This is a genomic window from Pseudomonas kielensis (assembly GCF_030505375.1).
GTDB classification, from domain to species: Bacteria; Pseudomonadota; Gammaproteobacteria; order Pseudomonadales; family Pseudomonadaceae; genus Aquipseudomonas; species Aquipseudomonas kielensis.
In genome coordinates this window covers 2,746,452-2,804,122 of sequence record NZ_CP130043.1, presented here as the reverse complement: position 1 = coordinate 2,804,122, position 57,671 = coordinate 2,746,452, and the positions used below count along the sequence as shown (strand labels likewise).

Below are 57,671 nucleotides of genomic sequence, written 5' to 3'. Positions count from 1 at the left end.
CCACCACCTGATGTTTCACACCGGCCGGATTCGTAAGCGGGCCAAGCATGTTGAACAGCGTGCGCAAACCCAGGTCCCGCCGCGGACCTGCCGCATACTTCATCGCACGATGGTGGGATTGGGCAAACATAAAACCAATACCAACGTTGTCGATGCAACGTGCCACCTGCACCGGCGTCAGATTCAGGTAGATCCCGGCGGCCTCCAGCAAGTCGGCGCTGCCACTCTTGCCCGAGACGGCACGGTTACCGTGTTTAGCCACGGTGCAGCCGGCAGCTGCCACCACAAAAGAAGAAGCGGTCGAGACGTTGAAGATGTTCGCACCGTCGCCGCCGGTGCCTACCACATCCACCACGCCATCGAGGGTTTTCAGCTCGACCCGGTCCGCCAGTTCGCGCATCACCGACACGGCGCCGACGATTTCGTCGATGCTCTCGCTCTTCATGCGCATGGCCATCATGAACGCGCCAATCTGCGCGTCCGTGCATTGCCCGGTCATGATTTCGCGCATCACATCGCGCATTTCCTCAGTGCTCAGGTCCAGGTGGCCGACGATACGGCTCAGGGCAGTCTTGATATCCATGGAAAGTCCTTAGCGCGTGCCGCCGGTTTGTTTGAGGAAGTTGGCGAACAGTTCGTGGCCCTGCTCGGTCAGAATCGACTCAGGGTGAAATTGCACACCCTCGATGTTCAACGTCTTGTGGCGCAGGCCCATGATCTCATCGACCGAGCCGTCTTCAAGCTGGGTCCAGGCAGTCAGCTCCAGGCAATCGGGCAGGGTTTCGCGCTTCACAATCAGGGAATGATAGCGAGTGACGGTCAGCGGGCGGTTCAGACCTGCAAACACACCCTTGTCCTCGTGGAATACCGGACTAGTCTTACCGTGCATGACTTGGCGGGCACGCACCACATCGCCACCAAACGCTTGGCCGATCGACTGGTGCCCCAGGCAGACGCCAAGGATCGGCAGCTTGCCGGCGAAATACTTGATGGCTTCGATCGACACACCGGCTTCGGTCGGCGTGCAGGGGCCGGGGGAAACGACGATGCGCTCGGGGTTGAGTGCTTCGATCTGGGCGATGGTCAGCTCATCGTTGCGCACGACCTTGACCTCTGAGCCCAGCTCGCCGAGGTACTGCACAACGTTGTAGGTAAAGGAGTCGTAGTTATCAATCATCAGCAACATGGGTTCAAACCTCTTGAATTCACTGACTTTTAAAACAGCCTTCGAATGATTGACCCGCACAGTGGCGTCGCTCGGTCAGATGCTGGAAGTGGAGCCAGCAAAAGCGGCAGTTCATACGGGTATAGAAGGCAAACGGGGACAGGTCCGGCCGGACCGGCAGAGAAAGTTCAGGCGCGCCAACGCCAACGGGCGTGTGCCTTGACGACTTGATCCAAGAGTTTGCTGACGATCAACACGGGGAAGGTCTCATTCATACATTCCAGCACAGTAACTTAGCTGAGCAGAGGGTGCAATATGGCGTAGCGCTAGCGGGTGATACGGCCTTTAGCCATAGCTAAAGCGCAAAAGTTTTTGGTACTGTCGTTTTGTTCAACACAACAATAAATAAACGGACTTGATCATGATCAGACAGACGCTGTTTGTACCGCTGGCAGGAGGCCTTCTTGCGATGGCTTGCGCCCAAGCGATCGCTGCACCAACGCCTTACTCGAACTTCGTGGTCTTTGGCGACAGCCTCAACGATGCCGGCCAGTTCGCTGACCCGGACGGCCCGGCAGGCGCCACGCAGCGCTACACCAACCGCGAGGGGCCAACCTACAAGGACGGCAGCGGGGAAGTCCGTTCCGCCAACTCGACACAATTGCTGGGGGGCAAACTGGGGTTCTCGGATGATCAGACCGCCGCCTCGACCTCGGCGGTCCGCGCCGAACAGGGCCTAGCCGACGGTAACAACTGGGCCGTCGGCGGTTATCGCACTGACCAGATTCTCGACTCCATCACCACCACCTCAGCCACCGGCGAGCGCTCACGCCCAGGTTATCTGCCCAGCAATGGCTTGCGCGCCGATCCCAACGCCCTCTATTACCTCTCCGGGGGCGGCAACGACTTTCTCCAGGGCCGGATTCTCAACCCCGCCCAGGCCGACGCGGCTGCCGGCCGGTTGGTCGATAGCGTGCAAACCCTGCAGCAGGCGGGCGCCAACTACATCATGGTCTGGCTGCTCCCGGATATCGGCCTGACGCCGGCAATCAACGGCAGCCCACTACAAGGTTTCGTCTCCCAACTCAGCACACAGTTCAACACTGAACTGGTGCGACAACTGCAGAGCGTTGACGCCGAAATCATCCCGCTGAACATTCCGGTGTTGCTCAACGAAGCCTTCGCCAACCCGGCGCAATTCGGCTTGGCCACCGACCAGAACCTCACCGCCACCTGCTTCAGCGGCAATGGCTGCACGGAAAACGCCCGGTACGGCATCAACAGCGCCACCCCCGACCCCAGCAAGCTGATCTACAACGACTCGGTCCACCCCACCGAAGCCGGACAGCGCCTGATCGCCGACTACGCCTACTCCTTGCTGGCCGCACCCTGGGAAGCCTCGCTGTTGCCCGAAATGGCCCACGGCACACTGCGTGCGCACCAGGATGAACTGCGCAACCAATGGCAAGCCGACTGGGAAAACTGGCAGGGCGTCGGCCAATGGCGAGCCATTGTCGCTGGCGGTGGCCAGCACCAGGACTTCGACGGCCAGAACAGCGCCGCCAGTGGTGATGGCAGCGGCTACAACCTGAACATCGGCGGCAGCTACCGCCTCAACGATGCCTGGCGTGTCGGCGTCGCAGCCGGGTTCTATCGCCAGAACCTGGAAGCCGGCAACAACGACTCGGACTACAAACTCAACACCTACATGGGCACCGCCTTTGCGCAGTACCAGCAAAACCGCTGGTGGGCGGACGGCGCCCTGACGGCCGGGCACCTGGACTACGACAGCCTCAAGCGCAAGTTCGACCTGGGCGTCAACGAACGCGGCGAGAAAGGCGATACCAGCGGTACCGTGCTGGCAGCCAGTGGCCGCATCGGCTACGACATCGCACAACAGGCGAGCAGCCCGTGGCACCTGTCACCCTTCCTCAGTGCGGATTTCGCCAAGGTCAAAGTCGACGGTTACTCCGAGGACGACAACACCGCCACTGCGCTGACCTACGATGACCAGACCCGCAACTCGCGCCGCCTGGGCATCGGCCTGCAGGGCAAGTACCTGTTCACTGCGCAAACCCAGGTGTATGGCGAATACGCCCACGAGCGCGAGTATGAAGACGACACCCAAGACGTGACCATGAACCTCAACACCCTGCCCGATAACCCGTACACCCTGGCCGGCTACACGCCGCAGTCCCACACCAACCGCCTGAACCTGGGCGTCAGCCACAAGCTCACAACCGACCTGGCGTTGCGGGCCGGCTACAACATCCGCAAGGACGATGATTTCACCCAGCAAGGGGTGAATGTCGGCGTGGTGCTGGACTTCTAAAACACCGAGCCAAAAAAAACGCTGCCTCCTCGCGGGGGCAGCGTTTTTTTGTGCCGCGCTAAAGCCTCAGTCCTGAGGCGTTTGCTCGGCCAGTGCGACAGCGCGGAACATGGCGCGGCGCTTGTTCAGGGTTTCTTCCCATTCCAGCGCTGGCACCGAGTCGGCCACGATGCCGCCGCCAGCCTGTACGTGCAATTCGCCGTTCTTGATCACGGCCGTGCGGATCGCAATCGCGGTGTCCATGTTGCCGTTCCAGGCGAAGTAACCCACCGCCCCACCGTACACACCGCGTTTGACCGGCTCCAGTTCGTCGATGATTTCCATCGCGCGAATCTTCGGCGCGCCCGACAAGGTGCCGGCCGGCAGAATCGCCCGCAACGCATCCATTGCGGTCAGGCCGGCTTTCAACTGGCCCGTGACGTTGGAGACGATGTGCATCACGTTGGAATAACGCTCGATGACCATTTTCTCGGTCAGCTTCACCGAACCGATTTCCGACACCCGCCCGGTATCGTTGCGGCCCAGGTCGATCAGCATCAGGTGTTCGGCGATTTCCTTGTCGTCCGACAGCAGGTCCTCTTCCAGCGCCAGGTCGGCTTCTTCGTTGGCGCCGCGAGGACGAGTACCGGCAATCGGGCGCACAGTGATCAGGTTGTCTTCAACCCGCACCAGGACTTCCGGCGAACTGCCAACCACATGGAAGTCGCCGAAGTTGAAGAAGTACATGTACGGCGTCGGGTTGAAGCAACGCAGGGCGCGATACAAATCAATGGGCGCCGCCTTGAAGTCGATGGACATCCGTTGCGATGGCACCACCTGCATGCAGTCACCCGCCAGGATGTACTCCTTGATGGTGTCGACGGCGCGCTCGTAATCGGCTTGCGTGAAACTGGAGCGGAACACCGGATCCGCCGCCTGCTGCTTGCTGAAATCCAGGCCACGGCGCGGGGTAATCGGCTGGCGCAGTTGCTCCAGCAACTGTTCGAGGCGCGCCTGCCCTTGCTCGAAAGCGTTTTCCTGCGCCGGGTCGGCCAGCACGATGGCGTGCATCTTGCCCGCCAGGTTGTCGAACACCACCACCGCATCGGAAACCATCAGCAAGATGTCCGGCACGCCCAGCGGATCAGGGTTCGGGCACTTGCCCAGACGCTTCTCCACATAGCGCACGCAGTCATAGCCGAAGTAACCGACCAGGCCACCGTTGAAGCGCGGCAGGCCTGCAATCGTCGGCACGTTGTAGCGCGCCTTGAAGGTCTCGACGAAGGCCAGCGGGTCTTCGACATCGTGGCTTTCGACCTCGACCCCGTCGACGGTCACACTCACATGCAGGTCATGCACCCGCAGTACCGTGCGGCACGGCAGGCCGATGATCGAGTAGCGCCCCCACTTCTCCCCGCCCTGCACCGACTCCAACAGGTAGGAGTTGGGTTGATCGGCCAGTTTCAGGTAGATCGACAGCGGCGTGTCGAAGTCGGCAAGGGTTTCACAGGCAAGCGGAATGCGGTTGTAGCCGGCAGCGGCCAAACGCAGGAATTCTTCGCGGATCATGAGGTGCCTCGTGGCATGAGGGTCTAACGGTCAGGTGTGCAAACGCGCCGGCTAGCCGGCCAGGATCACGTCAGGCGCGCCAACGCCAGCGGGCCAGGGCCTTGATGACTTTCATCCAGAGTTTGCGGGTAACCACCACGATGGCATTTCCAGGAGGGGATTGAACAGCGTCGGGCAACGTTATCCCAGCGGCTGAATCCAGGCAACCGGGAATTAGCTTGCGCAGATCGTCGATCACCAGCGCGGGCGATTCTTCGGCAATCGGCCGGCCATGGTTATAGCCGTAGCTCAGGGCCACACACTTGACGCCCGCCGCCTTGGCCGCCAGGACGTCACTGCGCGAGTCGCCGACGAACAGCGACTGCGACGCCGGTACGTTGGCCATTTTCATCACGAAGAACAGCGCGGCCGGGTCAGGCTTTTTCTGCGCCAGGGTATCGCCGCCGATGATCCACTTGAAATAGCGGCCGATCTTCATCTGGTCCAGCAAGGGCGCGACAAAGCGCTCCGGCTTGTTGGTGATCAGCGCCATCTCGACACCCTGCTTGTGCAACCACTTGAGGGTGTCGCGCACGCCGGGGTAGACCACCGTCAACTCATGGCCGTCGGCATAGGCGTCCATGAAGATCTCCAGCGCATGTTCGGCCTCGACGTCATCGACCTGACTGTGGTCGATATCACCCGCCAGCGCGCGGCGCACCAGCACCGGAGCACCGTTGCCGACCCACTCGCGCACGGCGCCAAGGCCTGCCGGCGCGCGCCCCAGCTTGAGCAGCATGTGATCCACGGCCACTGCCAGGTCCGGCACCGAATCGATCAGGGTGCCATCCAGATCGAACATCACCAGCCGCGGCAATTGCCCTGGGAACAGCTGCTCAAAACCGCTCATGGACGAGCCAGAGCCAGTTCGGCACGCATCTTCTCGATCACTTCCTGGTAGTTCGGCGCGTTGAAGATCGCCGAGCCGGCCACGAAGGTGTCAGCGCCAGCCGCAGCGATTTCGCGGATGTTGTTGACGTTCACCCCTCCGTCGATTTCCAGGCGGATGTCACGGCCCGAGGCGTCAATCAGCGCGCGCGCTTCACGCAGCTTGTCGAGGGTCGCCGGAATGAACTTCTGGCCGCCGAAACCCGGGTTGACGCTCATCAGCAGGATCATGTCGACCTTGTCCATCACGTACTTGAGTACGTCCAGCGGAGTCGCCGGGTTGAACACCAGGCCGGCCTTGCAACCGCCTTCGCGGATCATCTGCAAAGAGCGATCGACGTGAATCGTGGCGTCCGGGTGGAACGTGATGTAGGTGGCACCGGCCTCGATGAAGTCACCGATGATGCGGTCGACCGGCGACACCATCAGGTGTGCGTCGATTGGCGCGGTAACGCCGTACTTGCGCAGTGCCGAGCAGACCATCGGACCAATGGTCAGGTTAGGCACGTAGTGATTGTCCATGACATCGAAGTGGACGATGTCGGCACCCGCGGCCAGAACGTTGTCCACTTCTTCACCCAGGCGGGCGAAGTCGGCGGAGAGAATCGACGGAGCAATAGCGAAGGGCTGCATGACGCACCTTTTTTGAGCAGGATCACGATGGCGCGCATTGTATACCTCATGCTTTGGCGCGCGCACCGTGGCTGTAACGATCAGTAGGCCGCTCGATAGATCTTCTCGATATCAAGGGCCGTCAACTGACGCGGGTTATTGCGCATCAAACGCTCGATTCCCGCGGCCTCCAGCGCCATGGCCGGGATCGCATCCTGCGGTACGCCGACACTGCGCAAGCCCTGGGGGATCTCCACTGCGGCACACAGTCGCGCCATCGCCTCGACGGCATGATCCGCCGCTTCATCGGCGCTCAGGTGCGTGATCGTGAGGCCAAAGGCCTGGGCAATGTCCTGCATACGCTCCACGCACGCCATCTTGTTCCAGGCCATCACATGGGGCAGCAACAGTGCATTGCTCACGCCATGGGCAATGTTGAAGCGCCCGCCCAGAGGATAGGCCAGGGCATGCACCGCGCCGACCCCGGCGTTGCCGAACGCCATACCGGCCATCAGGCTGGCCGTGGCCATGTCCTCACGGGCCTGCAGGTTCGCGGGATTGGCATAGGCCTTGGGCAGCGCCTTGGCGATCAGCTTGATGGCTCCGATGGCCAGGGCGTCGGTGATCGGCGAAGCGTTCACCGACAGGTAAGACTCGACCGCATGCACCAGGGCATCCACCCCACTGGCGGCGGTGACACTGCGCGGACAGGTCAGGGTCATTTGCGGGCTGACCAGCGCCACGTCGGGCAACAGGTAGTCGCTGACGATGCCTTTTTTCAGTTGGGCGTGCTTGTCGGAGAGGATTGCCACGTTGGTGACTTCCGAGCCGGTGCCGGCGGTGGTCGGGATCGCGATCAGCGGCGGCCCCTTGCGTGGCACCTGGTCGACCCCGAACAAATCCTCGAGTGCGCCGTGATAACCGGCATAGGCCGCGACACTCTTGGCAATATCGATGGCACTGCCGCCGCCCAGGCCGATCAGGCCGTCATGCCCGCCCTCGCGGTAGACGCGCATGCAGTCCTCGACGATGGCAATTTCCGGGTCAGGCAACACCCGGTCGAAAATCTCGTAGGTGCGCCCACCCAGGTGTGCCAGCGCCAGCTCCACCGTGCCCGACTTGAGCAACGCCGCATCGGTAACAATCAGCGGGTGGTCGACATCCAGGCGGGTCAGTTCAGCGGCCAGTTGCTCGATGGCACCTGCGCCGGTGAGCAGCTTATGAGCGATTTTGAAAGAACAAAGACTCATGTGCGCAGCCTCTTATCGATAGGGGAGCTGGGCACAATAGTAGCTGTGGATTGGGTTTTGTCTGTTATTCAGCCAGTGAATGGCCAGAAACCCGAGCAGTGCTCCAGGTGTGAGCGTGCGTGCTCGCTCACACCTGGGGTGATGCCAGGCTTCAGACCTGTGCCGTACGCAATTTCTCACTGCGCCCACGCAACCACTCCAGGGTCAGCAGCAGGATTACCGAGAAAGCAATCAGCAGCGTCGCGGCGGCGGCGATGGTCGGGCTGAGGTTTTCGCGGATACCGCTGAACATCTGCCGGGGCAACGTCGCTTGCTCGGGGCCGGCGAGGAACAAGGTCACCACCACTTCATCGAACGAGGTCGCAAAGGCGAACAGCGCACCGGAAATCACCCCAGGGGCGATCAACGGCAAGGTCACCCGGCGGAACGCCGTCAGGGGCGAGGCGCCGAGGCTGGCCGCGGCACGCACCAGGTTGTGGTTGAAGCCTTGCAAGGTCGCCGACACCGTGATGATCACGAACGGCACACCCAGTACCGCGTGCACCACAATCAGCGAGAAGAAGCTATTACCCAGTCCCAGCGGGGCGAAGAACAGGTAACTGGCCACCCCGATGATGACCACGGGCACCACCATCGGCGAAATCACCAGGGCCATCACCAGCGCCTTGCCCGGGAAGTCGCCACGGGTCAGGCCAATGGCCGCCAGCGTCCCGAAGACCATCGCCAGCACGGTCGCGGCCGGGGCCACGATGATGCTGTTCTTCAGTGCGCGCATCCATTCGGCCGAGGCGAAGAAGTCCTGGTACCAGTGCAGCGAGAAGCCTTGCAGCGGATAGACCAGGAAACTGCCGGAGTTGAACGACAGCGGGATAATCACCAGCACCGGCAGGATCAGGAACAACAGAATCAAGCCGCAGAGAATCCGCAAGCTGTAGAACCACACCCGCTCAACGGGGGACATATAAGGACTCAGCATTTCGATACTCCCCTTAGCTCAGGCGCAGGCGGCTGGCGCCCACCAGCCAGCTGTAAATCAGATAAAGCACGATGGTCGCCAACAGCAGCAGCCCGCCGAGCGCCGTCGCCATGCCCCAGTTGATACTGGTGTTGGTGTAGAAGGCGACGAAGTAGCTGACCATCTGATCGTTCGGGCTGCCCAGCAATGCCGGAGTGATGTAGTAACCAATCGCCAGGATGAACACCAACAGGCACCCGGCACCGACACCGGCATAGGTCTGCGGGAAGTACACCCGCCAGAAGCTGGCGAACGGATGGCAACCCAGGGAAATCGCCGCCCGCATGTAGGTCGGCGAGATGCCTTTCATCACGCTGTAGATCGGCAGGATCATGAACGGCAGCAGAATGTGCACCATCGAGATGTACACCCCGGTGCGGTTGAACACCAGTTCCAGGGGTTTATCGATAATGCCCATGGCCATCATTGCGCTGTTGATCAACCCGCCCGATTGCAGCAACACGATCCACGCCGCCACCCGCACCAGGATCGAGGTCCAGAACGGCAGCAACACCAGGATCATCAGCAGGTTGCTTTGCCGGGATGGCAAGTTGGCCAGCAGGTAAGCGAGGGGATAAGCCAGTGCCAGGCAGATGGCCGTGATCACCAGGCCCATCCAGAAGGTGCGGGCAAAGATGTCGAGGTAGATCGCCTGGTCGGGGGTGGCCGGGGCGACTTCACCCAGGTCGTCGATGCGGTGGTCAACGGCCGCCAACAGATAGTAAGGCGTGAGGCTACTGGTATTGCGGCGCACGGCCTGCCAATAGGCGGGGTCGCCCCAGCGTTCGTCCAGCGCTTCGAGCGCGTCTTTATAAGACGCCGGCTCGCTCTTGAACGGCAGCGCGCGGGCGGTTTTGGTCAGCAGGCTGCGATAGCCGGCCAACTCCATGTTCAGGCGCTTGGACAGGTCGCCCAAGGTTTGATTCTTACGGGCTTCGGCCAGGTCTTCGCTGGCAGCCTTGTACACCGGGTCCGCAGGCAGGCCTCGGCCATCCCAGGCAGCGATCGCCGCCACGGTGCGCGGCATGCCGCCGACCACTTCCGGGTTACCGACGCTTTTGTAGAGCAGCGCCACAATCGGCACCAGAAACACCAGCAACAGAAACAGCACCAACGGCGCAATCAAGGCTTGGGCCTTCCAGCGGTTGACCCGCTCGGCACGCGCCAGGCGCTGCTTCAAGGTGCGATGGGTGCCCTCGTTCAGGGGAACGGCGATGGCCATGGCGAACTCCGAAAATCTTTGATCGTTACAGAGGCAGACCAACAACCTGTTGGAGCGAACAAGCTCGCTCCAACAGGGACTGCGGTGTCAAACCTCTAACTGACTGGCATTGAGCAGCCCTACCACAGGGTCGTGCTTACTTCGCGGCCCAGGAATTGAAACGCTGCTCCAGTTGCTCGCCGTTGTCCGCCCAGAAGCTGACGTCGATCTGCACCTGGTTGGCGATGTTTTCCGGAGTGGTCGGCATGTCTTTCAGAATTTCCGGGTTCAACAGCGGTACTGCCTGGGTGTTGGCCGGGCCGTAGGCGATGTTTTCCGAGTAGGTTTTCTGCTGTTGTGGCATGACCGAGAACGCGATGAATTTCTTCGCCGCTTCAGCGCGGGTCTTGTCCAGGCCTTTAGGAATGGCCCATGCGTCGAAGTCGTAGATACCGCCGTTCCACACCACTTTCAGGTTGCTTTCCTTTTGCACGGCAGCGATCCGGCCGTTGTATGCCGAGCTCATGACCACGTCACCGGACGCCAGGTACTGTGGCGGCTGAGCGCCCGCTTCCCACCACTGGATGCTCGGTTTGAGTTCGTCGAGCTTCTTGAAGGCACGGTCCTGGCCATCTTTACCGGCCAGCACTTTATAGACGTCTTTCGGGGCCACGCCGTCGGCCATCAAGGCGAATTCCAGGGTGTACTTGGCGCCTTTACGCAGGCCGCGCTTGCCCGGGAAGTTCTTGGTGTCCCAGAAGTCGGCCCAACTGGTCGGCGCGGTTTTCAGCTTGTCGGCGTTGTACGCCAGCACGGTCGACCAGACGAAGAAGCCCACGCCGCACGGCTGGATCGCACCCTTGACGTAATTGTCGGGGTTACCGAACAGCGCGGGGTCGAGTTGCTCGAACATGTCCTCGTCGCAACCGCGGGACAGCTCTGGCGACTCTACTTCCACCAGGTCCCAGGACACGCTCTTGGTGTCGACCATGGCCTTGACCTTGGCCATTTCACCGTTGTATTCACCGGCGACGATCTTGCCGTTGCCCGCTGCTTCCCAAGGCGCATAGAAGGCCTTGACCTGTGCGGCCTTGTTCGCGCCGCCAAACGACACCACGGTCAGGTCGGAGCCCGCGGCCATCGCGTGTGCCGCAGCCATCATGCCCAGAGCCAGGGTGGTGAATTTCAGGGATTTCAACATTTATTGTTATCTCCACGTGCAGGGTTGGTGAAGCAAGGGGGCGATCAATTCGCCTCTAGAAGGGGGTCGAGAGCACGTACGTGTTCGACCTGCCAGCCAAGCGGCACCACGTCTCCGACGGCCAGCGCCGGATCCAGCTCGGCGATCGGCTGTTTCACGAAGAAATCGGTCTTGCCGCAGACTTCCAGGCGCACACGGACGTGGTCGCCCAAATAGATGAATTCCGCCACCCGCCCGGAGAAACGGTTGACGCACGACTCACTGGAGCCGTTGAGGCTGACACGCTCCGGACGAATGGACAGGGTCACCGGCTCGCCGGTCTTGCCGACATTCACCGCCAGCGCCTCGACCTTTTCCCCGCGCCCAAGCTCCACAATGCAGCGCTCGCCGGTCTGGCTGTGCAGACGGCCGTTGAGGCGGTTGTTTTCGCCAATGAAGTTGGCGACGAAGGTATTTTTCGGTTCTTCGTACAATGTGCGCGGTGGGGCGATCTGCTGGATTTCGCCTTGATGGAACACCGCCACCCGGTCAGACATGGTCAGGGCTTCGCCCTGGTCGTGGGTCACATAGACCACGGTCACACCCAGGCGCTGGTGCAGGTGCTTGATCTCCATCTGCATGTGTTCACGCAGCTGTTTATCGAGGGCGCCGAGCGGTTCGTCCATCAACACCAGTTGCGGTTCGAACACCAGCGCCCGGGCCAGGGCCACCCGCTGCTGCTGGCCACCGGAAAGCTGGGCAGGGTAGCGCTGGGCGAAGGCGTCGAGCTGGACCATGCTCAGGACACGCTTGACCCGGTCACTCACGTCGCTCTTGTTCAGGCCACGCACGGTCAGCGGGAACGCGAGGTTCTCGGCCACCGTCATGTGCGGGAACAGGGCGTAGTTCTGGAACACCATGCCGATGTCACGCTTGTGCGGCGGCACATTGTTGATCGAACGCCCGGCCAGCAGGATCTCGCCGGCGGTCGGGGTTTCGAAACCGGCGAGCATCATCAGGCTGGTGGTCTTGCCGGAGCCGGAGGGCCCGAGCAAGGTGAGGAACTCGCCTTTGCGAATATCCAGGTTGAGGTCTTTGACGATCAGGTTCTCGCCGTCGTAGCTCTTCTGCACGCCACGAAAGCTGACCAGTACATCATTGGTCCCCGCGCTTGAATCGACCTCGCTCATACCCACACCTTTATTGTTGATGACTGCCGTGGATTAAGCCTAGTGGCTGCAGACAGTCGCGCAAATCGGGGCGCAGGAGAGAATCGCCTCAGCCAGATGGAAGGTTGGGGGTAGGGATTGCCCTACAAGGATGGCGCGTTTGGACAGGTCGGCGGCGAGTTTCCAGCTACAGGCCACAAGAACAGGCCAAAGCGGTTTGCCGGAGTGTCGTAAATGGATATGTGCCGGGTACGTGGCAGGCGGATACCACAGGTACTTTTCAGAGCAGCTTGTGTTCCATGGCGTACTTCACCAACTCCGCCAGGGAAGTGATGTTGAGCTTCTGCATCAGGCGCGCCTTGTGGGTGCTGATGGTCTTGCTGCTCAACGCCAGTTGCTGGGCGATGTCATTGACGTTGGCGCCCTGGGCAAGCCGTTCGAACACCGAGAACTCACGCTCCGAGAGCAGCGAATGCAGGGGACGCGAATCGGTCAGGCCGACTTCGAAGACCATTCGATCCGCCAGTTCCGGATCGATGTAGCGCCCGCCAGCAGCCACTTTGCGAATCGCCGTCAGCAACAGTGCCGGGTCGCTGTCCTTGGTGGCATAACCGGCGGCCCCGACCTTCAAGGCACGGGCGGCCATTTGCGCCTCGTCGTGCATCGACAGCACCAGAATCGCCGGGGGATTGTTCAACGCGCGAATCCGCGGGATCGCCTCCAGGCCATTCACCCCGGGCATGGAAATGTCCAGCAACACCACCTCACAGGGCACGTGGCGCAGGGTTTCGAGCAACTGTTCGCCATTGCTCGCCTCCCCCACCACCAGCAGATCCTTGGCCAGGCCGATCAATTGCTTGATGCCTTCGCGCACGATGGTGTGGTCTTCGGCTACCAGTACACGGATCACAGACTTCTCCAGAAAAATCAGCTGCACGCTTCATGCAAAGGCACACGAACCTCAAGGGTGGTGCCCTCGCCCGGTTCACTGTCGAGCAGCAGTGTGCCACCCATGATCAACACTCGCTCGCGCATGCCCACTACCCCAAAGGACGTCGGCCTACCAGTTTGAGCGACAAAACCTACACCGTCGTCGCTGACGGTCAGGCACAACTGCCCGTCTTCCAGCACCAGCGTCAGCTCCACAGTATGCGCCTGGGCGTGGCGCATGACATTGGTCAGTGCCTCCTGGAGGATCCGGAACAGGCCTATGGCCTTGGCATCACTGAGCACCGGTAGGTTGTCGGGCACCTGCACCAGGCAGGGAATCTGGGTGCGCGCCTCGAAACGCCGGGCCTGCCACTCGATGGCCGAGGCGATACCGGCGTCGAGAATCGGTGGGCGCAGCGCCGTGGCCACGTCCCGCACCAGCTGGAACAATTGCGCGATCAGGCGCTTCATGCTGTTGAGCCGATCACTCAGGCCAGGGTCCAGATCGGCGTAGGCCAGTTCGCACATCGAGGTTTCCAGCTTGAGCACCGTCAGCATTTGCCCCAACTCATCGTGGACCTCCCGGGCAATCCGCGCCTTTTCCTCTTCGCGCACACTCTCCAGGTGCGCCGACAGCTCACGCAGCTGCTCCCGGGAGCTGGCCAGCTCCAGTTCGATGCGCTTGCTCTCGCTGATGTCCCAGACGATCCCGTCCCAGACAAAGGCGCCATCGTCGAGACGGCGGGTGATGGCCTTGATCTCGGCCCAGCGCTGCTGACCCTGGCGGGTGAGGATGCGGCCCTGCCACGACCAGTCACTGTCGGTGTCCAGCGCGTGATCCTGGGTGCGGTGATAACTGGCTCTGTCCTGGGGATGCACCACGCTGCGCAGGCCCATGTCGCGATGGCTCAAGGTGGCGGGCGAGTAGCCCACCAGGCTCTCACTGCCTTCGCTGATGTAGGCAAAGTCGATTTGCCCGGTCACCGGCGCCCGTTCAAGACGAAACACCAGGCCCGGGACGTTGGCGGCAATCCCCTGCAGGCGTGCCTCGCTCTCACGCAAGGCCGCCAGGGCCCGCCGGCGCTCGGTGACATCGTTGAGATAGACCACCAAGTATTCGCTGTCGCGAAAACGCAGAAAGCTCAAGGTCACGTCAGCCGGCAAAATGCTGCCATCGGCGCGCAGGCAATTGGTTTCGAAGCTCTGTGGCCCCTCCTCGCTGGCCCGCGCGCGTTTCCACAGGTTCAACCAGCGGTCCATGTGCAAGCTGGGCTCGAAGTCGATCAGCGGTCGGTCGATCACCCCGCCCACGGCATACCCCAGCATGTCTTCGGCCGCCCGGTTGGCGTAGCGCACGTGACTGTCCCAGTTGACCCAGAGGATCCCGACGGTGCTTTGATCGATGGAGAACTGCGTCAGGCGCAACGCCTCTTCGCTGGCCGCGCGCAGGGCAATGTCCTCCCGGGCGGCCAGCAAGCGCTGCTCGAGCAGGTGTTGCTGGCGTCGTTGCCAGATCACAATAGCCATGGCGCTCAGCAGCAACACCCCCAGCAACAGGCAGAGGTTCTGCCAGAACCCCGGGGACTCCGACAAACGTGGGTACTTGGGCTGCAGCCAGCGTGCGTGCAATTGCTCCAGGTCCTTGGCCGGGATCGCGTGCAAGGCACTTTCGACGATGCCGGCCAACTCCGGCCAATCGCGACGGGTGGCCACCCGCAGCAACTGCGGCAGGCCGATATCCCCCACCACGGCCAACCCGGCAAACTCCGGTTCTACGGACAGCCGGCTGAGTTGGGCCTCATCGATGACCGCGTAGCGCGCTTGCTGGGACAGCAGCAGTTGCAGGGCCTGGCGCTCCAGAGGGACGCCCTGCAAATTGAGGTTGGGGTAGTTGCTGCGCAGATAATCGGCAATCGCACTGGGCATCCGCACCGCGACCCGTGACTGATCGTCGAGTTTCTCCAGGTCCACAGCGCCGGCGCCCTTCTGTTGCCCCACCACCAATTGCGGCACACGCATGTAGGGATCAGTGAATTGCCACAAACGCAGGCCAGCGGGGGTTTGGGTCAGGCCCGGGGCCATGTCGACCTCGCCCTCACGCACCGCCTGCTCCAACTGCGCGACATCGGGAAAATTACGCCAGGTCAGCTCGATCTTCAGGGCGCTGGCCAGCCACTGCATCAATTCGACGTTGGCCCCGGACAGGCGCTGCAGACGCCGGTCGTACTGTGCGTAAGGCGCCTGCAGCACCACACCGACCCGCAACTCGGGGTGACGATCCAGCCATTGCCGTTGCTCGCTGTTCAGTTGCGCCACGCGCGCAGGCGGCGCGCCAGCCGCCCAGGCCATCAAGGGAAGCCAGAAACAGCCGATAAGCAACAGGCAGCAAAGACGTTTCATGGGAACTCTCACACACTGACAAATACTGACCAACCCATTAGGCTGCCGGGAATACTTCTGGCCTGGAATATCCGATGCCCCCTGTCTACCGCCTGGCACTGCCAGCATTGTGCCTGTCGTTGATCTTGCCTGGCGTCTTTTCCGCCCAGGCTGCCGAGCCAACAGAACCTGCTGCCAGCGAACCGTCCGAGCAACGCCAGCCCCTGCCTGAGCGTAGCCAGGAAGAAGCCGCTGCCCTGCAACGCAGCTTGCCCTCTGGCGAACAGCAACAGTTGCCGGCGGGCAGCGAGACGTTCCTGGCCCTGTGGCAACCGGCCAACACCAGCGAGCCCCAAGGCACGGTGATTATCATCCCGGGCACGGGCGAAACCGCTGACTGGCCTCAAGCAATTGCTCCCTTGCGGCAAAAATTGCCCGACGCCGACTGGAGCAGCCTGAGTCTTACCCTGCCGGACCTGCAAAGCAATGCCCCACAGCCGCGCATCCTCGAAAGTGCACCAGCACCGACCAGCAGCGAGCCCCCGAGTAAAGACGCCAGCACCGCAGCCCCTATCGAGCAAGTAGCCGGTGGCGAAGGTGAGGTGGCGGATCAGCCGGTGGCGCAGACCCACGATGAGCAGCTCAAGGCCGATGCCCTGCGCATCTTTTTGCGTATCGACGCCGCCCTGGCCTTTGCCGAGCAACAGAACGCCCGCAGTATCGTCCTGCTCGGCCACGGCACCGGGGCTTACTGGGCCGCCCGTTACCTGAGCGAAAAACAGCCGGCTCAAGTCGCGAAACTGGTGATGGTCGCCGCCCAGGTTCCCGCCTCCAGCACACCCGGGTTGACGGAACTGACCACCGGCTTGAAATTGCCGACCCTGGATCTGTACTACAACGACAAACCGTTGCTTCAACGCGCGGCCCAGGAACGCCTGCAGGCCAGCAAGCGGTTGAAGGATTCGAGTTTCCGGCAGATTTCCCTGAACGCCCTGCCCGGCAACAACGCCGCCCAACAGGAACAGTTGGTGCGGCGGGTGCGAGGCTGGTTGAGTCCGCAGAACAACGCTGCGCCGTTGCCCTAGGCAGGGCAACGGCGTCCTAGCGAAAGTCGCGCCGCTGACGGATCAACGCATAGGCGCTGTGCAACTCCCGGGTCTTCTCCGTCGCTTCGCGCACCTGGGACGGCGAAGCCCCGCTGCCAGCGATCTTGTCCGGATGATGCCGACTGAGCAGCCTCCGGTAGGCCCGTTTGATCTGGTCCGGCTCGCTGCTCAGCGTCACCCCCAGCAGGCGCATGGCGTGCTGGTAAGCCTCGCCACTGCTGGCCAAGGGTCGCTTGTGCGGTTCGTAATCCTGGGCCAGGGCGTGCACCTGCTCCGGCGTCCAGTCCAGCCATTTGCCCCACTGGGCCAGCAGTTCGCGTTCGGCACGTCCTGCACGCCCGTCTGCCCAGACCATCCGCCAGCACGCCCGCAGTACCCCTTCGGCGGCATGGGGCTGGGCACGCAGACGGCGCAGGTAACCGCGCAACCGATCATGCCCGCTCTTGCCACGATTGAACGCCGCAATGGCACGCTTCTGGGCAAACTCGTTCATCTCCAGTGCGCGCATTTCCTGGCGCGCCTGGTAGATATGACCGTCACCCACCCGGCCATCACTCTTGGCCAGGCGCCCGAGCAGCACGAACAGCAACTCATCGTTGCGCAGCATCGCACGCCCGCCCAGGCGCTCGCGCAGATGCCCCAGGCTTTGCAGTTGCAGGCGCCGATCCAGCGCCTGCCCCAACAATGCACCGAGCATGGCCCCCGGAATGCTGGCGATGGCAAACCCCGCCCCGGCTCCGATCAGAGTCCCTGGCCACAACATCTCAGCGGCTCGCTTGCAGCAAGTGTTCGGCCTCGGCCAGACGCTCATGGGTGCCGACATCCACCCAATGCCCCGGCAGTCGCTCGCCACTCACCTGTCCGTGGGCCATGGCGTTGCGCAACAGCGGCGCCAATTTGAAGGCACCGTCGGTGCAACCGGCGAACAGCTTGGGGTCGAGCACGGCGATGCCGCTGTAGGTCAGGGTCGGCGCATCGGCCTGGCCGTCGAACACCTGTCCTTCGACCAGGGCGAAGTCCCCACCTGGGTGGTGGGCCGGGTTATCGGCCAGCACCAGGTGGGCCAAGCCGGCCAGTGGCCGGCGCAACGCACTGAAGTCGTAATCGGTCCAGATGTCGCCATTGACCACCACAAAGGCACCCTCGCCCAGCAACCCCAGGGCACGGAAGATCCCGCCCCCGGTTTCCAGAGGCTCACCTTCCGGCGAGTACTGAATGCTCAGGCCATAACGCGAACCGTCCCCCAGGTAGTCTTCGATCTGCTGACCCAACCAGGCGTGGTTGATCACCACCTCAGTAAAACCCGCCGCCGCCAAAGCCTTGAGGTGGTACTCGATCAGCGGTACGCCACCGACTGGCACCAGTGGCTTGGGGGTGGTCAGCGTCAAGGGGCGCATGCGCTCACCCTTGCCGGCCGCCAGAATCATTGCCTTCATACACAAGCTCCGGGCGCCGGGCGCAGACTGGCCAGCAACTCAGCCAACTCCGCCAGCTCTGGCCGACGGGCCAATACGGCTTCTATATAAGCAAAGAACCGCGGCACGTCCGTCAGGTAGCGCGGCTTGCCGTCGCGGTGGCAGATACGGGCGAAGATCCCGATTACCTTCAGATGGCGCTGCACACCCATCAGGTCGCTGGCTCGCAGGAACTCCTGGAAATCCGCCTGGACTGGAATCCCGAGTGCGCCGGCCTGTTGCCAGTAACGCTCCAGCCAGTCGAGCACGCGGGCTTCGGGCCAACTGAGGAAGGCGTCCTTGAACAGGCAGGTCACGTCGTAGGTCACCGGGCCGTACACCGCATCCTGGAAATCCAGCACGCCTGGATTCGGCTCGCTGATCATCAGGTTGCGCGGCATATAGTCGCGATGCACCAGCACTTTCGGCTGGGCCAGGGCGCTGTCGATCAACAGGTCGCTGGCACGCTGCCAGAGGGCTTGCTGGTGCGCGTCGAACTCGATCCCCAGTTCGCGCTTCACGTACCACTCAGGGAACAGTTCCAGCTCGCGACGCAACAGGGCCACGTCATAACTGGGCAACGGCGCCACCATCGGCAATTGCTGGAAAGCCAGCAACGCCTGCAGGGCGTCATTGAACAAGCCATCGGCGTTTTCGTCGTTGATTACGTCCAGATAGGTCTGGTTACCCAGGTCATTAAGCAAAAGAAATCCGCGTTCGAGGTCCTCTGCGTAGATTTTCGGCACGTTAATCCCGGATTTCGCCAGCAAAAAGGCGATATCCACAAACGGTTTGCAGTTTTCCTGAGGCGGCGGCGCATCCATGACGACAAAACTTCTGCCATCACCTTCCCAGCGGAAATAACGGCGGAAACTCGCGTCGCTGCTGGCCGCAGTCAACGTGGCCTGGGGCACAGCCCCCCAGCCTTGTGCGGCAAACAGGATGGCCAATTGCTCATCGAGCCAAACTTTCAGGTGTATCAAGCGTACATCTTGATCAGGCATTGCAAGGGTCTCCGACGGCGCTAGCCGTCAAGCGGGTCATGCTTTATTATCCAGCATCTTTTTCAGACCATCGAGAGGCGTGCGGCCCACACCGCGGGCAGATGGCACGCAGGAAGCCCGGACTAATAAGATGGCATTGAAATCCCCCGCGTTTCGTAAAAAATTTCCGTTGTTGGTTACCGGCAGTCTGCTGGCCCTGCAACCTCTAGCCACTTCCTTCGTGGTCGCCGCGGAACAGTATGACTGCTCAGTCTCTGCTTCGGGTGCCTGGGATTGCGCGCCGAAAACCAACGCGGCTCAACTGCCTCCGCGCCCTGTGCATGATGCCAGTGCGGTCAGCTCGGGCAACGGATCGGCAGCAGACACCAGCGTTGCCGGCGAAACCGCGGACAAACCGGCGCTGGTCACCGAAGCCGAGGGTCGCGGCCTGAAGTCGCGCAGCACCGACTACAGTCACCTCGACTGGGTCCCGCGTGAACAGCTCACCGCTGCCCAACTGGCCGAAACCGGTCCGTACTGCTCCGGCGCCTATGTCGAGCCGACCCGTCCTGGCATGAATGACAAGACGAGTAAAAGCGACTCGCCGACCTTCATCGGCGCCAAGGCCTCCCGCTACCAGCAGGAGCAGCAGATTGCCACCCTCGCCGGTGACGTAGTCATGCGCCAAGGCAGCATGCAGGTCGAGGCCGATGAGGCCAGCCTGTACCAGGCCGAGAACCGTGGCGAACTCAACGGCAACGTCCGAGTGCGCGACAACGGCGCGCTGATCGTCGGCGACCACGCTGACGTGCAACTGGACACCGGCGAAGCCAAGGTCGACAACGCCGAGTACGTGCTGCACAAGTCCCGTGTGCGTGGTAACGCGCTGTACGCCAAGCGTGCAGAAAACGCGATCATCCGCCTCAAGGACGGTACCTACACCACCTGTGAGCCCAACAGCAACGCCTGGCAGCTCAAGGGCAACAACATCACGCTGAACCCGGCGACCGGCTTCGGTACCGCAACCAACGTGACACTGCGGGTCAAGGACATTCCAGTCCTGTACACGCCGTACATCTACTTCCCGATCGACGACCGCCGCCAGTCCGGCTTCCTGCCGCCGACCATCGGCAGCGGCAGCGATACCGGGATGCTGCTGGTGACGCCGTACTACTTCAACCTGGCGCCGAACTACGATGCCACGTTGTACCCGCGCTACATGAGCAAGCGCGGCATGTTGTTGGAAGGCGAGGCTCGCTACCTGACCAAGTCGAGCGAGGGCCAGTTCGGTGCTGCGTACCTGGACGACCAGGAAGACGAGCGCAAGCTGCAGTCCGACTACGAAAAAACCCGCTACATGTACAACTGGCAGCACAAGGGTGGCCTGGACTCGCGGGTATTCACCGAAGTCGACTACACCAAGATCAGCGATCCGTACTACTTCCAGGATCTGCAGACTGACCAGTTGGGCGTTAAAAGCGTTTCCGATTTCGTCAATCAGCAAGGTGCTGTCAGCTACCGTGGCGACACCTTCACCGCGCGGATCAATGCCCAGGCCTATGAATTGGCGTCGGTGTCCAACCTCACGCCATACGACCGCCTGCCGCAGATCACCTTCAACGGTTTCCTGCCACAGCAACCGGGCGGGCTGAACTTTGCCTACCAGACCGAGCTCGTGCGGTTTGACCGGGACCTGAAAACCGGCGACTTCGTGGATCAGGATGGCAACTCATCCCCACGCCTGGACAACAACATCCAAGGCCTGGCGCGCGCCACAGGTGACCGCCTGAACCTGGCACCTACGGTCAGCTTGCCGCTCGACTGGACGTACGGCTTCGTGAAGCCTGCGCTCAAATACCAATACACCCAGTACCAACTCGACCTGGACAGTATCGGCAAGAGCCAGATCGTGGCTCAGGATCAAGCTGCTGCCGCCGCCGGGACAGACAATGTCAACGGCCATTTCGACAGCAACCAGAGCCGTGGGGTGCCGATCGCCAGCATCGACAGCGGCCTGTACTTCGACCGCAATACCCAATGGTTCGGCAAGAACTATCGCCAGACCCTGGAACCTCGCCTGTTCTACCTCTACGTCCCAGAGAAGAACCAGGAAGATATTCCGGTATTCGACACCAGCGAATACACCTTCAACTACGCCTCGCTGTTCCGCGACAACCGCTTCTCGGGCTCCGACCGCGTGGGTGACGAGAACAAGCTGTCGCTGGGCGTAACCAACCGCTGGATCGAAGACAACGGCTTCGAGCGTCAACGCATCAGCGTCGGCCAGGCCGTGTACTTCAAAGACCGTGAAGTCCAGTTGCCGGGGATTGATGTGAAAGATCGCAAAGATGCTCAGTCGAGCGTTTCACCGTATGCCCTGGAATACGCATACAACTGGAACCGTGACTGGAGCACCACGGCCGACTACAACTGGGACCCGGACAGCCACAGCCCTCGCTCGGGCAGCGCGATGTTCCACTACCAGCCTGAAGACAACCCGAACAAGGTTATCAACGCCGGTTATCGTTATCGCAACGACCAAGTGATCTACAACCAGAACACTGGTAAGTGGCAATTCGGTGGTGACTACGGCACTGCGGGCAATGACGACTACGTCAAGGATTACTACAAGATTCAACAGCACGACTTCTCGGTCATCTGGCCGGTCGTGCCGCAATGGAACGCCATCAGCCGCTGGCAGTACGACTACAACCGCAACCGTACGCTGGAAGCCTTCGGTGGTTTCGAATACGACAACTGCTGCTGGAAACTGCGCCTGATCAACCGTTACTGGGTGTCCTATGACGAATTCAGTCAGGAAGCCCCGCAAAACGAAAAAGGCGACCACGGCATCTTCCTCCAAATCGTTCTGAAAGGTCTCGGTGGCGTAGTTGGCACCAAAGTAGAGAGCTTCCTCGACAAAGGCATCCAAGGTTATCGTGAACGTGAAGACCAAGCTTTCTGATTGTCTGCGCCCGCTGATGCTGGGCGCGCTGTTCCTGAGTACCGCGGCCAGTGCCGCGGTGCAGTCCATCGACAAAGTGGTGGCCATCGTCGACAACGACGTGGTCATGCAGAGCCAACTGGACCAGCGGGTTCACGAAGTCCAGCAAACCATCGCCAAGCGTGGCTCGGCCGTTCCACCGGCCGGCGTGCTGGAACAACAGGTGCTTGAGCGCCTGATCGTCGAAAACCTGCAACTGCAGATCGGCGAGCGTTCCGGCATCCGCATCACCGATGAAGAGCTGAACCAGGCGATCGGCACCATTGCCCAGCGCAACAACATGACCGTGGATCAATTCCGCGCCGCCCTGTCCCGCGATGGCCTGTCTTATGAAGACGCACGCGAGCAGGTACGCCGTGAAATGATCATCAGCCGTGTGCGTCAGCGTCGGGTCGCCGAGCGCATCCAGGTCACCGAGCAGGAAGTGAAGAACTTCCTCGCCTCCGACCTTGGCAAGATGCAGCTGTCGGAAGAACTGCACCTGGCCAACATCCTGATTCCTACCCCGGAAAGCGCCAACTCCGAAGCGATTCAGGGTGCGTACCGTCAGGCGATGGAGGTTTACCAGCAACTCAAGCAGGGCGCTGATTTCACCCAACTGGCGATTGCCAAATCCGGCAGCGACAACGCCCTGGAAGGCGGCGACATGGGCTGGCGCAAGGCCGCTCAACTGCCACCGCCGTTCGACCGTGAACTGAGTGCCATGTCCGTCGGCGACATCACCCAACCTGCACGTACCCCTGGCGGTTTCATCATCCTCAAGCTGCTGGAAAAACGCGGCGGTGGTAATCAGACCCGTGACGAAGTCCACGTTCGTCACATCCTGATCAAGCCGAGCGAGATCCGCAGCGAAGCAGAAACCAAGCGCCTGGCACAGAAACTCTACGAGCGCATCGAATCGGGTGAAGACTTCGCCGAACTGGCGAAGACCTACTCCGAAGACCCAGGCTCCGCCCTCAACGGCGGCGACCTGAACTGGATCGATCCGAACGCGCTGGTACCGGAATTCCGTACCGTGATGAACAACACCCCTCAAGGTCAGTTGTCCAAGCCGTTCAAGAGCCCGTACGGCTGGCACGTCCTGGAAGTCCTTGGCCGTCGCGCCACCGACAGCACCAGCCAGGCTCGCGATCAACAAGCGATGACCGTGTTGCGTAACCGTAAGTACGACGAAGAGCTGCAAACCTGGTTGCGTCAGATCCGTGACGAAGCCTACGTTGAAATCAAGCTCCCTGGCGTCGACCAGGCGTCGAAGTGAAACCCAGACGTTTCGCTCTGACACCCGGCGAACCAGCCGGCATAGGTCCCGACCTGTGCCTGCTGCTCGCCTCGCACGCCCAGCCATACCCCCTGATAGCCATCACCAGCCGCGACCTGCTCCTCGAGCGGGCCGCGCAGCTGGGTGTGGTCGTTGATCTGCTGAGCGTCAGCCCCGGGCACTGGCCGGACGTTCCCGCGCCCGCCAACAGCCTGTACGTCTGGGATACACCGCTCACGGCCCCGGTCGTTGCAGGTCAACTGGACCCGGCCAATGCCGCCTTTGTCTTGCAAACCCTGACCCGCGCGGGCCAGGGCTGCCTGGATGGCGACTTTGCCGCAATGATCACCGCCCCGGTGCACAAGGGCGTGATCAACGAATCCGGGATCGCCTTTTCCGGGCATACCGAGTTCCTGGCCGACCTGACTCACACCCCCCAAGTGGTGATGATGCTTGCCACCCGTGGCTTGCGCGTCGCCCTGGTGACCACTCACCTGCCGCTGCGAGAGATTGCCGACGCAATCACCCCGGAGCGCCTGGAGCGGGTCACGCGGATCCTGCACGCCGACCTGCAACACAAATTCGGCATCGCCCAGCCCCGCATCCTCGTCTGTGGGCTCAACCCCCACGCGGGCGAAGGCGGCCACCTGGGCCATGAAGAAATCGATATCATCGAACCCACCCTTGAGCGTCTGCGCGGCGAAGGCATGGACCTGCGTGGTCCCCTGCCCGCCGACACTCTGTTTACCCCCAAATATCTGGAGCACTGCGATGCAGTGCTGGCGATGTACCACGACCAGGGCCTGCCGGTGTTGAAGTACAAAGGCTTCGGCGCGGCAGTCAACGTGACCCTGGGCTTGCCGATCATCCGCACGTCAGTCGACCACGGCACCGCCCTGGACCTGGCTGGCAGCGGAAAAATCGACACCGGCAGCCTGCAAGTCGCCCTGGAAACCGCCTACCAGATGGCCGAGACCCGTTTATGACCGAGCATTACCAACACCGGGCGCGCAAGCGCTTCGGCCAGAACTTCCTGCACGACGCCGGCGTAATCGACCGCATCCTGCGCTCCATCCACGCCAAGGCCGACGACCGCCTGCTGGAAATCGGCCCGGGCCAGGGCGCCCTGACCGAAGGCCTGCTCAACAGCGGCGCGCAGCTTGATGTCGTGGAACTGGACAAAGACCTGATCCCGATCCTCAACCAGCAGTTCGCCGGCAAGAGCAACTTCAACCTGCACCAGGGCGATGCGCTGAAGTTCGACTTCAACAGCCTGAACGCCGCGCCCAACAGCCTGCGGGTGGTTGGCAACCTGCCATACAACATCTCCACGCCGTTGATTTTCCACCTGCTTAACAACGCCGGGATCATTCGCGACATGCACTTCATGCTGCAAAAAGAAGTGGTCGAGCGTCTGGCGGCGGGTCCTGGTGGCGGCGATTGGGGCCGCCTGTCGATCATGGTCCAGTACCACTGCCGGGTCGAACACCTGTTCAACGTCGGCCCTGGCGCGTTCAACCCGCCACCCAAAGTCGACTCGGCTATCGTGCGCCTGGTGCCCCACGCAGTACTGCCGCACCCGGCCAAAGACCACCGCCTGCTGGAGCGGGTTGTTCGCGAAGCCTTCAACCAGCGTCGCAAGACCCTGCGCAACACCCTCAAGGCCTTGCTCAGCAACGCTGAAATCGAAGCCGCCGGCGTCGATGGCAGCCTGCGCCCGGAACAGCTCGACCTGGCAGCCTTCGTGCGCCTGGCCGATCAGTTGGCAATCCAGCCCGCGCCAGCCGCTGAGTAACTCAGAGCCCCTGTAGGAGCCAGCTTGCTGGCGATGGCGTCGGCAAAGTCGACAGATCCACTCGCTGGCAACCCAGCTCCTACAAGGCAGACCAGATCGTTCTCCTGTCCTCGGCCACAGCATCTCTGGCCTACAGCCTGCCAGTTGGCCTAGACTGATCACCTCTCGCGTTAGGTAATCTGCGCTTTTGCTTTTAAGGCCTTCTTGCATGTCCGATCCTCGTTATCAGGTCGACGTCAGCGTCGTCACTCGCTTTCTGGCAGAACAGTCGCAACCCGAGCAGAACCGTTTCGCCTTCGCCTACACCATCACCGTGCACAACAACGGCTCGCTACCGGCCAAGTTGCTCTCGCGGCACTGGGTGATTACCGATGGCGACGGCCATGTCGAAGAGGTTCGTGGGGCGGGCGTGGTTGGCCTGCAACCGTTGATCGCTGCCGGCCAGAGCCACACCTATAGCAGCGGCACCGTAATGACCACCCGCGTGGGCAACATGCAGGGCAGTTATCAGATGCTCGCCGAAGACGGCAAACACTTCGACGCCATCATCGCACCCTTCCGCCTGGCGGTGCCCGGAGCCCTGCACTGATGGCGACGTATGCCGTCGGTGATCTGCAGGGCTGCCTCGAGCCCCTGCAGTGCCTGCTCAAGCAGGTCGCCTTCGATCCGCAGACCGATCGCCTGTGGCTGGTCGGCGATCTGGTCAACCGTGGCCCGCAGTCGCTGGAGACCTTGCGCTTCCTCTATAGCATCCGCCAGTCGCTGGTCTGCGTGCTGGGCAACCATGACCTGCACCTGCTGGCCGCCGGGAACAATATCGAGCGCCTGAAGAAAGCCGACACCCTTCGCGAAATTCTCGAGGCGCCGGACGGCAAGGAGCTGCTTGAGTGGCTGCGCCAGCAAAAGCTCCTGCACTATGACGAAGTCCGCGACATGGCGCTGGTTCATGCCGGCATCCCGCCACAGTGGTCCTTGCGCAAGGCCCTCAAGTGCGCCGCCGAAGTCGAGGCTGCCCTGCGCGACGACAACCTGCTCGTCCCTTACCTGGATGGCATGTATGGCAACGAGCCGGCCAAATGGGACAGCGACCTCAAAGGCGTGACCCGCCTACGGGTGATCACCAACTACTTCACCCGCATGCGCTTTTGCACCAGCGAAGGCAAGCTTGACCTCAAGGGCAAGGAAGGCGCCGACACCGCGCCGCCCGGCTACGCCCCCTGGTTCAAGCACAAGGATCGCAAGACGCGCGGCCTGAAGATCATTTTCGGTCACTGGGCCGCACTCGAAGGCCGGTGCGACGAGCCCGGCGTCATCGCCCTCGATACCGGTTGCGTCTGGGGCGGCGCCATGACCCTGCTGAACATCGACACCGGCGTACGCCTGAGCTGCCAGTGCGACGAGCACGGCCATATCGCGCTGCCAGTCGCCCCACCTACCCCCGAACCATTGTCGGCCAGCATCAAGCGCTAGGCTGCGCTATCAGTCTGGCCACAGGAGCCCGCCATGAGCGAATTCAAACGTATCCCCCCCGAACAAGCCCAAGCCCTGCGTGAACAAGGCGCCGTGCTGGTCGATATCCGCGACCCCGCGACCTACGCCGCGCTGCACATCAGCGGCTCCACGCACCTGGACAACCACTCCATCTCGGACTTCATCCGCGCCGCCGACCTCGACGCGCCAACGGTGGTGGTCTGCTACCACGGCAACTCCAGCCAGGGCGCTGCCGCCTACCTGATCAGCCAGGGGTTTTCCGACGTCTACAGCATGGACGGTGGCTTCGAGCTGTGGCGTACGACTTATCCTTCGGAAACCACGAAAAGCAGCGACGAATAATTTTTTTCCACGTTCCAGCCCACGTCCCCCGTGGGCTGACGAACGGTCGCACACAACAAATTGCGCATTGCTCCTTTACCTCCCGGATTACCAACTATCCTTAGCCTCAGGCCATCCAAAACAGGGGAGAGCCGGTACACCGGCGAGCGGGTCATCGGGAGTAGCTTTCAGGGTTGATAGCTTTGAAGGTGTTCTGGGGGGGTAAAAAGCAGCTGAAATTGCGGCTGCTGACCAGCATCGACTGAATGATCCGGCGTCGGCTCCACGTATCGAGCGAGGTGACGTCATGAGTATCTTTAGCCACTTCCAACAACGCTTCGAGTCCACACGCCAGGAAGAACTCTCGCTGCAGGAGTACCTGGAACTCTGCAAACAGGACCGCAGCGCCTACGTTTCCGCCGCCGAGCGTCTGCTGCTGGCAATCGGTGAACCCGAGTTGCTGGACACGTCGACCAACTCGAGGCTGTCGCGCATTTTTTCCAACAAGGTGATCCGACGCTACCCGGCCTTCGAGGACTTCCATGGAATGGAAGAATGCATCGACCAGATCGTCTCCTACTTCCGCCACGCCGCGCAGGGCCTGGAAGAGAAGAAACAGATCCTCTACCTGCTCGGCCCCGTTGGCGGCGGCAAGTCGTCCCTGGCCGAAAAGCTCAAACAACTGATCGAGAAAGTGCCCTTCTATGCCATCAAGGGCTCTCCGGTATTCGAGTCGCCACTGGGGCTGTTCAACGCCACCGAGGACGGCGCGATCCTGGAAGAAGACTTCGGCATTCCACGGCGCTACCTGAACACCATCATGTCGCCCTGGGCGACCAAACGGCTGGCCGAATTCGGCGGTGACATCAGCCAGTTCCGCGTGGTCAAGCTCTACCCTTCGATCCTCAACCAGATCGCGGTCGCCAAGACCGAGCCGGGCGATGAAAACAACCAGGACATCTCGGCACTGGTGGGCAAGGTCGATATCCGCAAACTCGAAGAATTCCCGCAAAACGACGCCGACGCCTACAGCTACTCGGGCGCCCTGTGCCGGGCCAACCAGGGCCTGATGGAATTCGTCGAAATGTTCAAGGCGCCAATCAAGGTCCTGCACCCACTGCTGACCGCCACCCAGGAAGGCAACTACAACAGTACCGAAGGCTTGGGCGCGATTCCGTTTACCGGGATCCTGCTGGCGCACTCCAACGAGTCGGAGTGGCACACCTTCCGCAACAACAAGAACAACGAAGCCTTCATCGACCGGATCTACATCGTCAAGGTGCCTTACTGCCTACGGGTCAGCGATGAAGTGAAGATCTACGACAAGCTGCTGTTCAACAGCTCCCTGGCCAAGGCTCACTGCGCCCCTGACACCCTGAAGATGCTCGCCCAGTTCACCGTGCTCTCACGCCTCAAGGAGCCGGAAAACTCGAACATCTACTCAAAAATGCGGGTGTACGACGGCGAAAACCTCAAGGACACCGATCCGAAGGCCAAATCGATCCAGGAGTACCGCGACACCGCCGGTGTCGATGAAGGCATGAACGGTCTTTCGACCCGGTTCGCCTTCAAGATCCTGTCGAAAGTCTTCAACTTCGACCCGCACGAAATCGCCGCCAACCCGGTGCACCTGCTTTACGTGCTGGAACAGCAGATCGAGCAGGAGCAATTCCAGGCCGAAACCCGCGAACGCTACCTGCGCTTCCTCAAGGAATACCTGGCGCCGCGCTACATCGAGTTCATCGGCAAGGAAATCCAGACCGCCTACCTGGAGTCCTACAGCGAGTACGGGCAAAACATCTTCGACCGCTACGTGCTGTACGCGGACTTCTGGATTCAGGACCAGGAATACCGCGACCCGGAAACCGGCGAGATCCTCAACCGCGTCGCCCTGAACGAAGAACTGGAGAAAATCGAAAAACCGGCAGGCATCAGCAATCCGAAGGATTTCCGCAACGAAATCGTCAACTTCGTCTTGCGTGCCCGGGCCAACAACAACGGCAAGAACCCGACCTGGCTCAGCTACGAGAAGCTGCGGGTGGTCATCGAGAAAAAAATGTTCTCGAACACCGAGGACTTGCTGCCGGTCATCAGCTTCAACGCCAAGGCCAGCAAAGAGGACCAACAAAAGCACAACGACTTCGTCACACGGATGGTCGAGCGCGGCTATACCGACAAACAGGTACGACTGCTCTCCGAGTGGTACCTGCGGGTCAGAAAATCACAATAACCCGCTGCCGGTCAGACCGGTTGTCGTTAGCCAGAGGCCTGTCTACGCATTTTCTGTTACACAGGCCTCTGGAAGGTGTTCGAAAGTCGGTAGCGAGGTACAGGCAGCACCCTGAGCGCTTGGGGGAGCGTGAAACGTCCCTTGGCCTGAGTCCATGCTGCGTCACCGCTCGCCCCTTTCAGGACAGCTTCTAAGGAGCAGTCATGAGCTATGTGATCGACCGACGTCTCAATGGCAAGAACAAGAGCACGGTAAACCGTCAGCGGTTTCTGCGGCGTTATCGTGATCACATCAAAAAGGCCGTCGAAGAGGCGGTGAGTCGGCGTTCCATCACTGATATGGAACACGGCGAGCAGATCAGCATTCCCGGTCGCGATATCGACGAACCGGTGCTTCATCATGGTCGTGGTGGCAAACAGACCATGGTGCATCCGGGCAACAAGGAATTCACCAGCGGCGAGCATATTGCCCGTCCACCAGGCGGTGGCGGCGGCAAAGGCCCGGGCAAGGCCGGCAACTCCGGCGAAGGCATGGATGAGTTCGTGTTCCAGATTACCCAGGAAGAATTCCTCGAATTCATGTTCGAGGACCTGGAACTGCCCAACCTGGTCAAGCGCAACCTGACCGGTACCGACACCTTCAAGACCGTGCGAGCCGGCATCAGCAACGAAGGCAACCCGTCACGAATCAACATCATCCGCACCCTGCGCTCAGCCCATGCCAGGCGTATCGCCCTGTCCGGCAGCAGCCGGGCAAAACTGCGCGACGCCAAGGAAGAACTGGCGCGACTGAAGCTGGAAGAACCCGACAACTTCGGCGATATCCAGGAAATAGAGGCAGAAATCGAGCGCCTGAGTGCGCGCATTCACCGCGTACCGTTCCTGGACACCTTCGACCTCAAGTACAACCTGCTGATCAAGCAACCCAACCCCAGCTCCAAGGCGGTGATGTTTTGCCTGATGGACGTTTCCGGCTCCATGACCCAGGCGACCAAGGACATCGCCAAGCGCTTCTTCATCCTCCTGTACCTGTTCCTGAAGCGTAACTACGACAAGATCGACGTAGTGTTCATCCGCCACCACACCAGTGCCCGGGAAGTGGACGAAGAGGAGTTTTTCTACTCCAGGGAAACCGGCGGCACCATCGTATCCAGCGCCTTGAAACTGATGCAGGAGATCATGGCCGAGCGGTATCCAAGCAACGACTGGAACATCTACGCCGCCCAGGCCTCCGACGGCGACAACTGGAACGATGACTCACCGATCTGCCGCGACATCCTGATCAACCAGATCATGCCATTTGTGCAGTACTACACTTATGTGGAGATCACCCCACGCGAACACCAGGCCCTGTGGTACGAATACGAGCGTATCGCCGAAGCCTTTTCCGACACGTTTGCCCAGCAACAGCTGGTTTCGGCCGGGGATATCTATCCGGTCTTCCGTGAACTCTTCCAGCGCAGGTTAGTGACATGACCGCCAAAGAGCAGAAGCGCCAACCCATCTCCACCGGCTCTGAATGGACATTCGAGCTGATCCAGGCCTACGACCGCGAAATCAGCCGTATTGCGGCCCGCTATGCGCTGGACACCTATCCCAACCAGATCGAGGTGATCACCGCCGAACAAATGATGGACGCCTACGCCTCCGTCGGCATGCCCCTGGGCTACCACCACTGGTCCTATGGCAAACATTTCCTCAGCACCGAAAAATCCTACAGCCGTGGCCAGATGGGGCTGGCCTACGAAATCGTGATCAACTCGGACCCCTGCATCGCCTACCTGATGGAAGAAAACACCATCTGCATGCAGGCATTGGTGGTGGCCCACGCCTGCTACGGCCACAACAGCTTTTTCAAGGGCAACTACCTGTTCCGCACCTGGACCGATGCCAGCTCGATCATCGATTACCTGGTGTTTGCCAAGCAGTACATCATGCAATGCGAGGAGCGCCATGGTATCGACGCCGTCGAGGACCTGCTGGACTCCTGCCACGCCCTGATGAACTACGGCGTCGATCGCTACAAACGCCCCTACCCGATCTCGGCGGAGGAAGAACGGCGCCGCCAGAAGGATCGTGAAGAACACCTGCAAAAGCAGATCAACGACCTGTGGCGCACCATCCCCAAGGGCGCCGACAAGTACAGCGAGAAAGACAATGCGCGTTTTCCCGCCGAACCTCAGGAGAACATCCTGTATTTCATCGAGAAACACGCGCCGCTGCTGGAGCCCTGGCAGCGGGAAATCGTGCGCATCGTGCGCAAGATCGCCCAGTACTTCTACCCACAACGCCAGACCCAGGTGATGAACGAAGGTTGGGCGACGTTCTGGCACTACACCTTGATAAACGACCTGTATGACGAGGGCCTGGTCACCGACGGTTTCATGATGGAGTTCCTCACCTCCCACACCAGCGTGGTTTACCAGCCGGGGTTCGACAGCCCGTACTACAGCGGGATCAACCCCTACACCCTGGGATTTGCCATGTACCGCGACATCCGGCGCATGTGCGAAGAACCCACCGAGGAGGATTACCGCTGGTTTCCGGACATCGCCGGGACCGACTGGCTGTCGAGCATCAAGTTCGCCATGAGCAGCTTCAAGGACGAGAGTTTTATCCTGCAGTACCTGTCGCCCAAGGTGATCCGCGACCTGAAACTGTTCAGCATCCTCGATGACGACCAGAAGGACGACCTGCTGGTGCCCGCCATCCATGACGAAGACGGTTACCGGACCATCCGGGAAACCCTGGCCGCCCAGTACAACCTGGGCAACCGTGAACCCAACGTGCAGATCTACAGCATCGACCGCCGCGGCGACCGCTCGCTGACCCTGCGCCATCAACAACACGATCGCAAACCCCTGGGAGAATCCACCGAGGAAGTGCTCAAACACCTGCACCGCTTGTGGGGCTTCGATATTCACCTGGAAACCCTGCAAGGCGATCAGGTCATGAAAACCCACCACGTCCCGCCCAGATCGGAGCACAGCGAGGGCGACTACGGCCGGCTCGACCTGGCCGTCATTCATCTTTGAAACCAACCTGGCCTCCGTTGGCTCGATGCAAGGGTTATCCTGTCGAGCTAACGGAGGTTTTTTATGCAGATTTATAAAGTCGGCGGCGCCGTGCGGGATCGCCTGCTCGGCAAACCTGTAACCGATATCGACTGGGTCGTGGTGGGTGCCAGTACCGAAGAAATGCTCGCCAAGGGCTTTCGCCCAGTCGGCGCTGATTTCCCGGTGTTCCTGCACCCCAGGACGGGGGAGGAATATGCCCTCGCCCGTACCGAACGCAAGAGTGGGCGCGGGTACGGTGGGTTCACGTTTCACGCCAGCCCCGAAGTGACCCTGGAAGAAGACCTGATTCGCCGGGACCTGACGATCAATGCCATGGCCGAAGACGATCACGGCCAATTGACCGACCCCTACCACGGTCAACGCGACCTCCAGGCCCGCGTACTGCGCCACGTTTCCCCCGCGTTCGCCGAAGATCCCCTACGAGTCCTGCGGGTTGCACGTTTCGCCGCCCGTTATGCCGGACTCGGTTTCACCGTAGCCCCAGAGACTCTGGAGCTGATGCGCCAACTGAGCGAATCCGGCGAATTGCAGGCATTGACCGCTGAACGCAGCTGGAAGGAAATTTCCCGCGCCCTGATGGAAGAGCAGCCCCAGGTGTTCATCCAGGTGCTACGCGACTGCGGCGCACTGAAGGTTTTGCTGCCGGAGATTGACGCACTGTTCGGCGTACCCCAACCCGAAGTCCATCACCCGGAAATCGACAGCGGCGTGCATACCTTGAGCGTCCTGCAGCAGGCCGCCCAACACCAACAACCGCTGACCGTGCGCTGGGCCTGCTTGCTGCACGATCTGGGTAAAGGCCTGACCCCACAAGACGAGTGGCCCCGACACATCGCCCATGAACACAAGGGGCTGAAGCTGATCAAAGCGGTCAACACCCGCTTCAAGGCTCCGCGTGACTGCCAGGAACTGGCAATGCTGGTGGGCGAGTACCACACCCACGGCCACCGCGCACTGGAGCTGAAGCCCTCGACCTTGCTCGAGTTGCTGCAAAGCTTTGACGTCTATCGGCGCCCGCAGCGCTTCGAAGAATTCATCGTCGCCTGCGAGATGGACGCTCGCGGGCGCAAGGGCCTGGAGCAAAGAAGTTATCCACAGGCGAACTACTTGCGTGGCGCAGCGACCGCCGCTCGCAACGTGGCGGTGCAACCATTGCTGGAACAGGGATTCAAGGGCCCGGAGCTGGGCGAAGCGCTCAAGCGCGAACGGCTCAAGGCGCTGAAAGCCTACAAAGAGGCGGCATCTGCCTGAAAAACATCGCGGGCAAGCGCGCTCCCACAACGGGCTACATCACACCTGTGGGAGTGGGCTCGCCCGCGATGGGGCCAACTGATCAGAGCAAGTTCAAAGGCGTCAGCGACTCACCGCGCCATTCGAAGGCCACCGGCGCCAGCACCTGATCAATCTGCGCTTCAGCCCACAGCGTCGCGAAGCTTTTTCCCGCCCCCGGATGCACCCGATCCGGGGCAATCAGCGACAACGGCCACAACACAAAGGCATTCTTCAGAATTTCGGCACGCGGCAGAATCAAACCGTCAAAGTTGCCCACCAGATCGCCGTACAACAACACGTCGATGTCCAGCGGCAAACCCTTGCGATCCGGCGCGTAACGGCCGTTGTCGGCCTCGATGAATTTCAAGCGGCGATCCAGTTCGATCAACGGCAGATCGGTAAACGCCGACACCACAAAGTTGAAAAACGGCCCGCTCTTGATCCCCACCGGCTGGCTTTCGAACACCGCCGAGCAGCGCATATCCACCAGAAACCCACTCAGCGCTTCCAGCCCCGCCAACAAATGGGTTTCACGCTCGACATTGCTGCCCAGCCCAAGAAAAACCTGAGTTAGCGACATCCGCGCTCGATCTCCACGCCCACGCCGGTAGCCGCCGGAACGGCCCCTGGCTTGGTCAGCTTGAGACGCATCCAGGTAATCTTGAATTCGCTCATCAACACTTCGGCCAGGCGCTCGGCAAAGGTCTCCACCAACTGGAACTGGGCCTGTTCGGCAAATGCCTGGATACGCGTCGAAACACTGGCGTAATCGAGCGCCAGGGTCAGGTCATCACCGGCTGCTGCCGGGCGATTGTCCCAGGCAAAGCTCAGATCAAGACGCAGGCACTGACGGATGCCGCGCTCCCAGTCGTAGGCACCGATTACCGTGTCGACTTCCAGGCCCTCGATAAACACTCTGTCCAAGCACTTTTCTCCGCAGCACGACAAGGGCGCAATGCGCCGTTAGAATCAGGGCGTCCTCGCCCGGAATAGTTAGCATGTTTTGGTCACTGGCGATTTTCGCCTACCTGCTTGGCTCGCTGTCCTTCGCCATTTTGCTCAGCCGCCTGACCGGTAACCCCGATCCGCGAATGAGTGGCTCGGGTAATGCCGGCGCCACCAACATGTTACGCCTGGCGGGAAAAAAACTCGCGGTCCTGACGTTGCTGGGCGACCTGTGCAAAGGCCTGCTGCCGGTTTTACTGGCGGCCATCGCCGGACTGTCGATCCAACAACAGGCTTGGGTCGGCATCTGCGCCGTCATCGGCCACCTGTTCCCGCTGTACTTCCGCTTTCGCGGCGGCAAAGGCGTGGCTACCGCCGCCGGCATGCTGCTGGGGCTCTACCCTCCTGCCGCACTCCTGGCCATTGGTGGCTGGCTGCTGACCTTCTACCTGACCCGCACCAGCTCGCTGGCGGCGTTGATTGCCACACCCCTGACCCTGCCATTGCTGGCCTGGCAGGAGCCGGCAGCGCTGCTGCCGATGAGCGTCCTGACGATCCTGATCGTCTGGCGCCACCGCGGCAATCTACGCGACCTGTTTGCCGGGCGCGAACGGCATTTTTAACCCCGCCCCCTGAGCCACATTCACGAACCCCGGCTTACAACGCAGACAATTGCTCCATCGGCCAACGTGCCTGCACGCTGATCGCCAGGCTTTCGTGCTGCCCGGCCTGCAGACGCTGACAGCCGGCAAAAGCGATCATCGCGCCGTTATCGGTGCAGAACTCCGGGCGGGCGTAGTAAACGTCGCCCTTCATGTCACCCAGCATTTTCTCCAGGGAAACCCGCAAAGCCTTGTTTGCACTGACGCCGCCAGCGATCACCAGACGCTTGAGACCCGCCTGTTTCAAGGCGCGCTTGCACTTGACGGTCAAAGTCTCCACCACCGCCTGCTGGAAGGCCAGCGCGATGTCGCTACGAGTCTGCTCGCTGTCGTCCCCAGCACTGACGCACTGCTGCCAGGTGTTCAGAGCAAAGGTTTTCAGGCCACTGAAGCTGAACGCCAGGCCCGGTCGGTCACACATCGGCCGCGGGAAGGTGAACCGCCCCGGCACACCCTGCTCTGCCAGACGAGCGATTTCCGGACCGCCGGGGTAATTGAGCCCCATCATCTTCGCCGTCTTGTCGAATGCTTCACCCGCGGCATCGTCGAGGGTCTCGCCCAACAACTCGTATTGACCGATCGCATCGACCCGAACCAGCTGCGTATGCCCACCGGAGACCAACAAAGCGACGAACGGAAATTCAGGTGGTTGTGGCTCCAGCATCGGTGCCAGCAAATGCCCTTCCATGTGGTGCACGCCGAGGGCCGGAATGCCCCAGGCAAACGCCAGCGCCTGGGCGCAGGAAGCGCCCACCAGCAGAGCACCCACCAGGCCAGGACCCGCGGTGTAGGCGATCGCGTCGATCTCGGTCGGCACGCAGTCCGCCTCGGCCAAGACCTGACGGATCAAGGGCAGCATGCGCTTGACGTGATCCCGTGAAGCCAGCTCCGGCACCACGCCACCATAGGCGCGGTGCAGGTCGATCTGGCTGAACAGTGCATCGGCCAGCAGGCCTTTTTCACTGTCGTAGAGTGCGACGCCGGTTTCGTCGCAGGACGTTTCTAATCCCAGTACTAGCATGGGTTTGCGCCTTGTTTAGGCTAAATTCGAAGGCGCGCATAATAGTCGCCATGGGATGCCCCGACCAGCGGTTTTCGATCAGAGGCTTTGCATTCCGAGCGATGAGGGGTTAACATCCGCAACCCTTAAAAACCGACGTCTTCAAGTGCTCTTTTGCCGCGAGGATGTTGACCCCGGTAATGAATGAAGGTAGCTCTGGATGCCAGCCGTCAAAGTAAAAGAGAACGAACCCTTCGACGTAGCTCTGCGTCGTTTCAAGCGCTCCTGCGAAAAAGCCGGTGTACTGGCTGAAGTTCGTAGCCGCGAATTTTACGAGAAGCCAACTTCTGAGCGTAAGCGCAAAGCAGCAGCCGCTGTTAAGCGTCACGCCAAGAAAGTTCAGCGCGAACAGCGCCGCGCCGTTCGTCTGTACTAATACACAGACGATCGTAGCAAGCTTCTGCCAAGCCCGGCCCTCAGCCGGGCTTATGGCATTTGCGGATATCGCTTGATGCTTCACTGTCAAAGCCGCAGACGCGACCGAGACAAACTGCTTCACACGTCAGACCTGGCTCTTTTGCCAGCAGTGCACGTCTCTTCTGACGAGCCTTCCAAGGCTACTGACGAGCACACCCTACTGATTCCTCTCAACGACGATCAGCCCAAGGCGCCTTCTTGCGTGCCTGCTTTTGAGCTATCCGAGGCCTTTCACCAGGCACTGCGGGACTCAGCACAGTACTTTCCAACAGTCGAACCCTATTGGGACTAACCTCAGTGGATTTTCGGCGGATACACTCCCCTACCGCGAATACGCAGACGATACCTGGTCGAGCCGCACATTTGCCGCGCCTCAAAATCATGACCGGTATCCACTCACCCCTCGCGTGGGCCAGATACTCACAAGCAGTGATGACGAGAACGCCATGGCCGGGCTAATTCCCCAGAGCTTTATTGACGACCTTCTGAACCGCACCGACATCGTCGATGTGGTCAGCTCGCGGCTGCAACTGAAAAAAGCCGGCAAGAACTACACCGCCTGCTGCCCGTTCCACAAAGAAAAGACCCCCTCCTTCAGCGTCAGCCCGGACAAACAGTTCTACTACTGCTTTGGCTGCGGCGCAGGAGGCAATGCCCTCGGCTTCCTCATGGACCACGACAACCTGGACTTCCCCCAGGCCGTCGAGGACCTGGCCAAAGCCGCCGGCATGGAAATCCCCCGCGAAGAAAGTGGCCGCCCGCACAAACCCCGGCAACCCACCGATTCGCCGCTGTACCCACTCCTGAGCGCCGCGGCCGACTTTTACCGCCAGGCCCTGAAAAGCCATCCGGCGCGCAAGGCCGCGGTCGACTACCTCAAGGGCCGCGGCCTGACCGGCGAGATCGCCCGGGACTTTGGCCTGGGCTTTGCGCCCCCTGGCTGGGACAACCTGTTCAAGCACTTGAGCAGCGACACCCTGCAGCAGAAAGCCATGATCGATGCCGGCCTGCTGATCGAGAACGCCGAGAGCGGCAAGCGCTACGACCGCTTCCGCGATCGCGTGATGTTCCCGATCCGCGACAGCCGCGGGCGCATCATCGCCTTTGGCGGTCGGGTCCTGGGTGACGACAAACCGAAATACCTGAACTCACCGGAAACCCCGGTCTTTCATAAAGGCCAGGAGCTCTACGGCCTGTATGAAGCGCGGAAAAACAACCGCAACCTCGACGAAATCATCGTCGTCGAGGGCTACATGGACGTTATCGCCCTCGCCCAGCAAGGCCTGCGCAACGCTGTCGCCACCCTCGGCACCGCCACCAGCGAAGAACACCTCAAGCGCCTGTTCCGGGTAGTGCCCAGCGTGCTGTTCTGCTTCGACGGCGACCAGGCTGGGCGCAATGCCGCGTGGCGCGCCCTGGAGTCGACGCTGTCGAGCCTGCAGGACGGACGACGCGCGCGCTTTCTGTTCCTGCCGGAAGGCGAAGACCCGGATACCCTGGTCCGCTCCGAAGGCACCGACGCCTTTCGCGCCCGCATCAACCAACATGCCCAGCCCCTGGCCGACTATTTCTTCCAGCAGTTGATCGAAGAGTCCGACCCGCGCTCGCTCGAGGGCAAGGCCCACATGGCCACCCTCGCCGCGCCGCTGATCGACAAGGTGCCCGGGGCCAATCTGCGCACCCTGATGCGTCAGCGCCTGAGCGAGATCACGGGCCTCAACAGCGAAGCGGTCAGCCAACTGGTGCAAAGCGCACCACAGGAGGCGCCGCCAGCCTACGACCCAGGCATCGATTACGACGCCATGCCGGATTATTCCGACTACCATCAACCGCAGGAAGCCTACGCGCCCCAGCAGGAATGGACACCGAAAAAGTCTGGCGGCGGCAAGAAATGGGAAGACAAACCCTGGGACAAAAAAGGCAAGCGTGGCGCTGATCGCGATCAGCCACGTGCCCCGCGCGTGCCGGCCGCCGTCGAACCACCAACACTGGCCGCTTTACGCACGCTACTGCACCACCCGCAACTGGCGGAAAAAGTCGAGGACGCCGGGCACTTCGCGGCCGAGGACCACTCCAACACACAATTGCTGGTGGCACTGCTCGAAGCGGTACAGAAGAATCCCAAGCTAAACTCATTTCAGTTGATTGCGCGCTGGCACGGGACCGAACAAGGTCGCCTGCTCAAGGCATTGGCCGAAAAGGAATGGTTGATTGATGGCGACAACCTTGAACAACAGTTTTTCGACACCATAACTAGCTTGTCAGCCCGCCAACGCGAGCGAAACCTGGAACAACTGCTCAGGAAAGCACGTCAAAGTGAGCTGAGTAGCGATGAGAAAAACCAACTGCGCGACCTTCTAAGTCGCAATGTTTCCGCATCAAGCCCGACCTCAACTGGCGCGTGAGGTCATAGCTCAGGTATAATCCTCGGCTTGTTTTTTGCCCGCCAAGACCTTCAGTGGATAGGGTGTTATGTCCGGAAAAGCGCAACAGCAGTCTCGTATCAAAGAGTTGATCCTTCTGGGTCGTGAGCAGGGCTACCTGACTTACGCAGAGGTCAACGACCACCTGCCTGAGGATATTTCAGATCCAGAGCAGGTGGAAGACATCATCCGCATGATCAACGACATGGGGATCAACGTATTCGAGGTTGCGCCAGATAAGGATGCCCTTATGCTGGCCGACGCCGACACCGACGAGGCGGCCGCTGAAGAAGCGGCCGCAGCGTTGGCAGCCGTCGAGACCGACATTGGTCGCACTACCGACCCAGTGCGCATGTACATGCGTGAAATGGGTACCGTAGAGCTCCTCACACGTGAAGGCGAAATTGAAATCGCCAAGCGTATTGAAGAGGGCATCCGTGAAGTGATGGGCGCGATTGCGCACTTCCCTGGCACGGTTGATCACATTCTCTCCGAATACACTCGCGTCACCACCGAAGGTGGTCGCCTGTCTGACGTCCTGAGCGGTTACATCGACCCGGACGACGGCATTGCGCCGCCTGCCGCAGAAGTGCCGCCGCCTGTCGACCCGAAAGCCGCTCCCGCTGCCGACGATGCCGAAGACGACGACGCTGAAGCCAGTGACGACGAAGAAGAAGCCGAAAGCGGTCCGGATCCGGTCATCGCAGCCCAGCGTTTTGGCGCTGTGGCCGACCAGATGGAAATCACCCGCAAGGCCCTGAAAAAGCACGGTCGCGACCACAAGCAAGCCATTGCCGAAATGGTTGCGCTGGCCGAGCTGTTCATGCCGATCAAGCTGGTGCCCAAGCAATTCGAAGGCCTGGTCGAGCGTGTTCGCAGCGCCCTGGATCGTCTGCGTCAGCAAGAGCGCGCGATCATGCAACTGTGCGTACGTGATGCACGTATGCCGCGTGCCGACTTCCTGCGCCAGTTCCCGGGCAACGAAGTCGACGAAAGCTGGACCGAAGCACTGGCCAAAGGCAAAAGCAAATACGCTGAAGCCATCGGTCGCCTGCAACCGGACATCATTCGTTGCCAGCAAAAGCTGACCGCACTGCAAACCGAAACCGGTTTGACGATCGCCGAGATCAAGGACATCAACCGTCGCATGTCGATCGGTGAGGCCAAGGCCCGCCGCGCGAAGAAAGAGATGGTCGAAGCGAACTTGCGTCTGGTGATCTCCATCGCCAAGAAGTACACCAACCGTGGCCTGCAATTCCTCGACCTGATCCAGGAAGGCAACATCGGCTTGATGAAAGCGGTGGACAAGTTCGAATACCGTCGTGGCTACAAATTCTCGACTTATGCCACCTGGTGGATCCGTCAGGCGATCACTCGCTCGATCGCCGACCAGGCCCGCACCATCCGTATTCCGGTGCACATGATCGAGACGATCAACAAGCTCAACCGTATTTCCCGGCAGATGCTGCAGGAAATGGGTCGCGAACCGACCCCGGAAGAGCTGGGCGAACGCATGGAAATGCCTGAGGACAAGATCCGCAAGGTATTGAAGATCGCTAAAGAGCCGATCTCCATGGAAACCCCGATCGGTGATGACGAAGACTCCCATCTGGGCGACTTCATCGAAGACTCGACCATGCAGTCGCCAATCGATGTCGCTACCGTTGAGAGCCTTAAAGAAGCGACGCGCGAAGTACTCTCCGGCCTCACTGCCCGTGAAGCCAAGGTCCTGCGCATGCGCTTCGGCATCGACATGAATACCGACCACACCCTCGAGGAAGTTGGTAAGCAGTTCGACGTTACCCGTGAACGGATTCGTCAGATCGAAGCCAAGGCGCTGCGCAAGCTGCGCCACCCGACGAGAAGCGAGCATCTGCGCTCCTTCCTCGACGAGTGATCACAAAACCCCCGGCCCTGCCGGGGGTTTTGCTTTATGCAGATTTAATCCTCGCAGCATCGCTATCGCCCCCCTAGCCCGTCTACACTCGAAACATTCCCCCGAGCCATAACGAGACCGTTATGCCCAGACTCCCGGCCGCGCTGCTACTGTCGCTGATGACCTGGACCGCAACGGCTGGCGCTCTGACTCTTAGTGACGAAGAACGTGGCTGGCTGGCGGCTCATCCAGAGTTACGCCTGGGCGTGGACGCCTCGTGGCCGCCCTTCGAGTTTCGTGACGAGCAAGGCCGCTACCAGGGCCTGGCGGCGGACTACATCAACGTCGTGCGCGATCGCCTGGCCGTCAAGGTTACGCCCGTGGAGCCGGTCAGTTGGACCGAGGTGCTGGACCAGGTCAAACACGGCAAGCTCGACCTGCTGCCCGGCATCATGTCCACCGCCGAGCGCCAGAACTACCTGGCCTTCACCCGGCCCTACCTGGATTTCCCCATCGTTATCCTGGCCCATGTGGGCGGCGCCCAGCCCCGCAATATTGAAGACCTCTACGGCCTGAAAATCGCCGTGGTGGAAAACTACGCCCCGCACGAATTGCTGCGCACTCAACACCCCGACCTCAACCTGGTGCCCTTGCCCAACGTCAGCTCGGCGCTGCAGGCCCTGGCCACCGACCAGGTCGACGCGGTCGTCGGCGACCTCGCGTCCAGTGTCTGGAGCCTGCGCCAACTCAAGCTCGAAGGGCTCTACGTCAGCGGCGAAACCCCCTATCGCTACCAACTGGCGATGGCCGTGCCACGGGATAACAAACTGCTGGTAAGCATCCTCGACAAAGTGCTGGCCGACATGAGCCCCGGGGAAATCAGCGCCATCCAGGAGCACTGGGTCGGCAACGTGCTCGATCACCGCGGCTTCTGGTCCGACCTGTTGATCTACGGCCTGCCCAGCGTCGGTTTGCTGATCGCCATACTCGCCGCGGTGATCCGCATCAATCGCCGCCTGAGCTCAGAGATTTCCCGCCGGGTCGCCCTGGAGCAGGAACTGCGCAGCAGCGAATACCACTACCGCGGCCTGGTGGAGAGCCTGTCCGCCATCGCCTGGGAAGCGCGCATCAGTGACTTCACCTACAGCTACGTGTCGCCCCACGCCGAAGAACTGCTCGGCTATCCCCTGTCCCACTGGCTGATACCCGGCTTCTGGCGCAACATCATTCATCCCGCCGACCTGACACGGGCCCAGAGCTTCTGCGATCACGAAGTACTGGCCGGACGCGATCACAGCCTCGACTACCGGGTGATCACGGCCGACGGGCGCTGCCTGTGGGTACGCGACATCGTCAGCCTGATTGAACACGGCCACGAGCCAATCATGCGCGGCCTGATGATCGACATCAGCGAAGCCAAGCGCACCGAAGAAGCCCTGCGCCTCTCCGAGCAGAAGTTTGCCTCGGTGTTCCAGCAGTGCCCGGACATCCTGGTGATTGCGCGCCTGTCGGACGGCTGCCTACTGGAGGTCAACGAGGCCTTCGAAGAACAGATCGGCCTGAGCGCCGCACAAGTGGTGGGACAAACCGCCACTGATCTGAATATCTGGGGCATTGCCGGCGTCGGCCCGGGCCTGTTGCAGCGCTTGCAGGCCGGCAGCATTCGCAACCTGGAGATGCCCTTTCGCCGCAGCAATGGCCAGGTGTTCACCGGCCTGATCTCCGCCGAGCCCTTCGAACTCGACACCACGCCAGCGCTGGTGGTGGTGGTCCGGGACATCAGCCGGCTCAAGGAAACCCAACAGCAACTGCAAACCTCCGAGGAAAAGTTCGCCAAGGCCTTCCATGCCTCGCCTGATGGCCTGCTGCTCTCACGGGTCAGCGACGGTCTGCTGATCGAGGTCAACGAAGGGTTCAGCCGCATCACCGGCTTCAATAGCGCCATGTCCCTGGATCGCTCGACCCTCGACCTGGGCATCTGGGTCAACCTCAATGAACGCCGCAAAATGCTCGACCTGCTCAAGCGCGACGGCTTCGTGCGTGACTTCACCTGCCACATCCGGCGTAACGACGGGCAGATCCGCCTGTGCGAAATGTCCAGCCGACCGCTACCGATCGGCGACGAAGAATGCATGCTGACCATCGCCCGGGACATCACCGAGCGGCACCTGATGCAGGAAAAACTGCAACAGGCCGCCACCGTGTTCGAGAGCACCGCCGAAGGCGTGTTGATCACCGACACCCAGCAGCACATCAGCGCCGTCAACCGGGCCTTCAGCGAGATCACCGGCTACAGTGAAACCGAGGCCCTGGGCCACACCCCTCGACTCCTGGCCTCGGGCCTGCACGACAGCGCCTTCTACGCGGCCATGTGGCATCAATTGACCGCCGAGGGCCACTGGCAGGGCGAGATCTCCAACCGGCGCAAGAATGGCGAGCTGTACCCCAAGCTGGCTGACTATCAGCGCGGTGCGCAACAAGGACCGCTTCATCACCCACTTCGTCGCGGTGTTTGCCGATATTTCGAGCCTCAAGCACGCCCAGGCCAAGCTCGACTATCAGGCCCACCACGACCCGCTGACCGGCCTGCCGAACCGCACACTGTTCGAAAGCCGCCTGCTGACCGCCCTCAACGGCCAGCGTGAACAGGGTGGCCTGGGAGCCGTGCTGTTTCTCGACCTCGACCGCTTCAAACACATCAACGACAGCCTCGGCCACCCGGTCGGCGACCTGCTGCTCAGGGGCATCGCCGTGCGCCTCAAGGAGCAACTGCGCGACATCGACACCGTGGCCCGCCTGGGGGGCGACGAGTTCATCATCCTGCTGCCGGGCCTGCAGCAAGCCAGCGATGCCGACCACATCGCCAACAAACTGCTGAACTGCTTTGGCGCGCCGTTCCAGGCCGGCGAACATGAGTTCTTCATCAGCGCCAGCATCGGCACCAGCCTCTATCCCAAGGACGGTAGCGACGTCGCCACCCTGGTCAAGAACGCCGATGCGGCCATGTACCGCTCCAAGGCCAAAGGGCGCAACCGCGTCGAAAGCTACACCCGCGACCTCACCGCCCAGGCCAGCGAGCGCATAGCCCTGGAACATGAACTGCGCCGCGCCATCGAACGCAACGAATTGTCCCTGTACTACCAACCGAAAATCAGCCTCAACCATCCACGCCTGGTCGGCGCCGAAGCACTGATCCGCTGGCACCACCCGACCTTCGGCGATGTACCGCCCGAGCACTTCATCTCCCTGGCCGAAGAAAACGGCATGATCCTGCAGATCGGCGACTGGGTACTGGAACAGGCCTGCCTGCAGATGCACGAGTGGAGCAAACGCTACGAGGACTTCGGCTCACTCTCGGTCAATCTCGCCGGCGCGCAACTGCGCCAGCCCAACCTCTTGGGGCGCATCGAACAACTGCTCAAGGACAACCGCCTCAAACCCGGCCTGCTGCAACTGGAAATCACCGAAAACTTCATCATGAGCCAGGCCGAAGAAGCCCTGGAAGTCCTGCACCAGCTCAAACGCCTGGGAGTGCAACTGGCCATCGACGACTTCGGCACCGGCTACTCCTCCCTCAGCTACCTCAAGCGCCTGCCCCTGGACTACCTGAAAATCGACCAGTCCTTCGTCCGCGGCCTGCCCGACGACCCCCACGACGTGGCCATCGTCCGCGCAATCATCGCCCTTGGCCGCAGCATGCAGTTCACCATCATCGCCGAAGGCGTCGAGACCCAGGCCCAACAGCAATTCCTCGCCGGCGAAGGCTGCGAACAGATCCAGGGCTACATAGTCAGCCTGCCACTGCCCGCCGACGAATTCGCCGCCACCTTCCTTCGTATCGCAGTTTCGGACTTTTCGGATAGCACAGCCGAGAAACCATCGCTATAATCCGCGACCTACTGAGGGCCTATAGCTCAGTTGGTTAGAGCAGAGGACTCATAATCCTTTGGTCCACGGTTCAAGTCCGTGTGGGCCCACCATACTCAAAGCCGCGCATTGCGCGGCTTTCGTGTTTCTGATGGGTCGAAACTGGACATTTCACAAACGAAAAAGTCCACAAAACGTCCACACCAGAACAGTTATCGAATCAAGCGGTGGGTGTACTTCCGTGAGATCCAACCTTCCACACCGTCTTCACCAACCACGGAAACATGCAGCCAATCACGGTTTCCGCTGTCCAGAACTTCAAGCACCGACCGGTCTGGAATACTAACCGAGATGATCCTGTGCTTCATTCCTGGGCCCTCGCGTAACCGAACATCATCGCCGTTCACTAGACGATAGCCCTGCAGCAATTCCGCAGGCACATCCTTCTCGCACAGGAAATTCCGAACGGCTTTGCCTGCCTGGTTTGCCGTCAACATCGGTGCAATTTTTGGCCGAAAGAAGCACAGCTCCTGCCTAGCAGCGCTCTGAAACTCTATGTACTTACCCATAAAGCTGATGATCAGCATCAGCACTAAAGCCAGATACTGACTTTGATCCTTGGGTAGAGCGCCAGGGGATTCGCCACGATTAAGGCGTTCAATGATCTGCTGTTCAAGCTCCAAATGGTCACTGCTGACCACCCTTGCATCACAAGTCGCCTCGACCGATACGGTTGCAACACCGACCCCATCAATGAGCTGTCCGATATCTGACCCACGCCCTGACAGAAGGTATCCGGCAAAGCGACCTGCACGACAGCCCTTTCCAGCCTCGCAAGTTTCGCAAGCAAGGGCAGAAGAAACGCATGCTCACCGCGCTGGCCAAAAGAATGGGCGTCAGGCGCCTGGTCGGAAACGCCGCTGAAGTGGGCTGGGGCAACGCCAAAGGGCACACAGATTGGCAAGGTCGAGATCCACACCAGCCAACCCCTGTCCCAACACGAACTCGACAAGATGCTGGAGATGGCCGCCGGATGGAGCTAACCGCTGGAGCTGAATTCCAGCAGCGCTTAGAGACCGCGAGAACGCAACCGGCTGGTTAAGTGGAGTGCAATGTTGCAGTAGCTTGCGCTTCAGCCAAAGCCGACGGACCGGCCGGTAGTGGCCCTAGCTCAATGTCGGCCCCATGCGCGCGCATGGTGGCGACGACACGGGACAATTCATCCTCACTCAGCGTCAGCAGGGCCGCCATGTAGAAGTGCATGTGCATGCCCATCACGCGGTCCTCAGTGCGGCCCGTGTACTTGCGCCACTGCGACCCCTTCGCCAACCCGGCCAGACCCGCCATCTGAGGACTGGTGAACCCCAGTTCGATTTTCAGGCGCGCCAAATCTTCCGCTGTGGGCGGTCCGTGGTGCTGAATTCGTTTCATTGAAAGTCCGAAAGCCCCAACACAATGGGGCAAAACTGGAAAGGGTCGGTTACAGGTGCGAGATGTAGCTGTAAGCCATGAACACCACACCGGCACATATGGCACCTATTAGGAACGGCGCGAAGCCGTAGGTGGGCTTCTTGCTTAGGAGCTTGTCCAGGGCGGCGATCTCATCTGCCATCGGCTTGATCCGCGTCTTGTGGTTGTGGTTCATCGTTCATCCTCGTGAGGGGGGTGGCAGGCGCGCCTATCGCGGCCCTTTTGGAAAAACTCATGCGCAAAGAAAGCGCAGGCGAGGAACGCACTTTTCCCCCTCCCGCCGGCGGGCCCCGTGTCAAAAATTCGCGAAAAGATTTAGGGGATGAAAAGACCCGGCGAGCCCAAGCGGGCTGCGGGGTTAGGCAGTGGTTGGCGTTTTTCGTTTTGTGAAGCGCTTGGAAAGGAATTGGTACGCAGCTTCACATTCGACACTTGGAAGCGCTGATAGGAAAAAAGAGAGAGCCCCGGTTTAGAGCGGTAGAAAATCGGAAAACACGGGGTTTGTTGAACTTTCAAAATCTGCACAGCTCAATTTAGAGACGCTGTCCTTGCACCCCTGGCTCGCAGTCCCCGGCAGCTGTAGACCTTACAGAATGCGTATCTCAAGCAGCTTACCGGCGAATCTTTACGCTTCATTTTTTACAAAAAAAACCATCATTACAGATGCATCGCTTCATTCATCTAGGAAATGCTCGATAAAGTACATGTTCTCGCAAAGGATGCCCTAAAGGGATGGATGGATTTTCAAACGTGAATTCGTCACGTTGCATTCCAAGCCTCTTCATAACCCGCTCAGAGCGGTTGTTAGTTAGTGCTGTAAAAGAAACCACTTCGGTTAAGGCCAGCTTTTCGAATGCAAAGGAAAGCACCGCAGTTGCACCCTCTGTAGCCAAGCCTTTCCCCCAAGCTGTCTTTACTAGCCGCCAACCAATTTCCACGCAGGGAGAACATGGAAACTCAAGCGAAGGCACATGCAGGCCGATGAAGCCGACAAACGTTTCTGTAGTTTTTTCCTCCGCAGCCCAGAATCCCCAGCCTCTCATTTCAATGAGTTCACGGCAGCGTTTCGCCATTGAGTTACTTTGTTCAACGGTGAAAGTGGAAGGAAAATAACGCATGGTTTCTGCATCTGCGTTCATCATCGCAAAGACAGGCAAGTCAGAATCTCTCCATTGTCGGAGACGTAATCTATCAGTTTCAATTTCGTAAACATGCATATTCAATTTGCTCAAATAGGGTTCGATTCACAAGTCGGATGGAATGTACATCAGATTTTGGCCGATGCTACGCAGAGCAGAAGAGAGAAAAATTAGCAAAAATCAAGCAGTGGACGCTAGTCTCGGATTCTAAGCAGTCGCTTGGGTATCGCAGAATCCTCCTTTCTCGACAGCCCACTGGCCCAACACCTGAAAAATGTCCACACTTGATAGCAACATACGCAGCACATGTAGCTATATGTCTAATGAAATAAGGGAGTTGCTCTGTTACGCCCTGCTAAACAGGCCATTTTTCGGACTCATAATCCTTTGGTCCACGGTTCAAGTCCGTGTGGGCCCACCAAACAAAAAGCCGCGCATTGCGCGGCTTTTGTGTTTCTAGTCGACGCGCGCTGGCTCACCTCTAATCACGCTAACCAAAAGAACTCATAAACGGCGCAGCACACTGCCTGATTGCTGCAGCCACATCCGGCGCCTGCTCACAGAGTTCAGGGAAACGCGCCAGCACCTGCTCCAACGCTTGCAGTTGCTTGCGAATAACCTCTTCAGGCTCTGCGACATCACACATCAATGCGAAGTCCAGCAATCCCTGTCGCGAGGCGAACAACGATTTGTTGCCGATAAGATCAAGTGCCAATACATCGTTTGGAAGGTAGGCTGTGGTGTTAACGATATCGTAGGCCGGTGCTAGCCGCGCATCGCGCTGGGTAGGGTCGGAATAGAGCAGTCCGAAGTTCTTTAGATGTGCGTCGCCGTTACCCACTATGCAGCTCAACGTCACCATGGAAAACAGGTGGGCCAATGAGCCCTGTACGTGCTCAGGAGGGCAGTACAACCGGACAGCCTTGGCGATAGCCGAGTAACTCTTGCTGTACTTCTGTTCCGCGGCGAGCCCCATCAATGCAGCCATGTCCTCGAAACCGATCGGGTTGAGCTGCTCGTCGCGGTCAAAACGCCGCATGACGAACAGTTTGGCGTTATCGGAAAGGTAGAACTCCGGCACCATAATCCCGGCATCCCTGGCTACCGACATACAAAGGAATTCGTTAATCGCCAGTCCCGGAAACTCGTTGCGCCCGCTCTTGATAATGAGGTCTGACGTTTTCGAGGTGAATCGTTGAGGTGCGCATTCCTGATGTTCTGGTACTAGTACTTTGGGCTGCACTCCCGAAATCCCTGCACGCAGAATATAGCGATCGACCAGATCGGCAAAAATGTCCTCTGCACCGTCCCAAGCAAGGATCTCTTCCAGCTTTTCGCCAGGGAACTGCTGACGCAGCAAGAGCGCATCGACTTGCGCTGAACTCACCGCTATCCGCCCGATGGGCGAACTGCTGCCAGTTAGCGCCAATAACAACATGGGGTCGACATTCGCTACCTTGGCCAAGCGATTGCGCAACTGCTCCAGGACGTAACCTTCCGGCAGGTTCATCTGGAAGATCGGGTGGAGTTCACGGTGGCGGTATTCATCCAGGCGCACAGGCATTAGCAAACTGATCGCCGTCTGCGCCTTGGCATCTTCGTGATACCGAAACAAATAGTCCCCACCACTGCCCAGGATCTTCCCGCTACTACCTTCAGGTGTCGTAACCCGCAATACATTGCTCATCAGTCGAACACTCCCTGGATTTCATCAAGCGTCGGCATGGCGGCCGGAACTATAGCGAACTCACCATCCAGAGCCCCCAGGACTCGTGCATACGCGACCATGCCCACCGACAGATCACCCTTTTCGATGGCGATAACCTTTTGTCGAGTGATGCCCGCCAGGGCCGCCAGGCGGGCTTGGGTCAGCCCGCGATTCAGGCGGCGTTGGCGGAGTTGCTCGCCGAGACGAGCGGTGATAAGGGAATAATCCATGTTCTGTATACGCGACAATTTTGAATAAATGTAACGTATACCTAACCTTTGAATAAATCAAAGAGAGGCAGACCAACGCAACGCAGGAAGCTGCTCATCACCTCAATATTCCCCGTCATTCGCTCCCTGCAGCACCTTTTCCTCCTATTTGCGACCGCTTGCCCATTCGTGCGTTTAGGGGTTGGTCACATCACGTCGCATTTGCTAGATTCAACCCTTGCCTGCCTGGCGAGCCTGAGAGTTGTGGGTGTCATTCCGTGCTTGAAGCGGCCGCGAATGATCCTGTTTCAGGGCCAATAAAAAAAACATCAATACAGTCAATGGCATACCTAGCGGACATCGGACATGGAAGTAGTTCAGGCACACCCAGCAGTAGACTCGAAGTTGAGTCATGTGCGTGATTTCGAAGAGTGTCGCCACACCGAGAGCGGCGCGGTGTTTATTATTGCCTCGGGCAGTTCGGCCAAGGACTTTCCGATTGAAGAGTTCGCCCACGTCCCGATGATCACCATGAATGGCGCGATCTCGCTGTTCAGCAAGACGGCCATCCGGCCGCACTTCTATGTGTGCACCGACATGAGCTTTCCGCTCCAGCAACCCGAGTTTTTTGCCCACGCGATGAAAATCAGCCAGCGGGTGGCCTTGTGGGCAGAGTATGCGCGGCGCACGAATGTGCGCCCGGCAGGCACACTGTTCACGCTCAAACGTGCCCCGAAACAAACCTGGCTCGACTATTTCTTGCGGCGCAACAAGAACCTGGTGCAAAGCCGTGCGCTCATCGGGCAACGGACCAAGAGCATCGGCTTCAGCAAGAACCTCAGCGATGGCTTTTATGATGCCCGCACGGTGGCCTATCTGGCATTGCAGACTGGCCCACCACTTGGGCTTCAACAAAGTGTTCCTGGTGGGGGTCGATCTGAATCAGTCCACCGGGCGATTTTATGAAACCACAGGTTCAGTGCTCTCCCCTTGCGGGCTCGACAAGCACTACCACACGCGGATTCTTCCATCGCTGAAGTTGATGTCCAGCAAAGTCATGGGCGATGACTTCGCCGTGTATAACCTCTCCAGCAGCCCACGGATTCCCGACAAGCTCATTCCAAGAATCGATCTCCCGACCCTCAGAACACTGCTCAAGTGAGACGCTGACGGGCGCAGTCATCCCCCAGCGCCGCCATGGATGTGCTGTAACATGCACGCCCACTGACCTGTGCTGTTGGAGAAGCCCTTTTGCCTGACACTCGCCCCCTCGCGCTCGATGAAATCGACCGCCAATTGATCGCCGCCTTGCAGCTCAACGCCCGCGAAAGCGTGGCCATGCTCGCCCGGCAACTGGGCATTGCGCGCACCACGGTGACGTCGCGGCTGACGCGCCTGGAAAAGGCCAAGGTGATCACCGGCTACGGCGTGCGTCTTGGCCAGCGGGTGGTCGACGGGGGCTTGCAGGCCTATGTCGGCATCACCGTGCAACCGCGTTCCGGCAAGGAAGTGCTGCGCCGCCTGAGCAGCATGGCCCAGGTCCAGCAACTCTGTGCGGTCAGCGGGGAGTTCGATTACGTCGCCTGGCTGCGCACCGACTCGCCGGAGCAACTGGACCAATTGCTCGACCAGATCGGCAGCGTCGATGGGGTCGAAAAAACCACCACGTCGATCATCCTCAGCAGCAAGATCGACCGTGGCCAGCCAGTCTGACCACAATATTCGTCATATCGCATCACCACCCTGCAAAACGACGACACTTTGCGTCTTATTAACGTGCACTACGCTCCCTAGAATGGCGACAGTCTTTTCCTATACTCAGCACCTCGTGCGAGTCGCCAGCAAGGTCAGCCATGAACAACAACAATCGCCATCCTGCAGACGGTAAAAAACCGGTCACCATCTTCGGTCCCGACTTCCCTTTCGCCTTTGACGACTGGATCGAACACCCGGCCGGCCTGGGCAGCATCCCGGCGCACAACCACGGCGCGGAAGTGGCGATTGTCGGTGCCGGCATTGCCGGGCTGGTGGCGGCGTATGAGCTGATGAAGCTGGGCTTGAAACCGGTCGTCTACGAAGCCTCGAAAATGGGTGGGCGCCTGCGCTCCCAGGCCTTCGAGGGAGCCGAAGGGATCATCGCCGAACTGGGCGGTATGCGCTTCCCGGTGTCGTCCACCGCCTTCTATCACTACGTCGACAAGCTGGGTCTTGAGACCAAGCCCTTCCCCAACCCGCTGACCCCCGCCTCCGGCAGCACGGTCATCGACCTGGAAGGCCAGACCCACTACGCGCAGAAACTCGCCGACCTGCCCGCGCTGTTCCAGGAAGTCGCCGACGCCTGGGCCGATGCCCTGGAGGACGGTTCGCGCTTTGGCGAAATCCAGCAAGCGATCCGCGACCGCGACGTACCGCGCCTCAAGGAGCTGTGGAACACCCTGGTGCCACTGTGGGATGACCGCACCTTCTACGACTTCGTGGCCACCTCCAAAGCCTTCGCCAAGCTGTCGTTCCACCACCGTGAAGTGTTTGGCCAGGTGGGTTTCGGCACCGGTGGCTGGGACTCGGATTTCCCCAACTCGATGCTGGAAATCTTCCGCGTAGTGATGACCAACTGCGACGATCACCAGCACCTGGTGGTCGGTGGCGTGGAACAGGTACCCCTGGGGATCTGGCGCCATGTGCCGGAACGTTGTGCGCACTGGCCAGCAGGCACCAGCCTCAGCTCGCTGCACAACGGCGCGCCACGCACCGGGGTCAAGCGCATCGCCCGCGCCGCCGATGGGCGCTTCAGCGTCACCGACAACTGGGGTGATACCCGCGAATACGCGGCCGTGCTGACCACCTGCCAAAGCTGGTTACTGACCACCCAGATCGAGTGCGAAGAGTCGCTGTTCTCGCAAAAGATGTGGATGGCCCTGGACCGCACCCGCTACATGCAGTCGTCCAAGACCTTCGTCATGGTCGACCGGCCGTTCTGGAAAGACAAAGACCCGGAAACCGGTCGCGACCTGATGAGCATGACCCTCACCGATCGCCTGACCCGTGGTACCTACCTCTTCGACAACGGCGACGACAAGCCGGGGGTCATTTGCCTGTCGTACTCGTGGATGAGCGACGCGCTGAAAATGCTCCCGCAGCCGATCGAAAAACGGGTGAAGCTGGCCCTCGATGCTCTGAAGAAGATCTACCCGAAAGTCGACATCGCCGCGCGCATCATCGGCGACCCGATTACTGTGTCCTGGGAAGCCGACCCGCACTTCCTCGGCGCCTTCAAAGGTGCCCTGCCCGGCCATTACCGCTACAACCAGCGGATGTACGCGCACTTCATGCAACAGGAGATGCCGGCCGAGCAACGCGGGATTTTTATCGCCGGCGATGACGTGTCCTGGACACCGGCCTGGGTCGAAGGCGCGGTGCAGACCTCGCTCAATGCGGTCTGGGGCATCATGAATCACTTTGGCGGCAGCACCCATGCCGAGAACCCGGGCCCGGGTGATGTGTTCAATGAAATCGGGCCAATCGCCTTGCCTGAGTAAGAGGAATCCGAAATGCGCGTAGCCCTTTACCAATGCCCACCGCTGCCGCTCGACGTTGCCGCCAACCTGCAACGCCTGCAGCAGCTCGCGACAGAAGCCAAGGGCGCCGACCTGCTGGTGGTTCCGGAGATGTTCCTGACCGGCTACAACATCGGCGTCGACGCGGTGAACGTCCTGGCCCAGGGGCGCGACGGTGAGGCCGCGCAGCAGGTTGCCCAAATCGCCAAGACCTCAGGGGTCGCCATCCTGTATGGCTACCCCGAGCGTGCCGAGGACGGGCAGATCTACAACGCCGTGCAGTTGATCGACGCGCAGGGCGAGCGCCTGTGCAACTACCGCAAGACCCACCTGTTCGGCGACCTCGACCACTCGATGTTCAGCGCCGGGGAGGACGACTTTCCCCTGGTCGAGCTCAACGGCTGGACACTCGGCTTTCTGATCTGCTACGACCTGGAGTTCCCGGAAAACGCCCGGCGCCTGGCCCTGGCCGGGGCCGAGCTGATCCTGGTGCCGACGGCCAACATGATTCCCTTCGACTTCATCGCCGACGTCACCGTGCGCGCCCGGGCCTACGAGAACCAGTGCTACGTGGCCTACGCCAACTACTGCGGCAGTGAAGAGCAGATCCACTACTGCGGGCAAAGCAGCATCGCCGCGCCGGATGGCAGCCGTATCGCCCAGGCCGGCCTCGATGAAGCATTGATCGTCGGTACCCTGGATCGCCAATTGATGCTCGACTCGCGCGCCGCCAATCGCTACTTCCTCGATCGTCGGCCAGCACTCTACGACGCGCTGAACAAGCGCTGACCCAGGGTTTTCGCTAGCATGAGCACTTACCCAGTAGCGGAAGTGCCCATGCCTGCGCCGATCCCCCCCCTGTCCACCACGAAACCCTGGCCAACGGCCTGCGGCTTGCGCTGCGTCATGCGCCCGGTTTGAAACGTTGCGCCGCCGTGTTGCGCGTGGCCGCCGGCAGCCACGACGCGCCCCTGCCCTGGCCTGGCCTGGCGCATTTCCTCGAGCACTTGCTGTTCCTGGGTACCGAGCAGTTTCCGGCCAGCGATGGGCTGATGGCCTATGTGCAACGCCAGGGCGGCCAGTTGAATGCGCAAACCGGCGAGCGCCGCACAGACTTTTTCTTCGAACTGCCGCCCCAGGCTTTTGCATCGGGGCTGGAACGCCTGGGCGACATGCTCGCCTACCCGCGGCTGCATCCAGACGAGCAACTGCGCGAACGCGAAGTGCTGGAAGCCGAGTACCTCGCCTGGTCCCAGGATGCCGCCGCCCAGCAGCACCAGGCCCTGTTCGATGGCCTGGCGACGGACCACCCCTTGCGCGGCTTCCACGCTGGCAATCGTGACAGCCTGGCGGTGCAACACCCTGATTTCCAGCAGGCGCTGAAGGACTACTATCAGCGGTTTTACCAGACCGGGCAGATGACCTTGAGCCTGGTGGGCCCGCAGCCTGTGGATGAATTGCAGCGCCTGGCGCAGCTGTTGATCAGCCCGTTGCGGGTCGGCGCCCGGCAACCGCAAAGCCCGCCGCGCCCTTTGATGTCCGAGGCGGTCAGCTGTTATCAACAGGCCAGCGAACAGCAACTCAACCTGCTGTTCGCCTGCGAAGGGTTGCCCGAGTCATCCGCCGAAGCCCTGGACTATCTCTGCACCTGGCTCAACTGCGCCAAGCCCGGCGGCCTGCTCGCCGAGTTGCGCCAGCGCCAGTGGGCCGACAACCTCAAGGCGACGGCGCTGTACCACTTTGCCGGGCAAGCGCTGCTGCATGTGCAGTTCCAGCTCAGTGCCACCGCTACCGCGCAGCCTGCCTCAATCCGCAGCCTGTTCAACGACTGGCTGAGCTTCTTCGGCCAGCAGTACACCGCGCCAACACTGGGCGAAGAGTATGCCCTGCTGCAGCAACGCAAGCGCCAGTCGAGCAATGCCTTGAGCCTCGCTCGCCTCGACATCGAGCCCGTGCAACCGCTGCTGCCTGAGCCCGCAGTCGGCGCCCTCGCGGCGATCCTGCACCAGCTCAATCCGGCACCTGTGGATAACCCGGCCAGCACCTGGCAACTGCCACCGCCCAATCCGTTCCTGCGCAGCGCCGAAGAGCCGCCCGCCGCCGGCCTGATTCGCGGACAAACCAGCGCGCACCGGGGCTTGCGGACCTTCGCCCAGGACCGCACCCGCGGTCGTCGCGAGCGTTCGGCCCTGCAGTTCAGCCAGGCGTTGCCAGAGACCAGCGGTGAGGGCGCCCTGTGCCTGCGCTGGCGCCTGGCCTCAACGCCACCGGCCAACCTGCAGCCGGTGCTGGCCCGCAGCCTGCAGGGCCTGATCGACGACGCCGGCCAGGCGGGCGTGGAACTGTCGTTCAGTGAAACCGGCAACCAATGGCTGTTGAAGTTGCTGGGGCGGCATGAGCCGATGCCAGCGATTCTCGAGCAGGCCCTGTTGTGCCTGAGTCAGCCCGCCGACGCACACTGGCACGCCACACAATCGCCGCCCGCGTTGATCGCCATCCGGCAATTGCTCAAGGCACTGCCCGAGGTGTGCCTGGGCCAGGTGCCGGGCACCACCGCAGCCGCTGCCGGCCCCGCGGACCTGCCAGCGATCTGGGCCAGCGCGCATTGGGACGGCCTGGCTGCCGGTCTGCCGGCCAGTACACACAGCGCCGTTACCCGGGCCCTGAGCCGGGCGCCGGGCAGCGCCGACAGTGAGCCGACGTCGCCCGTGGCCATCGCCGGTCAACGGCTTTGGAGCACCGTGCCCAGCCACAGTGACGAACACGCGCTGCTGTTGTTTTGCCCCACGCCTTCGCGGGAAGTGGCCGACGAAGCCGCATGGCGCCTGCTGGCCCAGCTCAGCCAAACGCCTTTTTACCAGCGCCTGCGGGTCGAGCTGCAGTTGGGCTATGCGGTGTTCAGCGGGGTGCGGCAGATCCACGGGCAAACCGGTCTGCTGTTCGGCGTACAGTCGCCAGGCACCCCGGCAGCGCAATTGCTCGGTCACATCGAGGCCTTTATCCGGCAACTGCCCGCACAACTCGCCAGCCTGGACGATGCCACGCTGGCCGAGCAGGTGCAGACCCTGGCCGGGCAACTCGACAGCCATACCCTGCCCTTGCCCCAGGCCTTCGAGCTGCTCTGGCAGGGCAAACTGGCCCACCATCCGTCGGATTACCTGGCGCAGTTACAACAGGCCGTATTGCACCTGCAGCGCCCCGCCCTGCTGGACGCCGCCCATTACCTGGAACAGGCGGCAGGCGGATGGCGATGCGTGTCCAGCGATGCCTCTCCACAGGGTGCGTGGCAAACGACCGGGGGATCATTACCGGGGCTGTAATGGGTTTTCTTCGAGAGAAGTCTCCAATAAGCGGAAACGTTTCAGTAAGATAGCCAACTAAGCATCTGAACATCTCCGGCTGGAGATGAACTATATGTATAGGGTTCACTCATTCCATCCATTTGAAGGAGCATCTTTATGACCTGGTCCAAGCCTGCCTACACCGACCTGCGTATCGGCTTTGAAGTCACCATGTACTTCGCCAGCCGTTGATTTTGCCTGCGGGCGAAACACGCGGTACAACGCCTCGGCCAACCCGGGGCGTTTTCATTTTTAGCGTTGATGTGATGGAGCAGCCATGTTTGTCCAGATTCTAGGTTCCGCCGCCGGCGGTGGATTTCCGCAGTGGAACTGTAACTGCGTGAACTGCGCCGGGTTTCGTGACGGCAGTCTGCGGGCCCACGCCCGTACCCAATCGTCGATCGCGATCTCCGATGACGGCGTGAACTGGGTACTGTGCAACGCATCGCCGGACATCCGCGCGCAACTCCAGGGTTTTGCGCCGATGCAGCCTGGTCGTGCCCTGCGCGATACGGGGGTGCAGGCAATCATCCTGATGGACAGCCAGATCGACCACACCACCGGCCTGTTGAGCCTGCGTGAAGGCTGCCCGCACCAGGTCTGGTGCACCGACATGGTCCACGAAGACCTGAGCAGCGGCTTCCCGCTGTTCACCATGCTCAGCCACTGGAATGGCGGCCTGAACTGGAACCGCATCGAACTCGACCAGAGTTTCAGCATCCCGGCCTGCCCCAACCTGCGTTTCAGCCCCCTGCCCCTGCGCAGCGCCGCACCGCCCTACTCGCCCCATCGCTTCGACCCGCACCCGGGCGACAACATCGGCCTGATCGTCGAAGACCTGCGCACCGGCGGCAAACTGTTCTACGCCCCGGGACTGGGCAAGGTCGATGCGCCGCTGCTGGAGATCATGGCCGGCAGCGACTGCCTGCTGGTGGACGGCACGCTGTGGGACGACGACGAAATGCAGCGCCGCGGCGTGGGCACCCGCACCGGCCGGGAAATGGGCCACCTGGCCCAGAACGGCCCTGGCGGCATGCTTGAAGTGCTGGAGCAACTGCCCAAGCAACGCAAGGTGCTGATCCACATCAACAACACCAATCCGATCCTCGATGAAGACTCGGCCGAGCGTGCCGAGCTGGTGCGGCGCAATGTTGAAGTGGCCTACGATGGCATGAGCATCGAGCTGTAGGAAACCTATCGCGAGCAGACTCGCTCCCACAATCAGTCGCACAACTCTGTGGGAGCGAGCTTGCTCGCGAAAATGCCCGACCAGACCCCAACAGTCTCACGGATACCCCCGGA

At 60.8% G+C, this 57,671-nt stretch carries 47 protein-coding genes, 1 tRNA gene and 2 pseudogenes (1 of these 50 only partly in view); 26 read left to right on the top strand and 24 right to left on the bottom strand.

The window, feature by feature from the left end:
• Window positions 1-583: the 5' portion of an anthranilate phosphoribosyltransferase gene (gene trpD / locus Q1W70_RS12940; protein ID WP_166591548.1), read on the bottom strand. It extends 467 nt beyond the left edge of the window; the window shows 583 of its 1,050 coding nt (coding positions 1-583); the start codon lies at window positions 581-583; its stop codon lies off the left edge, out of view.
• 9 nt (window positions 584-592) lie between these two features.
• Window positions 593-1,186: an aminodeoxychorismate/anthranilate synthase component II gene (locus tag Q1W70_RS12935; protein WP_166591549.1), complete on the bottom strand. Its 594-nt coding sequence runs from the start codon at window positions 1,184-1,186 to the stop codon at window positions 593-595.
• A 400-nt stretch (window positions 1,187-1,586) separates the two neighbouring features.
• On the opposite strand from Q1W70_RS12935, the gene estP reads away from it, so the two are divergent.
• Window positions 1,587-3,497: an esterase EstP gene (gene estP, locus Q1W70_RS12930; RefSeq protein ID WP_302098864.1), complete on the top strand. Its 1,911-nt coding sequence runs from the start codon at window positions 1,587-1,589 to the stop codon at window positions 3,495-3,497.
• A gap of 66 nt (window positions 3,498-3,563) precedes the next feature.
• Here the strand turns inward: estP and trpE are convergent, their stop codons facing one another.
• From trpE to Q1W70_RS12880, 10 genes are all read right to left on the bottom strand, one after another.
• Window positions 3,564-5,045, bottom strand: a complete 1,482-nt coding sequence (gene trpE / locus Q1W70_RS12925; protein WP_182342594.1) for an anthranilate synthase component I — start codon at window positions 5,043-5,045, stop codon at window positions 3,564-3,566.
• Window positions 5,046-5,115: 70 nt separating this feature from the next.
• The gene (locus Q1W70_RS12920; protein WP_166591552.1) at window positions 5,116-5,934 is read right to left on the bottom strand and encodes a phosphoglycolate phosphatase; all 819 of its coding nucleotides are present in this window, start codon (window positions 5,932-5,934) and stop codon (window positions 5,116-5,118) included.
• Window positions 5,931-6,605 (bottom strand): ribulose-phosphate 3-epimerase, encoded by a 675-nt coding sequence (rpe, locus tag Q1W70_RS12915; RefSeq protein ID WP_095170546.1) that lies wholly within the window; start codon window positions 6,603-6,605, stop codon window positions 5,931-5,933. Before rpe ends, Q1W70_RS12920 begins: the two co-directional genes overlap by 4 nt.
• 80 nt (window positions 6,606-6,685) lie before the next feature.
• A complete protein-coding gene (locus Q1W70_RS12910) occupies window positions 6,686-7,834 on the bottom strand; it encodes an iron-containing alcohol dehydrogenase (RefSeq protein WP_182342597.1) in 1,149 nt (382 codons plus the stop codon).
• 151 nt (window positions 7,835-7,985) lie between these two features.
• A complete protein-coding gene (locus tag Q1W70_RS12905) occupies window positions 7,986-8,810 on the bottom strand; it encodes an ABC transporter permease (protein ID WP_027926741.1) in 825 nt (274 codons plus the stop codon).
• Window positions 8,811-8,823: 13 nt separating this feature from the next.
• Window positions 8,824-10,071, bottom strand: a complete 1,248-nt coding sequence (locus Q1W70_RS12900) for an ABC transporter permease (protein WP_166591554.1) — start codon at window positions 10,069-10,071, stop codon at window positions 8,824-8,826.
• A 136-nt stretch (window positions 10,072-10,207) separates the two neighbouring features.
• Entirely contained in the window at window positions 10,208-11,251 is a 1,044-nt protein-coding gene (locus tag Q1W70_RS12895) for an ABC transporter substrate-binding protein (RefSeq protein ID WP_166591555.1), read from the bottom strand.
• Window positions 11,252-11,295: 44 nt separating this feature from the next.
• Window positions 11,296-12,420, bottom strand: coding sequence for an ABC transporter ATP-binding protein (locus tag Q1W70_RS12890; RefSeq protein ID WP_166591556.1), 1,125 nt, complete (start codon window positions 12,418-12,420; stop codon window positions 11,296-11,298).
• A gap of 259 nt (window positions 12,421-12,679) precedes the next feature.
• Window positions 12,680-13,309: a response regulator gene (locus Q1W70_RS12885; RefSeq protein WP_084318557.1), complete on the bottom strand. Its 630-nt coding sequence runs from the start codon at window positions 13,307-13,309 to the stop codon at window positions 12,680-12,682.
• A gap of 17 nt (window positions 13,310-13,326) precedes the next feature.
• Window positions 13,327-15,729 carry a PAS domain-containing sensor histidine kinase gene (locus tag Q1W70_RS12880; protein WP_185818129.1) on the bottom strand — a complete coding sequence of 801 codons (2,403 nt, stop codon included), beginning with the start codon at window positions 15,727-15,729 and terminating at the stop codon, window positions 13,327-13,329.
• Window positions 15,730-15,803: 74 nt separating this feature from the next.
• On the opposite strand from Q1W70_RS12880, the gene Q1W70_RS12875 reads away from it, so the two are divergent.
• Window positions 15,804-16,793 carry an alpha/beta hydrolase family protein gene (locus Q1W70_RS12875; protein ID WP_166591558.1) on the top strand — a complete coding sequence of 330 codons (990 nt, stop codon included), beginning with the start codon at window positions 15,804-15,806 and terminating at the stop codon, window positions 16,791-16,793.
• Window positions 16,794-16,809: 16 nt separating this feature from the next.
• Here the strand turns inward: Q1W70_RS12875 and Q1W70_RS12870 are convergent, their stop codons facing one another.
• Genes Q1W70_RS12870 through Q1W70_RS12860 form a run of 3 tightly spaced genes read right to left on the bottom strand, consistent with a single transcriptional unit; the run spans window position 16,810 to window position 19,272 of the window.
• Complete coding sequence (locus Q1W70_RS12870) at window positions 16,810-17,577, bottom strand: TerB family tellurite resistance protein (protein ID WP_166591559.1); 768 nt, start codon at window positions 17,575-17,577, stop codon at window positions 16,810-16,812.
• A gap of 1 nt (window position 17,578) precedes the next feature.
• Complete coding sequence (murU, locus tag Q1W70_RS12865) at window positions 17,579-18,250, bottom strand: N-acetylmuramate alpha-1-phosphate uridylyltransferase MurU (RefSeq protein WP_185818128.1); 672 nt, start codon at window positions 18,248-18,250, stop codon at window positions 17,579-17,581.
• Complete coding sequence (locus Q1W70_RS12860; RefSeq protein ID WP_182342607.1) at window positions 18,247-19,272, bottom strand: aminoglycoside phosphotransferase family protein; 1,026 nt, start codon at window positions 19,270-19,272, stop codon at window positions 18,247-18,249. The genes murU and Q1W70_RS12860 overlap by 4 nt, the downstream gene beginning before the upstream one ends.
• 130 nt (window positions 19,273-19,402) lie before the next feature.
• Between Q1W70_RS12860 and Q1W70_RS12855 the strand changes: the two genes are divergently transcribed.
• The 11 genes from Q1W70_RS12855 to Q1W70_RS12805 all read left to right on the top strand — a co-directional run bounded on the left by Q1W70_RS12855 (window position 19,403) and on the right by Q1W70_RS12805 (window position 33,677).
• Entirely contained in the window at window positions 19,403-22,216 is a 2,814-nt protein-coding gene (locus tag Q1W70_RS12855; RefSeq protein WP_302098863.1) for an LPS-assembly protein LptD, read from the top strand.
• Window positions 22,197-23,513 carry a peptidylprolyl isomerase SurA gene (surA, locus tag Q1W70_RS12850; RefSeq protein WP_166591563.1) on the top strand — a complete coding sequence of 439 codons (1,317 nt, stop codon included), beginning with the start codon at window positions 22,197-22,199 and terminating at the stop codon, window positions 23,511-23,513. The genes Q1W70_RS12855 and surA overlap by 20 nt, the downstream gene beginning before the upstream one ends.
• Entirely contained in the window at window positions 23,510-24,499 is a 990-nt protein-coding gene (gene pdxA / locus Q1W70_RS12845) for a 4-hydroxythreonine-4-phosphate dehydrogenase PdxA (protein WP_302098862.1), read from the top strand. The genes surA and pdxA overlap by 4 nt, the downstream gene beginning before the upstream one ends.
• The gene (gene rsmA, locus Q1W70_RS12840; RefSeq protein WP_095170572.1) at window positions 24,496-25,308 is read left to right on the top strand and encodes a 16S rRNA (adenine(1518)-N(6)/adenine(1519)-N(6))-dimethyltransferase RsmA; all 813 of its coding nucleotides are present in this window, start codon (window positions 24,496-24,498) and stop codon (window positions 25,306-25,308) included. Before pdxA ends, rsmA begins: the two co-directional genes overlap by 4 nt.
• Before the next feature lie 208 nt (window positions 25,309-25,516).
• Complete coding sequence (gene apaG, locus Q1W70_RS12835; RefSeq protein WP_166591565.1) at window positions 25,517-25,897, top strand: Co2+/Mg2+ efflux facilitator ApaG/CorD; 381 nt, start codon at window positions 25,517-25,519, stop codon at window positions 25,895-25,897.
• Entirely contained in the window at window positions 25,897-26,778 is an 882-nt protein-coding gene (locus tag Q1W70_RS12830; protein WP_166591566.1) for a symmetrical bis(5'-nucleosyl)-tetraphosphatase, read from the top strand. The genes apaG and Q1W70_RS12830 overlap by 1 nt, the downstream gene beginning before the upstream one ends.
• Window positions 26,779-26,811: 33 nt before the next feature.
• Complete coding sequence (glpE, locus tag Q1W70_RS12825) at window positions 26,812-27,141, top strand: thiosulfate sulfurtransferase GlpE (RefSeq protein ID WP_166591567.1); 330 nt, start codon at window positions 26,812-26,814, stop codon at window positions 27,139-27,141.
• A 286-nt stretch (window positions 27,142-27,427) separates the two neighbouring features.
• A complete protein-coding gene (locus tag Q1W70_RS12820) occupies window positions 27,428-29,350 on the top strand; it encodes a PrkA family serine protein kinase (protein ID WP_095170580.1) in 1,923 nt (640 codons plus the stop codon).
• 203 nt (window positions 29,351-29,553) lie between these two features.
• On the top strand, window positions 29,554-30,825 hold the full coding sequence (locus Q1W70_RS12815; protein WP_302098861.1) for a YeaH/YhbH family protein: 1,272 nt from the start codon (window positions 29,554-29,556) through the stop codon (window positions 30,823-30,825).
• Entirely contained in the window at window positions 30,822-32,384 is a 1,563-nt protein-coding gene (locus tag Q1W70_RS12810; RefSeq protein WP_166591569.1) for a SpoVR family protein, read from the top strand. Before Q1W70_RS12815 ends, Q1W70_RS12810 begins: the two co-directional genes overlap by 4 nt.
• Before the next feature lie 63 nt (window positions 32,385-32,447).
• Window positions 32,448-33,677 (top strand): multifunctional CCA addition/repair protein, encoded by a 1,230-nt coding sequence (locus Q1W70_RS12805; protein ID WP_302098860.1) that lies wholly within the window; start codon window positions 32,448-32,450, stop codon window positions 33,675-33,677.
• Between the two features lie 82 nt (window positions 33,678-33,759).
• Here Q1W70_RS12805 and folK read toward each other — a convergent pair whose 3' ends face one another.
• Together folK and folB are read right to left on the bottom strand one after the other, a co-directional pair.
• Complete coding sequence (folK, locus tag Q1W70_RS12800) at window positions 33,760-34,278, bottom strand: 2-amino-4-hydroxy-6-hydroxymethyldihydropteridine diphosphokinase (protein ID WP_166591571.1); 519 nt, start codon at window positions 34,276-34,278, stop codon at window positions 33,760-33,762.
• Window positions 34,269-34,622, bottom strand: a complete 354-nt coding sequence (gene folB, locus Q1W70_RS12795) for a dihydroneopterin aldolase (protein WP_095170590.1) — start codon at window positions 34,620-34,622, stop codon at window positions 34,269-34,271. Before folB ends, folK begins: the two co-directional genes overlap by 10 nt.
• 74 nt (window positions 34,623-34,696) lie before the next feature.
• Between folB and plsY the strand changes: the two genes are divergently transcribed.
• On the top strand, window positions 34,697-35,266 hold the full coding sequence (plsY, locus tag Q1W70_RS12790) for a glycerol-3-phosphate 1-O-acyltransferase PlsY (RefSeq protein WP_095170592.1): 570 nt from the start codon (window positions 34,697-34,699) through the stop codon (window positions 35,264-35,266).
• Between the two features lie 34 nt (window positions 35,267-35,300).
• On the opposite strand, the gene tsaD is transcribed toward plsY, so the two are convergent.
• Complete coding sequence (tsaD, locus tag Q1W70_RS12785) at window positions 35,301-36,326, bottom strand: tRNA (adenosine(37)-N6)-threonylcarbamoyltransferase complex transferase subunit TsaD (RefSeq protein WP_166591572.1); 1,026 nt, start codon at window positions 36,324-36,326, stop codon at window positions 35,301-35,303.
• A gap of 199 nt (window positions 36,327-36,525) precedes the next feature.
• Here tsaD and rpsU point away from each other — a divergent pair, with 199 nt between their 5' ends.
• From rpsU to Q1W70_RS12760, 5 genes and pseudogenes are all read left to right on the top strand, one after another.
• On the top strand, window positions 36,526-36,741 hold the full coding sequence (gene rpsU / locus Q1W70_RS12780; protein ID WP_002551877.1) for a 30S ribosomal protein S21: 216 nt from the start codon (window positions 36,526-36,528) through the stop codon (window positions 36,739-36,741).
• Between the two features lie 487 nt (window positions 36,742-37,228).
• Window positions 37,229-39,187, top strand: a complete 1,959-nt coding sequence (gene dnaG, locus Q1W70_RS12775; RefSeq protein ID WP_166591573.1) for a DNA primase — start codon at window positions 37,229-37,231, stop codon at window positions 39,185-39,187.
• A gap of 67 nt (window positions 39,188-39,254) precedes the next feature.
• Window positions 39,255-41,102, top strand: a complete 1,848-nt coding sequence (gene rpoD / locus Q1W70_RS12770; RefSeq protein WP_185818122.1) for an RNA polymerase sigma factor RpoD — start codon at window positions 39,255-39,257, stop codon at window positions 41,100-41,102.
• A gap of 122 nt (window positions 41,103-41,224) precedes the next feature.
• Window positions 41,225-44,969 (top strand): annotated as a pseudogene (locus Q1W70_RS12765) (EAL domain-containing protein).
• Between the two features lie 15 nt (window positions 44,970-44,984).
• A tRNA-Ile gene (locus tag Q1W70_RS12760) sits at window positions 44,985-45,061 on the top strand.
• Window positions 45,062-45,160: 99 nt separating this feature from the next.
• On the opposite strand, the gene Q1W70_RS12755 is transcribed toward Q1W70_RS12760, so the two are convergent.
• The 6 genes from Q1W70_RS12755 to Q1W70_RS12730 form a co-directional block, all read right to left on the bottom strand.
• Window positions 45,161-45,631, bottom strand: a complete 471-nt coding sequence (locus Q1W70_RS12755; RefSeq protein ID WP_166591283.1) for an SH3 domain-containing protein — start codon at window positions 45,629-45,631, stop codon at window positions 45,161-45,163.
• Window positions 45,632-46,046: 415 nt separating this feature from the next.
• A complete protein-coding gene (locus Q1W70_RS12750; protein ID WP_166591282.1) occupies window positions 46,047-46,379 on the bottom strand; it encodes an XRE family transcriptional regulator in 333 nt (110 codons plus the stop codon).
• 49 nt (window positions 46,380-46,428) lie between these two features.
• Window positions 46,429-46,593 (bottom strand): hypothetical protein, encoded by a 165-nt coding sequence (locus Q1W70_RS12745; RefSeq protein ID WP_166591281.1) that lies wholly within the window; start codon window positions 46,591-46,593, stop codon window positions 46,429-46,431.
• 502 nt (window positions 46,594-47,095) lie between these two features.
• Entirely contained in the window at window positions 47,096-47,650 is a 555-nt protein-coding gene (locus Q1W70_RS12740) for a GNAT family N-acetyltransferase (protein WP_306109757.1), read from the bottom strand.
• A gap of 397 nt (window positions 47,651-48,047) precedes the next feature.
• Window positions 48,048-49,244, bottom strand: coding sequence for a type II toxin-antitoxin system HipA family toxin (locus tag Q1W70_RS12735; RefSeq protein WP_166591280.1), 1,197 nt, complete (start codon window positions 49,242-49,244; stop codon window positions 48,048-48,050).
• The gene (locus Q1W70_RS12730; protein WP_166591279.1) at window positions 49,244-49,495 is read right to left on the bottom strand and encodes a helix-turn-helix transcriptional regulator; all 252 of its coding nucleotides are present in this window, start codon (window positions 49,493-49,495) and stop codon (window positions 49,244-49,246) included. The genes Q1W70_RS12735 and Q1W70_RS12730 overlap by 1 nt, the downstream gene beginning before the upstream one ends.
• Before the next feature lie 345 nt (window positions 49,496-49,840).
• On the opposite strand from Q1W70_RS12730, the pseudogene Q1W70_RS12725 reads away from it, so the two are divergent.
• From Q1W70_RS12725 to pqqB, 7 genes and pseudogenes are all read left to right on the top strand, one after another.
• Window positions 49,841-50,636: pseudogene (locus tag Q1W70_RS12725) on the top strand (WaaZ-like lipopolysaccharide core biosynthesis protein).
• Window positions 50,637-50,725: 89 nt separating this feature from the next.
• Window positions 50,726-51,187 carry an Lrp/AsnC family transcriptional regulator gene (locus tag Q1W70_RS12720; protein WP_166591277.1) on the top strand — a complete coding sequence of 154 codons (462 nt, stop codon included), beginning with the start codon at window positions 50,726-50,728 and terminating at the stop codon, window positions 51,185-51,187.
• Between the two features lie 140 nt (window positions 51,188-51,327).
• Window positions 51,328-53,010, top strand: a complete 1,683-nt coding sequence (locus Q1W70_RS12715) for a flavin monoamine oxidase family protein (protein ID WP_095170611.1) — start codon at window positions 51,328-51,330, stop codon at window positions 53,008-53,010.
• A gap of 12 nt (window positions 53,011-53,022) precedes the next feature.
• A complete protein-coding gene (locus Q1W70_RS12710) occupies window positions 53,023-53,817 on the top strand; it encodes a carbon-nitrogen hydrolase family protein (protein WP_166591276.1) in 795 nt (264 codons plus the stop codon).
• Between the two features lie 86 nt (window positions 53,818-53,903).
• Window positions 53,904-56,348: a pyrroloquinoline quinone biosynthesis protein PqqF gene (pqqF, locus tag Q1W70_RS12705; RefSeq protein WP_302098891.1), complete on the top strand. Its 2,445-nt coding sequence runs from the start codon at window positions 53,904-53,906 to the stop codon at window positions 56,346-56,348.
• A gap of 138 nt (window positions 56,349-56,486) precedes the next feature.
• The gene (gene pqqA, locus Q1W70_RS12700) at window positions 56,487-56,561 is read left to right on the top strand and encodes a pyrroloquinoline quinone precursor peptide PqqA (protein WP_003194766.1); all 75 of its coding nucleotides are present in this window, start codon (window positions 56,487-56,489) and stop codon (window positions 56,559-56,561) included.
• Window positions 56,562-56,646: 85 nt separating this feature from the next.
• Window positions 56,647-57,558 carry a pyrroloquinoline quinone biosynthesis protein PqqB gene (pqqB, locus tag Q1W70_RS12695; protein ID WP_185818121.1) on the top strand — a complete coding sequence of 304 codons (912 nt, stop codon included), beginning with the start codon at window positions 56,647-56,649 and terminating at the stop codon, window positions 57,556-57,558.
• Window positions 57,559-57,671: the final 113 nt, after the last annotated feature.

Bases quoted from the DNA above. Each gene is read 5' to 3' on its own strand.
- Q1W70_RS12935 (WP_166591549.1), bottom strand. From the start codon at position 1,186: ATGTTGCTGATGATTGATAACTACGACTCCTTTACCTACAACGTTGTG.
- estP (WP_302098864.1), top strand. From the start codon at position 1,587: ATGATCAGACAGACGCTGTTTGTACCGCTGGCAGGAGGCCTTCTTGCG.
- trpE (WP_182342594.1), bottom strand. From the start codon at position 5,045: ATGATCCGCGAAGAATTCCTGCGTTTGGCCGCTGCCGGCTACAACCGC.
- Q1W70_RS12920 (WP_166591552.1), bottom strand. From the start codon at position 5,934: ATGAGCGGTTTTGAGCAGCTGTTCCCAGGGCAATTGCCGCGGCTGGTG.
- rpe (WP_095170546.1), bottom strand. From the start codon at position 6,605: ATGCAGCCCTTCGCTATTGCTCCGTCGATTCTCTCCGCCGACTTCGCC.
- Q1W70_RS12910 (WP_182342597.1), bottom strand. From the start codon at position 7,834: ATGAGTCTTTGTTCTTTCAAAATCGCTCATAAGCTGCTCACCGGCGCA.
- Q1W70_RS12905 (WP_027926741.1), bottom strand. From the start codon at position 8,810: ATGCTGAGTCCTTATATGTCCCCCGTTGAGCGGGTGTGGTTCTACAGC.
- Q1W70_RS12900 (WP_166591554.1), bottom strand. From the start codon at position 10,071: ATGGCCATCGCCGTTCCCCTGAACGAGGGCACCCATCGCACCTTGAAG.
- Q1W70_RS12895 (WP_166591555.1), bottom strand. From the start codon at position 11,251: ATGTTGAAATCCCTGAAATTCACCACCCTGGCTCTGGGCATGATGGCT.
- Q1W70_RS12890 (WP_166591556.1), bottom strand. From the start codon at position 12,420: ATGAGCGAGGTCGATTCAAGCGCGGGGACCAATGATGTACTGGTCAGC.
- Q1W70_RS12880 (WP_185818129.1), bottom strand. From the start codon at position 15,729: ATGAAACGTCTTTGCTGCCTGTTGCTTATCGGCTGTTTCTGGCTTCCC.
- Q1W70_RS12875 (WP_166591558.1), top strand. From the start codon at position 15,804: ATGCCCCCTGTCTACCGCCTGGCACTGCCAGCATTGTGCCTGTCGTTG.
- Q1W70_RS12870 (WP_166591559.1), bottom strand. From the start codon at position 17,577: ATGTTGTGGCCAGGGACTCTGATCGGAGCCGGGGCGGGGTTTGCCATC.
- murU (WP_185818128.1), bottom strand. From the start codon at position 18,250: ATGAAGGCAATGATTCTGGCGGCCGGCAAGGGTGAGCGCATGCGCCCC.
- Q1W70_RS12860 (WP_182342607.1), bottom strand. From the start codon at position 19,272: ATGCCTGATCAAGATGTACGCTTGATACACCTGAAAGTTTGGCTCGAT.
- Q1W70_RS12855 (WP_302098863.1), top strand. From the start codon at position 19,403: ATGGCATTGAAATCCCCCGCGTTTCGTAAAAAATTTCCGTTGTTGGTT.
- rsmA (WP_095170572.1), top strand. From the start codon at position 24,496: ATGACCGAGCATTACCAACACCGGGCGCGCAAGCGCTTCGGCCAGAAC.
- apaG (WP_166591565.1), top strand. From the start codon at position 25,517: ATGTCCGATCCTCGTTATCAGGTCGACGTCAGCGTCGTCACTCGCTTT.
- Q1W70_RS12830 (WP_166591566.1), top strand. From the start codon at position 25,897: ATGGCGACGTATGCCGTCGGTGATCTGCAGGGCTGCCTCGAGCCCCTG.
- glpE (WP_166591567.1), top strand. From the start codon at position 26,812: ATGAGCGAATTCAAACGTATCCCCCCCGAACAAGCCCAAGCCCTGCGT.
- Q1W70_RS12820 (WP_095170580.1), top strand. From the start codon at position 27,428: ATGAGTATCTTTAGCCACTTCCAACAACGCTTCGAGTCCACACGCCAG.
- Q1W70_RS12815 (WP_302098861.1), top strand. From the start codon at position 29,554: ATGAGCTATGTGATCGACCGACGTCTCAATGGCAAGAACAAGAGCACG.
- Q1W70_RS12810 (WP_166591569.1), top strand. From the start codon at position 30,822: ATGACCGCCAAAGAGCAGAAGCGCCAACCCATCTCCACCGGCTCTGAA.
- Q1W70_RS12805 (WP_302098860.1), top strand. From the start codon at position 32,448: ATGCAGATTTATAAAGTCGGCGGCGCCGTGCGGGATCGCCTGCTCGGC.
- folK (WP_166591571.1), bottom strand. From the start codon at position 34,278: ATGTCGCTAACTCAGGTTTTTCTTGGGCTGGGCAGCAATGTCGAGCGT.
- plsY (WP_095170592.1), top strand. From the start codon at position 34,697: ATGTTTTGGTCACTGGCGATTTTCGCCTACCTGCTTGGCTCGCTGTCC.
- tsaD (WP_166591572.1), bottom strand. From the start codon at position 36,326: ATGCTAGTACTGGGATTAGAAACGTCCTGCGACGAAACCGGCGTCGCA.
- rpsU (WP_002551877.1), top strand. From the start codon at position 36,526: ATGCCAGCCGTCAAAGTAAAAGAGAACGAACCCTTCGACGTAGCTCTG.
- dnaG (WP_166591573.1), top strand. From the start codon at position 37,229: ATGGCCGGGCTAATTCCCCAGAGCTTTATTGACGACCTTCTGAACCGC.
- rpoD (WP_185818122.1), top strand. From the start codon at position 39,255: ATGTCCGGAAAAGCGCAACAGCAGTCTCGTATCAAAGAGTTGATCCTT.
- Q1W70_RS12750 (WP_166591282.1), bottom strand. From the start codon at position 46,379: ATGAAACGAATTCAGCACCACGGACCGCCCACAGCGGAAGATTTGGCG.
- Q1W70_RS12745 (WP_166591281.1), bottom strand. From the start codon at position 46,593: ATGAACCACAACCACAAGACGCGGATCAAGCCGATGGCAGATGAGATC.
- Q1W70_RS12735 (WP_166591280.1), bottom strand. From the start codon at position 49,244: ATGAGCAATGTATTGCGGGTTACGACACCTGAAGGTAGTAGCGGGAAG.
- Q1W70_RS12730 (WP_166591279.1), bottom strand. From the start codon at position 49,495: ATGGATTATTCCCTTATCACCGCTCGTCTCGGCGAGCAACTCCGCCAA.
- Q1W70_RS12715 (WP_095170611.1), top strand. From the start codon at position 51,328: ATGAACAACAACAATCGCCATCCTGCAGACGGTAAAAAACCGGTCACC.
- Q1W70_RS12710 (WP_166591276.1), top strand. From the start codon at position 53,023: ATGCGCGTAGCCCTTTACCAATGCCCACCGCTGCCGCTCGACGTTGCC.
- pqqB (WP_185818121.1), top strand. From the start codon at position 56,647: ATGTTTGTCCAGATTCTAGGTTCCGCCGCCGGCGGTGGATTTCCGCAG.